The organism is Burkholderia sp. AU31624, assembly GCF_020420065.1.
GTDB lineage: Bacteria > Pseudomonadota > Gammaproteobacteria > Burkholderiales > Burkholderiaceae > Burkholderia.
Genome location: NZ_JAIZRT010000006.1, coordinates 398,031 through 455,701, shown reverse-complemented (window position 1 = coordinate 455,701; position 57,671 = coordinate 398,031). Strand labels below are relative to the sequence as shown.

Genomic DNA, 57,671 nt, shown 5'->3' with positions numbered 1-57,671 from the left:
AGCCGCGCCGACGCCGGCCAGCGTGATGACGTCGTAGGTCGGCCGCTCGCCCGCGGCCTTGACCTTCGCGACCATCCCCGACGTGCCGTCCGCGCGATCGGCGATCACGCGTGCGCCGGTCTGCTTGCTGAAGCTCTCCGCGATGTTGCGCAGCGCGGCCGCGCCGGTATCGTCGGACCACGTGAGCAGGCGCAGTGTCTTGCCTGCGAAACTGCTCGTCTGTGCCTTCGCAGTACTGATGAATGGCATCGGAAGGGCGGATGCAGCGAGCGCCGTGCCGAGGGTTTTGATCACCTGCCTTCTGCCCGCCTTGAAGTGTTGCATGGCCGTCTCCTGATGAACGATGCCGGGTGGTTCGATGCCGGGCGCCGACTGCGGCGCGGGGTGTGGATGAACTGTAGGGAGGTCAAATTTCCGCAACAAACGAAATATCCGCATGCGCGGCATGACATAAACGCATGGCGCGGCGACCTCAGCCGGCCGGCATCATGACCTGCTTGATCTCCTGAAAGGCGGCGAGCCCGAACGGGCCGAGTTCGCGTCCGATACTGCTGCGCTTGTAGCCGCCCCATGAGGTTTGCGGATAGATCAGCTGCGGCGTGTTGATCCACACGACCCCTGCCTCGAGCGCGGCGGTGACCCGCCTGGCGCGTGCGGTGTCGCGCGTGACGACGGTGGCGACGAGCCCGTATTCGGTATCGTTGGCGGCCGCGATCGCATCGTCCTCGGCGTCGAATGCGCGGACACACAGCACCGGCCCGAAGATTTCTTCACACCATAGCGGGCTGTCGGCCGGCACGTCGGCGAACAGCGCCGGCCGGATGAAATAGCCGGGGCCGTCGAGCGCGTGGCCGCCCGTCACGAGCCGCGCGCCGTCGGCCCGGCCCTGCGCGATGTGGCGCTTCACCCGTTCGTATTGCGCGCGATTCGTCAGCGGGCCCATCTGCACGCCGGGGGCGAACGGCGGCCCGACGACGGTTGCGTCGATGCGCCGGGCGAGTCGCGCGATCAGGTCGTCGGCGAGCGGCGCGGCGACGAGCACGCGCGAGGTCGCCGAACACATCTGCCCGGCGTTGAACAGGCCGCCGCCCGTGACGAGTTCGACCGCGTGATCGAGATCGGCGTCGTCGAACACGATGATCGACGACTTGCCGCCGAGTTCGAGGCCGACGCCCTTGATCGTGTCGGCGGCCGTCTTCATGACCTGCGCACCGACGGCGGTGCTGCCGGTGAACGACACCTTCGCGACGCGCGGATGCGCGCACAGTCGGGCGCCGACGTCGTGGCCGGTGCCCGTCACGACGTTCAGCACGCTGGGCGGCAGCCCCGCCTCGGCGGCGATCGCGGCGAGTTCGAGCTCGGGCAGCGGCGTGATCTCGGACGGCTTCAGCACGACGGTGCAGCCGGCCGCGAGCGCGGGCGCGAGCTTCCACGCGGTCGTCACCATCGGGAAATTCCACGGCACGATCAGCGCGGCGACGCCGGCCGGCTCGCGTCGGATCCACGCGCGATGGTCGGCATCGGGCAGCGCGATCTCGGCTTCGCCGTCGGTGTCGAGGCGCTCCGCGAGGCTCGCGTAGTAGTCGAAGGTGGCGATCACGTCCGCGACGTCGATTTCGGCTTCGGCGAACGGCTTGCCATTGTTGAGCGACTGCAGCGTGGCGAGCCGCGTGCGGCGTGCGTCGACGCCGCGCGCGATCGCGCGCAGCAGTGCCGCACGCGTGGCGCCCGTCGTGCGTTTCCAGCCGGCAAACGCGCGTGACGCGGCCTGCACGGCGTGCTCGACGTCCGCGTCGCCGCCTGCGCTGACGTTGGCGAGCACGGCTTCCGTCGACGGATCGACGACGGGCAACGTCGCGCCGTCGGCGCTCGCCCGCCAGGCTCCGTCGATGAAGTGGCGTGTGTGCAGCGGCGGATCGAACGCGAGATCGGGTGTCGTGCTCATCGCTGCACCTGTGCGAACCAGGTTGCCTCGTCGATTTCGATCACGGTCGGGATCGCGCGCGCCGCGGCGTCGCGCAGCGCGGCGGCCAGCGCGCCGGGTGTCGCGGCCGTGTGCGCCGCGCAGCCGAAGCCGCGTGCGAGCGCCTGGAAATCGGGCGTATACGGATCGACGCCGACCGGCGTGATGTCGCGCGCCACCATGTATTTGCGGATCTCGCCGTAGCCGCGGTTGTTCCAGACGATCACGATCACCGGCAGCCGCGCCTCGACCGCGCTCGCGAGCTCCGGCAGCGTGAACTGCAGGCCGCCGTCGCCGATCAGGCTCACGACCGGGCGCGCGGGCGCGGCGAGCTTGGCGCCGATCGCGGCGGGCAGCCCGTAGCCGAGCGTGCCGTAGCCGGTCGACGAGTTGAACCAGCTGCGCGGCGCCGCTGCATCGTGGGTGAAGTTGCCGACGTAGACGGGGCTCGTCGAATCGCCGGCGATGATCGCGCCGGGCAGCGTGGCGACGATCGTGTCGATCAGCCGCGCCTGCGACCGCGCGGCGCCGTCGTGCATCGACGCGATCGCGGCGCGCACGGCGGCCACGCGCGGCGCGCCCCAGTCGGCGTCGGGTGTCGGGGCCGGCGTTTCGTGCAGGCGGGTCGACAGCGCGCCGAGCGCCAGCTGTGCATCGCCGGCGATGGCGATCTCTGCGCGGGCGTTGCGCATCAGCTGTTGCGCGTCGATGTCGATGCGGATCAGCCGGCCGTCGATCGCGAAGCCGCCGTCGAACGTGACGTCGTAATCGGTTTCGCCCAGCTCGGTGCCGACGGCGAGCACGACGTCGGCATCGCGGATCGCCGCACGGGTGGCCGGCAGCGACTGGGTCGAGCCGATCAGCAGCGGGTGGCCGGCCGGCAGCAGCCCTTTCGCGTTGATCGTCAGCGCGACCGGCGCGTGCAGGCGTTCGGCGAGTTCGCGCAATTCCGTCGCCGCGTGGATCGCGCCGCCGCCGGCGAGGATCAGCGGCCGGCGCGCGTGCGCGAGCAGGCCGGCGGCCGCGGCGAGCGCGTTCGCATCCGGCGCGGGCCGCGCCGGCAGCGCGGGCAGGGCGTCGGACAGCGCGGGCGCCGGCATCACGATCACGTCGAGCGGAATCTCGATATGCACGGGCCGCGGCCGCGCGCTGGCGAACACCGCGAAGGCGCGCGCGAGGACCTGCGGCAGGTCGGCCGCGTCGAGCAGCGTGTGCGAGAACGCGGTGAGTCCCGCGAACACGTCGCGCTGGGACGGCAGCTCGTGCAGGCGGCCGTCGCCGCGGCCGAGTTCGCGCCGTGCGTTGACGCTCGAGATCACCAGCATCGGGATCGAATCCGCGTAGGCCTGTGCCATCGCGGTCGCGATATTGGTCATCCCCGGCCCGGTGATGATGAAGCAAACGCCCGGTCGGCCCGTGACGCGTGCATAGCCGTCGGCCATGAAGCCGGCCCCCTGTTCGTGGCGCGGCGTCACGTGGCGGATCGACGATGCAGCGAGGCCGCGATAGAGCTCGACGGTATGCACGCCGGGAATGCCGAACACGCATTCGACGCCGTGGCGCTCGAGGAGGTCGACGAGCGCTTCGCCGCAGGTGCGGGGGCGGGCATGGCAGGGCGCTGGCGTGGCCTTGCGGGCCCCGGCGAGGGAGGAAACGGTGGCGGGATGGTTCATGGATCGTGGTGTGCCGATTGGGAGGGTGAGTGGCCCGTACCGCAAACGAGGGGGCATGGTGCGGATTGTCGGCGTCGATCCGGGATGCCAACAATCGATTAGTTTTCATGCGCGGCATGAGCGCCGTGCATGGCGGCGTCGAATCGCGGGGCGGGTAATGGACTGCGGGTTTTCACGGCAGCGCGGGTTGCAACGCGCGTCGTACGGACCTCCCGGCGCTGCATGACGGCGTCGACGGGTCTTGCGTGAAAGGGGCGTGGAGCGAAGCGGTGCCCGCCGCCCGGCGCGGGGGTGTCGCCCGCCCGATGGGGCATGAGCGGCGGGTGCGCGGATTGCATGCAGGTGGACGAGCGGGCACACGGCGCAACTGGTGCAACCGGCGTCTTGCACAGCGATTCTTCCGACGACGGCGCGCCCGAACGCGCCGCGCACGCGACGCCAGTCGGTATGCGAATCGTGTAGCTAAACTGAATATCTGCGGGGCGTGGCGCGTAATATTTTGATGTCGCCCCGTGGCTGGTAGCGGGTTTTACGCGCTGCGCCCGATGCGGTTCCGGGAATCCTCCCGGTGCGCGGTTCCGCCGGGAATGCCAGGCCGTGCTGTCCCGCGCCGGCTATGCCTGAACGGCCACCCGATACCGGGTGGTCTGTCGATAGACGGCGTCCGGATGAAGGATCACGGCGCCGCTCAGGCCGGCCATGTTCACCTGGTTCGGAAAGCCGCCCGCCTCCAGGCACAGCGCCGCGTGTGGCGTGCAACGTGTGCCGCCGCTCACGCGCAGGCCATCGAGATAGTTGCCCGTATAGAGTTGCAGGCCGCGCTGATCGGTCGACACGATCAGCTCGCGGCCGCTTTCCGGATCGTAGACGCGTGCGACGGGCCGGGCCTCGTGCGCGCCGTCGCCCAGGACGAAGCAGTGATCGAAGCCGCGCGCGCGGGCCAGTTGCGCGTTCGGCCAGTCGAGGCGCGCGCCGATCGGCGCGCTGTGCCGGAAATCGAACGCGGTACCCGTCACGTCGGCCGTGCCGGTCGGGATCAGCGCCTCGTCCACTTCGAGGAACGCGTCGGCGTCGATCTGCAGCAGATGGCCGCGCACGTCGCTGCCCGGGCGCCCGTTCAGGTTGAAGTAGCTGTGATTCGTCAGGTTGAGCGGTGTCGGTGCATCGGTCCGCCCCGTATAGTCGATCGTCAGCGTGCCGTCGTCGTCGAGCGTGTAGCGAACCTGCACGGTCACGTTGCCCGGAAAGCCTGCGTCGCCTTCCGGCGAATCGAGTCGAAGCGTCAGCCCGCCGCAGTCGTCGATCACGTCCCAGCGCGCGCGATGAAAGCCGTTCGCGCCGCCGTGCAGCAGGTTGCCGTTCTCGTTGCGGTCGAGCGGGTAGCCGATGCCGTCGAGTTCGAACCGCGCCCCGGCGATCCGGTTCGCCCAGCGGCCGACCGTCGCGCCGAGGTAGGCGCCGGATTCGAGGTACTCGGCCGGCGTGTCGTGCGCGAGCACGATATCGGCAAGGCGCCCCGTGCGATCGGGCGCGAGCCACGACACGACGGTCGCGCCGAGGTCGCTGATGCCCACGCGCATCCCGTGCGCGTTGCGCAGCGTGTAGCGTCGAACGGGTTCGCCGTCGGGCAGCGTGCCCCACGGCTCGGCATGCACGCGCGCCGCGCCGTGCGTCAGGGAGGAAGAATCGGTATCGATGTGCATGGTGGAGGTCAAATGGGCGGCGGCCGTCAGCAAGAGGCTGAGGCGGCCGCACGTTCCTGGTATTCGCGCGGCGTGCAGCCCAGCTCGCGCCGGAACACCGCGTACATGTATTGAAGCGACGTGAACCCGCAACGGATCGCGACCTCGGCGCTCGACGCCTGCCGGCCGGCGAGCAGCGCCTGCGCGGCTTCGAGTTTGTGGCGCAGGATTTCCTGGTGGACGGTGCGCTGCAGTTCGCGCCGGAAGTGCTCCTCGAGCAGCGAACGCGACACGCCGACGTAGTCGGCAACCTGTTCGGTCTTGATCCCCTGGCACGCGTACTGGCGAATGAAATGCCGCGCGCGCATCACGTGCGGGCTCGCCAGCGGCTGATGGCGCGTCGATTCGAGCACGTTGATGCCGACCGGCGGCACGAGAATGCGCTGCCCGGGAAAACGCGCGCCGCGCAGCATCCGGTGCAGCAGGTGCGCGGCGGTACGGCCCATTTCCTCGGTGCCCTGGATCACCGACGACAGCGGAATGCGCGTCAGCGTGCGCGTGAGCGGATCGTTGTCGATGCCGATGATCGCCACCTGTTCCGGCACCGCGATCCCGGCGATCAGGCAGGCCTGCAGCAGGTGCCGCGCACGCGCATCGGTCACGGCGATCACGCCGACGGGTTTCGGCAGCGCATGCAGCCAGTCGATCAGCTGCTCGATCGCGTGATTCCAGCCCGACGCGCTCGTCGACAGCCCGCGGTAGATCGGCGCATCGAGCCCGTCCGCGCGCGCGAGCCGGTCGAAGGCGAGCTCGCGCTGCTGCGCCCACCGGTTCTCCTGCGCGATCGGCAGGCTGTACATCGCGAAGTGCGCGAGCCCTGCGCCGATCAGGTGCGTATAGGCGAGCGACACGAGCTTCGGGTTGTCCGTCGCAATATAGGGGACATCGTCGGGATACTGGGCCGGATCCTCGTACGACGAGCCGACCGCGACGACCGGCAGCGGCGAGCCGGCGAGCGCGCTGGCGACGGCGGGATCGTCGAAATCCGCGATGATGCCGTCGCCGTCGAAGCGCTCGATGCCGGTGAGCCGGCAGCGGAAGTCGTCTTCGAGGAACAGGTCCCACACGACGCGCGTCGTGTGCAGGTACTGGCCGATGCCGCTGATGATCTCGCGGTCGTAGACCTTGTTCGCGTTGAACAGCAGCGCGATGCGATGCGGTGTCTGGGCGGAAGGGACGCGTGTCATCTCGATCTCGGGGCACCTGCGTCGAGGGGCGCGGTGCCGTTGTCTCCGGGGCGCGCCCGGGTCGGCGGCGCGCGGTGTCTGGTGTGTGGCGATTGTAGGGCGGAACGCGCGCCGCGCGCAGCGGCTGGCAAGAAACATTAAGCGTGCTGCGCAATTTCGCAATTGCCGCCCGGCAGGGGCGCGGGCACGATCCAGCCTACCGAATTCGGCCGCGTGCGCCACCCCGACGCACGTTGCGCTGCAACAAGACCCAGCACGGAGACGCCATGTCGTATTTCGAACACATTCCCGCGATTCGCTACGAAGGCCCGCAGTCGGACAATCCGCTCGCGTACCACCATTACGACCCCGAGCGGCGCGTGCTGGGCAAGACGCTCGCCGAGCATCTGCGGATCGCGGTGTGCTACTGGCACACGTTCGTGTGGCCGGGGCACGACATCTTCGGGCAGGCCGCATTCCAGCGGCCATGGCAGCAGCCGGGCGATGCGCTCGAACGCGCGCGGCTGAAGGCCGATGCGGCATTCGAATTCTTCACGAAGCTTGGCACGCCTTTCTATACGTTCCATGACACCGACGTCGCACCGGAAGGCGACAGCCTGCGCGAATACGCGGCCAATTTCGCGCGGATGGTCGACTATCTCGGCGAGCGCCAGCAGGCGAGCGGCGTGCGGCTCCTGTGGGGCACCGCGAACCTGTTCTCGCACCCGCGCTTCGCGGCCGGCGCCGCGACGAACCCGAACCCTGACGTGTTCGCGTGGGCCGCGACCCAGGTGTGCCATGCGCTCGACGCGACGCACCGGCTCGGCGGCGAGAACTACGTGCTGTGGGGCGGGCGGGAAGGGTACGAGACGCTGCTCAATACCGACCTGAAGCGCGAACGCGACCAGTTCGCCCGCTTCCTGTCGATGGTCGTCGAGCACAAGCACCGGATCGGCTTCAAGGGCGCGCTGCTGATCGAGCCGAAACCGCAGGAGCCGACCAAGCACCAGTACGACTACGACGTCGCGACCGTGCATGGCTTCCTCGTGCAGTACGGATTGCAGAACGAGATCCGCGTGAACATCGAGGCGAATCACGCCACGCTTGCCGGCCATTCATTCCATCACGAGATCGCGAATGCGTTCGCGCTCGGCGTGTTCGGCAGCGTCGACGCGAACCGCGGCGATCCGCAGAACGGCTGGGACACCGACCAGTTCCCGAACAGCGTCGAGGAGCTGACGCTCGCGTTCTACGAAATCCTGCGCCACGGCGGCTTCACGACCGGCGGGATGAACTTCGACGCGAAGGTGCGCCGCCAGAGTATCGATCCGGAAGACCTGTTCTACGGCCACGTCGGCGCGATCGACGTGCTCGCGCTCGCGCTCGAACGCGCGGCGGTGCTGGTCGAGAACGACCGGCTCGACGCGCTGCGCCGGCAACGCTATGCGCGGTGGGACGACGCGTTCGGCCGCAAGATCCTGTCGGGCGACTATACGCTGGAGTCGCTCGCGGCCGAGGCGCTCGCGCGCGGGGTGAACCCGCAGCACGTGAGCGGCGCGCAGGAGCGCTGCGAGAACATCGTGAACCAGGCGATCTACGGGCTGCGCTGACGCCATGTACATCGGACTCGATCTCGGCACGTCGGGCGTGAAGGCGGTGCTGCTCGACCGCGACGGTGCGGTGCGCGCGAGCGCGAGCCGCCCGCTCGCGGTGAGCCGGCCGCAACCGCGCTGGTCCGAGCAGGCCCCGCGCGACTGGTGGGATGCCGCGTGCGGCGTGCTGGCCGCACTCGTGTCGGACGCGCGCACGGCGGGTATCGATCCGCGCGACATCGACGCACTCGGACTGACCGGCCAGATGCACGGCGCGACGCTGCTCGACGCGCACGGTGATGTATTGCGCCCCGCGATTCTGTGGAACGATGGCCGCGCGGATGCGGAGTGCGCGGAACTCGAACGACTCGCGCCCACGCTGCGCGCCGTGGCCGGCAACATCGCGATGCCCGGTTTCACCGCGCCGAAGCTGCTGTGGGTACGCCGTCACGAACCCGACGTGTTCGCACGCATCGCCCACGTGCTGCTGCCGAAGGACTACCTGCGCTACCGGCTGACCGGCGCATTCGCGACCGATCCGTCGGATGCCGCCGGCACGCTGTGGCTCGACGTCGCGAAGCGCGACTACGACGACACGCTGCTGGCCGCCTGCGGGCTGTCGCGCGCGCAGATGCCGGCCGTGTTCGAAGGCAATCGCATCACCGGCACGCTGGCGCCGGCCGTCGCACGCGCGCTCGGGCTGCGCGAGATCCCGGTGGTGGCGGGCGGCGGCGACAACGCGGCCGGCGCGGTGGGCGTCGGGATCGTGCGGCCCGGCGATGCGCTGCTGTCGCTGGGCACGTCGGGCGTTTATTTCGCGGTGTCCGACGGGTTCCGCGCGAATCCCGAATCGGCGGTGCACAGCTTCTGTCACGCGCTGCCGCAGACGTGGCACCTGATGTCCGTGATGCTGAACGCGGCAGGCTGCGTCGACTTCACCGCGCAACTGGCCGGTTACGACGGCGTCGCGGCGCTGCTCGACGATGCCGAGACGCATGCGCGCGAGAGCCGACCGTGGTTTTTGCCTTACCTGAGCGGCGAGCGTACGCCGCACAACGACGTGAATGCGAAGGGCGTGTTCTATGGGCTCACACCCGACACGCAGCGTGCGGATCTCGCGAACGCGACGCTCGAAGGCGTCGGCTTCGCGTTGCTCGACGGCATCGATGCGTTGCATGCGGCCGGGCTCGCACCCGACAGCATCACGGTGATCGGCGGCGGTTCGCGCAGCGCGTACTGGACGCAGATGCTCGCCGACCTGAGCGGCCGTGCGCTGACCTTGCGCGCGGGCGGCGAAGTGGGGCCGGCGCTCGGCGTCGCGCGCCTCGCGCATCTCGCGCTCGAACCGGATGCGCCGCTCGACGACGTGTGCCCGCAGCCGCCGGTCATCGCGGTACGCGAGCCGGACATGGCGCGCCACGCGTGGTATCGCGACGCGCGGCGGCCGACGTTTCGCGCGCTTTACCGTGCGCTCGAACCGGTGTTTGCCACGGGCGCTTGACGGGCGGATCGGTGATGCGATGCGCGTCGCACGATGCCGTGCTTTGCAGTGACTCGATGCGGGCGGCGCATTCCGGCGGCCTCCCGCGGTTCGTGAGGTGGTTCCATAACAAGGAGTCTGGAGACATGAAAACCGTGACGCGTCGTACCGTATTGAGTTCGCTTGCCGGCGCCGCTGCGCTGGCGCTGTTCGCGCTGGGCGCACCGCTCGCGCATGCGAGCAAGGACAAGCCCGAAATCGGCTTCTGCATCGACGACCTGCGCGTCGAGCGCTGGTCGCGCGATCGCGACTATTTCGTCGCGGCCGCGACGAAGCTCGGCGCGAAGGTGTCGGTGCAGTCGGCCGACGCGAGCGAGGAGCGGCAGATTTCGCAGATCGAGAACCTGATCTCGCGCGGCGTCGACGTGATCGTGATCGTGCCGTTCAATTCGAAGACGCTCGGCAACGTCGTCGCCGAAGCGAGGAAGGCCGGCATCAAGGTCGTGTCGTACGACCGGCTGATCCTCGACGCGGACGTCGATGCGTACATCTCGTTCGACAACGAGAAGGTCGGCGAGCTGCAGGCGCAGGGCGTCTACGACGCGAAGCCGAAGGGCAATTACTTCCTGCTCGGCGGCGCACCGACCGACAACAACGCGAAGATGCTGCGCGAAGGACAACTGAAGGTGCTGAAGCCCGCGATCGATCGCGGCGACATCAAGGTCGTCGGCCAGCAGTGGGTGCCCGAATGGAGCGCGTCGACCGCGCTGCGCATCACCGAGGATGCGCTGACCGCGAACAACAACAAGATCGATGCGATCGTCGCGTCGAACGACGGCACGGCCGGCGGCGCGATCCAGGCGCTCGCCGCGCAGCATCTGGCGGGCAAGGTGCCGGTATCCGGGCAGGACGCGGATCTCGCGGCGGTCAAGCGCGTGATCGCCGGCACGCAGACGATGACCGTCTACAAGCCGCTCAAGCTGATCGCGAGCGAAGCCGCGAAGCTCGCCGTCGATCTCGCGAAGGGCACGAAGCCCGCGTTCAACGCGCAGTACGACAACGGCAGGAAGAAGGTCGACACCGTGCTGCTGCAGCCGACGCTGTTGACCAAGCGCAACGTCGACGTCGTCGTGAAGGACGGCTTCTATACCCAGGCGCAGCTGGCGAGCCAGTAAGCGTACGACGGACGTGACGCCCGGCCGCCGCGACGGCGGCCGCGCTGACTGCGAGGCAAGAACGAATGACGGAACCCTTGCTGACGATGCGCGGCATCGTCAAGACCTTCGACGGCGTGAAAGCGCTCGACGGCATCGATCTCACCGTGCGGCCCGGCGAATGCGTCGGGCTGTGCGGCGAGAACGGCGCGGGCAAGTCGACGCTGATGAAGGTGCTGTCGGGTGTCTATCCGCACGGCACGTGGGACGGCGACATCCGCTGGGAAGGCGCGCCGCTCGCGGCATCCGGCGTGCGCGACACGGAGCGGGCGGGCATCGTGATCATCCACCAGGAGCTGATGCTCGTGCCCGAACTGTCGGTGGCCGAGAACATCTTCCTCGGCAACGAGATCACGCTGCCGGGCGGGCGCATGCACTTCGCCGCGATGGTCCGGCGCGCCGAGGAACTGCTGCGCGAATTGCGGATCGACTCGATCAACGTCGCGCAGCCGGTGATGAACTACGGCGGCGGCCACCAGCAGTTGATCGAGATCGCGAAGGCGTTGAACAAGGACGCGAAGCTGCTGATCCTCGACGAACCGTCGTCGTCGCTGAGCGCCGCCGAAACGCGCATCCTGCTCGACATCGTGCGCGACCTGAAGCGGCGCGGCGTCGCGTGCGTGTACATCTCGCACAAGCTCGACGAGGTCGCGGCCGTCTGCGATACGGTCACCGTGATTCGCGACGGCCGTCATGTCGCCACCGAGGCGATGCGCGCGCTGACCACCGACCGCATCATCGCGATGATGGTCGGCCGCGAGATCCGCGACCTGTATCCGCGCGAGCCGCACGAGATCGGCGAGGTCGTGCTGGAAGCGCGGAACGTGACCTGTCGCGACGTGACGAACGCGCGCCGCAAGCGGGTCGACGACGTGTCGTTCAGCGTGCGGCGCGGCGAGATCCTCGGCGTCGCCGGGCTCGTGGGCGCGGGCCGCACCGAGCTGATGCAGGCGATCTTCGGCGCGTATCCGGGCGCGTGCGCGGCGACCGTGCTGATGAACGGCCGGGTGCTGTCGATCCGCTCGCCGGCCGATGCGATCCGCGCCGGGATCGCGATGGTGCCCGAGGACCGCAAGCGCCACGGCATCGTGCCGCAGCTCGGCGTGGGCCACAACATCACGCTGGCGGTGCTGCGGCGCTTCGCGGCGCGCGGGCGGATCGACGCGGCCGCTGAACTCGATGCGATCCGCACCGAGATGCAGCGGCTGTCGGTGCGCGCCGCGCATCCGTTCCTGCCGATCGCGAGCCTGTCGGGCGGCAACCAGCAGAAGGCGGTGCTCGCCAAGATGCTGCTGGCCGAGCCGCAGGTGCTGATCCTCGACGAGCCGACGCGCGGCGTCGACGTGGGCGCGAAGGTGGAGATCTACCGGCTGATCTTCGCGCTGGCGAAGCGCGGCGTCGCGTTGATCGTCGTGTCGTCGGAGCTGCCCGAGGTGCTCGGGCTGGCCGATCGCGTGCTGGTGATCGGCGAAGGCGAGTTGCGCGGCGATTTCATCAACGACGGCCTCACGCAGGAACAGATTCTCGGCGCCGCGCTGAAGCCCGCGCGACTGTCCACCGAACCCACCGCAATGAGCGCGACATGAATTCCGAACTTTCTTCCTCGACCCCGGCGACGCCGGATGCCGACGCGCAGCGTTCCGCCGGCCGCACGGCGCGGCTGCCGCTTCGCCAGATCTTCGCGCGCTACAAGCTGCTCGCGCTGCTGCTGGCGGTCGTCGTGATCTGGACATTCTTCTCGGTGCTGACGGACGGCGCGTTCGTCACACCGCGCAACGTCTCGAACCTGCTGCGGCAGATGTCGATCACCGGCATGCTCGCGTGCGGGATGGTGTTCGTCATCATCGCGGGCGAGATCGACCTGTCGGTCGGCTCGCTGCTCGGGCTGCTCGGCGGCGTCGCGGCGATCCTCGACGTCAACCGCCACTGGCCGGTCGCGGCGACGATCCCGGCCGTGCTCGCGCTCGGCGTGCTGATCGGGCTGTTCAACGGCTGGTGGTCGACCTACCGGCGCGTGCCGTCGTTCATCGTCGGGCTGGGCGGGATGCTCGCGTTCCGCGGGATCCTGCTCGGCGTGACGGGCGGCTCGACGATCGCGCCGGTATCGGACGGCTTCGTGTTCATCGGGCAGGGCTATCTGCCGCGCCTGGCGGGGGACGGCCTCGCGATCCTGCTGTTCGCGCTCGTGTTGCTGCTGGTGGTGCGGCAGCGCGCGACGCGGCGGCGCTACCGGCTCGCGGTCGCGCCGCGGTGGCAGGACGTCGCGAAGGTCGTCGGCGCGGGCGCGGTGCTGTTCGCGTTCGTCGCGACGCTCGACCGTTACGGCGGTATCCCGGTGCCCGTGCTGCTGCTGCTCGTGCTGCTCGGCGTGTTCTCGTGGATCGCGACGCAGACCGTGTTCGGGCGGCGCATCTACGCCGTCGGTTCCAACCTGGAGGCGACGCGGCTGTCGGGCGTCGACACCGACCGCGTGAAGCTCGCGATCTTCGCGCTGATGGGGCTGATGTGTGCGTTTGCCGGCCTGGTGAACACGGCGCGGCTCGCTGCCGGGTCGCCGTCCGCCGGCTCGATGGGCGAACTCGACGCGATCGCCGCGTGCTTCATCGGCGGCACGTCGATGCGCGGCGGGTCGGGCACCGTCTACGGCGCGCTGATCGGCGCGCTCGTGATGGCGAGCCTCGACAACGGCATGTCGATGCTGGACGTCGACGCGTACTGGCAGATGATCGTCAAGGGCGCCGTGCTGGTGCTGGCGGTGTGGATCGACGTGGTGTCGCGGTCGAACCGGCGGTGACGCGCCGGTCGGTCGCGAGTCGACAACGAGGAAGACCATGGAACGAAACACGATGCGCGTGCCGGAGGTGGCCGTGCTGGCGGCCGGGCCGTTCGCGATGCCGGACGACGGTTCCGTGCTGGGCCTGGCTGACCCGCGCGACCGGCAGGTGATCGCGGATGCATTGCGCGCGCTGCTGCGCGAGCGTGCCGAAGCGCTCGCGTTCGCGACGCGCATGGCCGACCAGTGCGGCAGGCCGCGGCCCGATGCGGCCGATTTCGCGCTGACCGACATCATTCGGCTCGTTCGTATCGTCGAGCGGATCGAGCGGATCGAGCGGGACGGTGTGGCGAAGCGCGCTGCCGTGCCCGTGGACGCACGCTGACGGGAGAGGCGGCCGACGCGGCCAACGCGCCGGCCGAAAACCGATTGCGCCGCGCACGCCGCGCGGTCGACGTTCAACGCGGCGAATCGAATCGCACGCCGATTGGGGGCGAGGATTCCCCGCGTCGCGGGCTGACGCGGCCGTTGCCAGATAACGCGTCATTGACCCGCCCGCTCCCGACGCGCATCCTGCGCGGTCGCCGCCGCTTCCCGCCGCTGTCGTCGTCTGCGTTCGGGATGGCATGACTTGCGGCGGCCGGAGCGGGTGCAGCAAGGTGCGAACGGAAACGACGCGCATGGGGGCTCGACGGGAAACGTCGGGCTGGACGCTGGACGGAAGGCCGTCCAGCGCCCGAGGCCTTCGCCCGGCTTTCCGGGGGAGCCGGTGCCGCCGGCCCGGCAGGACGCCCGTGCGCTGCATGGCGATCGTGGCGGCTTCGCGCGACAGGCGATACGCTATGCTGTCGTCCTCAGCCGCCAGCCCGATCCGATGAAGCGTCCGTCGTTTTCCACCCAACTCGTCATGCTCTGGGCACTCGTCGCGGCGCTGTGCGCGACGCTGGTCGCGGTCGTCTGGATCACCGCGAGTTCCGCCGAGAGTCAGCAGGTCGCGAGCGCGAAGGCCGCCGGCGCGTCGGCCTGCGAAGCGGTCGCGTCGCGTTACAGCGCGTCTTCCGCGTCGCCGGGCGCCGGGCCCGCCCCGGAGCTGATGCATGCGATCCTCGACATCGTGCTCTCCCGCGCCCCCGACATGGAAGGCGGGTTCTGGATGCCCGGCGCCGCGCCTGCGGCGAGCGGCTTTCTCGCGTATTCCTTTCCCACCTACCAGGGCAGCGGCGTCAAACACGATGTACCGGAAGCGGAAACGCCGCTGATCCTTCGCACGCTGCGCGCCGCGGCGGCGACGCATGCCGCGACCGCGAACGTCGTCGAAGGTGCGCAGGATGCCGTGATCGCGGCGGCCTGCCCGGTACGCGGCGGATCGGGCCTGTACGTGTGGATGCTGACGCGTGCGCGCCCGCCGCTGGGCCGGCACGGCGAGCTGCTGGCCACGGGCCTCGCGGCCGTCCTCGCCGTGATTCTGGCGATCGCGGCGGCGCTGGCCGTGGCGCTGCGCCGATGGAAGCGCAATCTCGCGCGGATCGAGAGCGGGCTGGGCCCCGACGGTCGCGCGCATCATCTGCCGTACGTCGGCGAGCCCGATCTCGACCGCGTCATCGATGCGTTCAACGAGCGGGCGCGGCGCGCGAACCTGCTGCAACAGCAGGCCGACGAACTGCGCACGCGCCTCGCGCAGGCCGAACGCTTCGGCATGCTGGGCAAGCTCGCCGCGCAGGTCGCGCACGAGATTCGCAATCCGATGGGCGCGATGCGGCTGAAGGCGGAAAACGCGCTGGCCGGCGATGGCAGGCGGCAGCAGGACGCGCTGCGCGTGATCCTCGCGCAGATCGAGCGCATCGATGGGCAATTGTCGAGCCTGCTCGCGCTGACGCAGCCGGTGCGCCCGCATGCGACACGGGTCGACGTCGACGCTTGGCTCGCGCAGGTCGTCGACGCGCACCGCGAGCTGGCGCAGCGGCAAGCGATCGACCTGACGCTGTCGCTCGCGGGGCAGGGCGAACGGCTGGCATGGCCGTCGGATCGTCCTGCTTTCGATCCCGACCAGATGCGGCGGGCGCTCGACAATCTGCTGCTCAACGCGCTGCACCACGCGGGCGACGGCGGCGCGGTCACGCTCGCCGCCGAGCGGCGCATGTTCGCCGGGCGCGACTGGCTGTGCCTCACCGTGTCGGACAGCGGCCCCGGCGTGCCGGCCGCGCAGCGCGAGCGGATTTTCGAGCCGTTCGTGACGGGCCGCGCGGATGGCACGGGCCTCGGTCTTGCCGTCGTCCGCGAAGTGGCGGCGGCGCACGGCGGGCACGCGCGCCTCGACGGGGGCGCCGCATTCGTGATTGAAATTCCATGGCAAACATCCTCATAGTCGACGACGACGCGGCCTTTCGCGACAGCCTCGCCGAAACGCTCGCCGATCTCGGTCATCGGGCGGTCGAGGCCGCCTCCGGCCGCGCCGCGCTCAGCGCGCTGCGCGACGGCGGGGGCGTCGAATGCATCTTTCTGGATTTCCGCCTGCCGGATCTGGACGGGCTGGCCGTGCTCGCGCAACTGCGCGACGATCCCGCGCTGGCCGCGATTCCGGTCGTCATGCTGACGGCCCATGCGACCAGCGACAACACGATCGAAGCGATGCGGCTCGGCGCGTTCGATCACCTGACGAAGCCGATCGGGCGTCGCGACATCGCGCAACTGCTCGAACGCATCGTGTCGGCGAATCAGCCACCCGCGCGCGCGCCGGGCGACAGCGATTTCGCGGGCGAGCCGTCGGCGGACCGACCGCGGCTGCTGGGCGTGAGCGCCGCGATGCGCGACGTGCAGAAGCAGGTCGGCCGCGCCGCGATGAGCGACGCGACCGTGCTCCTGACCGGCGAGACGGGCACGGGCAAGGAGGTGGCCGCCCGCGTGCTGCATGCGGCATCGGCCCGGCATGCGGGGCCGTTCGTCGCCGTCAACTGCGCGGCCATCCCGGCCGACCTGCTCGAAAGCGAATTGTTCGGGCATCGTCGCGGTGCATTCACGGGCGCGCATGCCGATCGTGCGGGGCGGCTCGTGGAGGCCGATGGCGGCACGCTCTTTCTCGACGAGATCGGCGACATGCCCGCCGCGATGCAGGCGAAGCTGCTGCGCGCGCTGCAGGAGCGCCAGGTGACGCCGCTCGGCGCGGATCGCGCCACGGCGATCGACATTCGCGTCGTGGCCGCGACGCACCGCGACCTCGCCGCGGCCGTCGCGGACGGCACGTTCCGCGAAGACCTTTTCTATCGGCTGAACGTCATTCCGCTGCACCTGCCGCCGCTCGCGGAGCGTGTGGCCGACATCCTTCCGCTCGCCGCGCATTTCCTCGGCAGCGCGGCAGGCATGCGCGCGCTGCATCTGACGAACGACGCCCAGCGCGCGCTGCTCGATCACCGCTGGCCGGGCAACGTGCGGGAACTGCGCAACGTGATGGAGCGGGCGGCCGCGCTCGCGCCGGGGCCGGCCATTGGCGCGGCCGATCTCGGTCTGGCCGCCGGGCCGGCGCGCGAGCCGCACGCCGATGCGGTGCCGGCGCACCTGCTCGACATGCCGCTGCCCGATGCACTGGCGACGGTCGAGCGCGCGGCGATCCTGCGCGCGCTCGAGCGCGCGAACGGCAACCGCGCGGAAGCCGCGAGGCAGCTCGGGATCGGCCGCCAGTCGCTCTATGCGCGCATGGCGAATCTCGGGATCGAGCGCGGCGACTAGGCTAGTCTCGCCGTTTCGACTGTCGGGAATGCCGACATCCGGCGACGCGACGTGTCGGGAAATCCGACAGGTTTCGCGCGCGTCGTCGTTCGGCGCACGGCCACGCGGGGCGTCGCGGGTTGGCACGGGTATTGCGGATATCGATGCATCGCAACCCGTCGCCGGAGCCCGCCATGAAGTCGTACCTGCCTGTCGTTCGATCGCGGCCGCGGCGCCGTGCCGCCGTGCGCCGCTCGTCTCGCATGCTCTGCGCGGCCGCGCTCGTTGCCGTCGCAACGGTCAGCGTGGCGCAGGTGCCGCCCGCACCGCGCGCGGAAGATCCGGCCGGCGCCATGCCGCCGCCTGCTCCTCCTCGGCCTCGCGCGCTGGTGCCTGCCGTGCCCGGAAACGACACCGCACGGAATGCGCTGGTGTCCGGCACGCTGTCGCGCCTGACGATCAATCCGGAAGGCACCGTCGACGGCTTCGTGCTCTCCGACGGCACGCTCGTCCGCCTGCCGCCGCATCTCGGTTCGCAACTGACGGCACTCGTGAAGACGGGCGACCGCGTGACGGTCGCCGGCGAACGACGCATCGACGATGAAATCCGTGCCCGCGTCGTCCGCAATGACGGCACCGGCGCGTCGCTGTCCGATCAACCGCCTGCGCCCGTCGCGCCGGTGCCGCCCATGCTGCGCGGCGTCAACCTTGCCCGCCTGAGCGTGTCCGGCGTCGTGCGCCGCGTGACGCGCGCGCCGCGCGGCGAGCCGGACGGCGTGATGCTCGACAGCGGCGCGATCGTCAAGCTGACCGTTCCGGCCGCCCAGCAATTCGGCGCGCTGCTCGTCCCCGGCGAGCGCGTGGCCGCGGTCGGCTACGGCACGCGCAACGCCTACGGCGAAGCGCTGCAGGCGACGGCGTTCGGCGCGCCGGGCCATGTCGTGAATCTCTATGACGATGTCGCGCGCTGAGCGCGCGCCGCTTTTCCTCAATCTATCGAAAGGAGTCCTGCCATGCATTGGATCGATCCCGCCTGCCTGCCCGAAACGCGCGGCCGCGTCACGCAGTTCCTGCTCAATCCGCACGGAGACATCGACGGCCTGATCCTGAACGGCGACCTGCAGGTGCACGTGCCGCCGCATCTGGGCCACGAACTGGTGCGCCGTGTCGCGGTCGGCGACCGCATCCGCGTGCGGGGCGTCAAGCCGCGTCGCACCGAGATGATCGCGGCCGTGCAACTGACCGGCCGCGACGGCGTCGACATCGTCGACGACGGGCCCGCGCACGCTGCGCCGGCGAAGCCGACGCACCCCGCTCGCACTCCGCTGGAATCGAGCGGCGAAGTCGCGTTTGCGCTGCACGGCCCGAAAGGCGAGTTGAACGGCGCGTTGCTGACGAGCGGCGTCGCGTTGCGGGTGCCGCCGCATGCGGCTGAAGCGCTGCACGATTATCTGCGTCCCGGTGTCCATGTGCAGGCGTGGGGGCACGGCGTCGTCACGCCGCACGGCACGACGCTCGACGTGAGCGAGATCGCCGAGCTCGTCGATGCGGATGCCGAATGATCGTGCGACCGTGAGGCGGCCATGAGAGCGGCACGCGCGCTCGAAGCGCTCAACTTCTTCCTGGCCGACGTGCAGGCCGGCATCGGCCCGTTCATCGGCGTCATCCTGCTGTCGCGCGGCTGGGGCGCCGATGCGATCGGCTCGGTCATGACGCTGGCCGGGCTCGCCGCGATGGCCGCGACGCCATTGGCCGGCGCGCTCGTCGATACGGTGCACGCGAAGCGGGCGCTGATCGTCGTCGCGACCGCGGTGACGGCGCTCGCGTCGCTGGCGATGAGGTTCGTCCACGGCTATCCGGCGGTGGCGGCGTCGCAGGTCGTGGCGGCGGTCAGCGGCGCGGTGCTGGCGCCGGCCGCCGCGGGCGTGACGCTCGGCATCGTGCGCCGGCAAGGTTTCGACCGGCAGTTCGGGCGCAACCAGATGGCGAACCACGCCGGCAACGTCGCCGGTGCGGCGCTCGCCGGGTGGCTCGGCTGGCATGTCGGATTCGACGCGGTGTTCGCGCTGGTCGGCGTATTCACGCTCCTCGCCATCGCGAGCACGCTGGCGATTCCCGGGCACGCGATCGATCACGCGTCCGCACGGGGTCTCGATCCTGCCGGTGCCGCACCGGGAACGGATGCTGCGCATCCGCATGCGTCGGCATCGGCATCGGCGTCCGCATCGACGTCGCGCGTCGGCGGCCTGCGCACGCTCGCCGACAACCGGCCGCTGGTGCTGCTCGGCGCATCGCTCGCGCTGTTTCATCTCGGCAACGCGGCGATGCTGCCGCTCTACGGGATGGGCGTCGTCGTCACGCATCGCAGCAACCCGAGCGCGTTCACCGCCCAGACGATCGTCATCGCACAGTGCGTGATGATCGCGGCGGCGTGGCTCGCGCCCCGGCTGATTCGCGCGCACGGTTACTGGCGGGTGCTGCTGTTCTCGTACCTCGTGCTGCCGGTGCGCGGGCTGGTCGCCGCGGCGTGGCTGAGCGAAGCGGGCGTGTGGCCGGTGCAGGTGCTCGACGGCATCGGCGCCGGCCTGCAAAGCGTAGTCGTGCCCGCACTCGTCGTTCACCTGCTGCATGGCTCCGGCCGCGTGAATGCCGGGCAGGGCGCGGTCGCGACCGCGCAGGGCATCGGCGCGGCGCTCAGTCCCGTGCTGGGCGGCGTGCTCGCGCAGCACTTCGGCTATCCGTCCGCGTTCGTCGTGCTGGGCGCCGTGTCGACGGGCTCGCTCGCGCTGTGGCTCGGTCATGCGCGTTCGCTGGGCCGCGTGTGCGGCAAGCCCGCCGATCTATCGGCGACATCGTCGTGAAGGCGATGTCGATTTCCATGTCTCCGCCTACTTACCCATGAATCCTGTTTCGCTTGCCTGGCTGATTTCCGCGCTCGCCACCGCGGGCGTCATCACGCGTCCGTTCGGCTGGCCCGAGGCCATCTGGGCCGTGAGCGGCGCGCTGCTGCTGGTCGTGTTGAACCTGTTACCGGCTGCCCAGGCGCTGGACGCCGTCGCGAAAGGCGGCGACGTGTACCTCTTCCTGACGGGCATGATGCTGCTGTCCGAGGCGGCCCGTCGCGAGGGGCTGTTCGACTGGGTCGCGACGCATGTCGTCAATCTCGCGCAGGGCTCGCCGCGGCGGTTGTTCGCGTTGATCTACGGGGTCGGCGTCGTCACCACGGTGTTCCTGTCGAACGATGCGACCGCCGTCGTGCTGACGCCCGCGGTGCTTGCCGCCGCGCGCCGCGCGAAGGCCGACCCGATGCCGCTGTTGTACAGCTGCGCGCTCGTCGCCAATGCCGCGAGTTTCGTGCTGCCGATTTCGAATCCGGCGAACCTCGTGCTGTACGGTGCGCACATGCCGGCGCTCGGCGTCTGGCTCGCGCACTTCGCGGCGCCGTCCGTCGCGTCGATCGTCTGCACGTTCGTGATGCTGCGGATCGTGCAGCGACGTGCGCTGTCCGGCCGTTGCGAGTCCGCGCTGCCGGTGCAGCCGCTGACGCGCGGCGGGCGCATCGCGCTGGCGGGCATCGCCGCAACGGCCGTCGTGCTGATGGCGGTGTCGGTCGCCGATCGCCCGCTCGGGTTGCCGACCGCGCTGGCGGGCGTCGTCACGGTCGCGTGCGTGGCGATGCGCGATCGCGCGGCGTGCGTGCCGATCGTTCGCGAGATTTCCTGGAGCGTGTTGCCGCTCGTCGCGGGGCTGTTCATCGTCGTCGAGACGCTCGACCGGACCGGCGCGGTGCGCGCGCTGGCGGGCCTGCTGCACATGCTGATGCAAAGCGGCGAGCACGTCGCCGCGGCCGTGGCCGGCGCCGCGGTCGCGCTGGTGTCGAACGCGGTCAACAACCTGCCCGCCGGGCTGATCGCGAGTTCGACGATCCACGCCGCGCACAGCCCGCAAACGGTGGTCGACGCGATTCTGATCGGCGTGGATCTTGGCCCGAACCTGTCGATCACCGGTTCGCTCGCGACGATTCTGTGGCTGGCGGCGATCCGGCGCGAAGGGCTGCAGGTCGGTTTCCGCGCATTCCTCGCGGTCGGCGCGTGCGTGATGCCACCTGCGTTGCTGCTCGCGCTGGGCGCGCGGTTCGTGGTCGGCGGCTGACGCGCGATGCGCGTCGCGTCAGCCGCTCCGGCCGCGCTAGAACGAGTAGGCGAGCGACGCGAACAGGCTGCGCGGCGCGCCCGGCGTGACCCACAGGCTGTTGTACGAGCTGACGTAGGTGGTGCGATTGAACAGGTTGTTCAGCACGACCGACGCGCGCAGGTGCTTGTTGACCTGCACGTAGCCGTTGAGCTGGACGGTCGCGTAGGCCGGCAGCTCGAAGCCGTCCTGCGTGTTGGCCGTGTTGCCGGCGCGGCGGCCGACATAGATCACGCCGGCGCCGGCGCCGGCCTTGTCCGCGAACGGCAGGGTCGTCTCGTACATCAGCAGCGCGCTGCCGCTCAGCCGCGGTATGTCGACGAGCCGCGCGCCGGGCGTCAGCACCGTATCGCGCGTGACTTCGGCATCGACGTACGCGAGGTTGACGAGGCCGCGCAAGCCGTGGCCCAGGTCGCCGCTCCATTCGAATTCGACACCGCGGCTGCGCACTTCGCCGGCCGCGCGCGAGAAGCCGGCATTCGCAGGATCGGCGGTGAGCACGTTGCGCTTGGTCACGTAGAACGCCGCAACGGTCGTGAGCGAGCGCGCGCCCGCCCATTTCGCGCCGGCTTCGTAGCCGTGGCCTTTCTCGGGATCGAACGCGTTGCCGCCGACGTCCGCGCCGTTGTTCGGCCGGAACGAATACGCGGTGTTCGCATAGAACGACCACGCGGGGCTCATTTCATACACGACGCCGAGACGCGGGCTCACCGCGGTCTGCGACTGGCTCGTCGTCACGCCGTTCAGGCGGTTGTCGATCGACTGGTGGAAGCGATCCCAGCGCAGCCCGGCCAGGATCTTCCAGTGCGGCCCGAACGCGAGCGTGTCCTGCGCGTAGACGCCTTGGCCGTTATCGCGTTCGAGCAGGTTGGTCGCGGTACGCAGCGCGGGCGCGGGCTGGCCGTAGACCGGATCGAAGATGTCGATCGCATACGGCGCCGCGGCGCTCGGCGTCGAGCGCGTGACGAACTGGTCGTAGTTGAAGCGGTACGCATCGACACCCATCACGAGCGTATGGCCGATGCCGCCGGTGCGGAACGTGCCGGTGGTTTCGAGCCGGCCTTGCAGGTCGTTCGAGTGAAACGCGACTTGCCGGTAGCGGCGCCACAGCGTGCGGCCGTCCGGCTGCAACGCGAATGCCTCGGACGAGCGCCCCGACAAGTCGGTGTTGCGTTGCGCGACGCCGGCATTGATCGACCAGCTCGAATCGATGCGATGCTCGAGCGTGAACTGATGGCCCGTGTTGCGCACGTCGTAGTCGCCGTCGCGCGGCTCGCCGAGAAAGCGCGACGCGGGGATCACGCCCAGCTGGCCGTTGACCGCCAGCACGCCGCGATCGAGCGGCGCACGCTGGCGCGCGCTCTCGAATTCGTAGTGGAGCGTCGTGTCCGCGCCGATGTCCCACGTGAACGACGGCGAGAACAGGTAGCGCTTGCTCGACACCGTGTCGCGAAAGCTGCCGTTGTTCTCGTTCATCGCGACGAAGCGGTACGCGAGCGTTTTCGTGACGGGGCCGGTCGAATCGAGCGTCTGTCGCAATGCGCCGTAGCTGCCGGCCGACACGCCGATGGTGTTCGCGCGGGCGAACTGCGGCTGCTTCGTCGTATAGCTGATGATCCCGCCCGGATCGCCGCGGCCATACAGCGCGGACGCCGGCCCCTTGAGCACTTCCATGCGCTCGAGGCTGACGGTGTCGCGCGGCACGCTCATCCCGCGATTCCACGAAAAGCCGTTGACCAGGTAGTCGGTGCCGGACGTGCCGCCGTCGCCGGCGAAGCCGCGCACCGCGTAGTTGTCCCACAGGCCGCCGAAGTTGTTCTGGCGCGACACGCCCGCGACCCAGTCGTACAGATCGTCGCCGCGCGTGGCGGCCACCGTCTGGATCAGCTTCGTATCGACGCTGCTGACCGCGAACGGAATCTCCATCACGTCCGCCTCGCTGCGCGTCGCGCTCGTCGATTCGCGCGTGCGGAACGGCGCCGTCGCGCGTTGCGCGGACACCTCGATGGCGGGCAGCGCCGTCTCCTGTGCGTCGGCGGCGCCCATGCCGGCGGTGCCGACGACGATGGCCATCGGTGCGGCCGCCCAGTTCCTCCTGCTCATACCCGTCCTTTTCCTTTTTGTGTCGTTCGCGTTCGGGCACGGCGGGCGGCCTTGCGCCGGCATCTGTGTTCCAAACAGTACATTTGCGCGGCAATTTAATGCAAATGAGAGGCATTTGCAATCGTAATTTTGAGATGGGGTGGGTACATGAGGACGGGCGGTGCGGCGGCGGTCGCGGAACGCGCGGAATCGGGTTTTTCCACGACGCCAGGGAGCGGCGGTTCTTCGTCCAGCGGAAAGCGGCGACCGGCAATGTCCGGTTCGTCGCGTCTTGCGTGGTTCGATCAGGCAGGCCGACGTCGAGCGACGTCACGCCCGCGCGGGCTCGAATCACGCATCAGCGGATTTCATGGAGGTCGGCACCGTTCATCCCATGACGCCGTGCGTCGTGGTGCGACGACGAGCGTGCCGGCGCCCGTGCGTGGGTCAATCCGGATCGGCTTTCAGCCCACCCTCGATCCACCGCGCTTCGGACGCGCGAAGGTGCGCGCGGATCGCCGTCTGGGCCGCGATCGGGTCGCCGGCCTGCAACGCGACGAGCACGTCCTCGTGCTCGCGCACCGCGGCGGTCCACGTCTGCGGATTCTCCGCGTGGCCGCGCATCGCGGTGGCGATCGGGTCGTGGCGGCTGTCGAACAGCTCGCCGACGAAGCGGGTGAGCACCGAGTTGCCGGCCGCTTCCGCGATCAGCATGTGGAATTGCCGGTCGGCTTCGACGGGAGATTTGCCGGCCTCCGCCAGCCGCTTCATGCGCTGCACCGTGCGGCGCAGCCGCTCGAGCATCGCGGCCGTCATCCGGGCCGCGGCCAGCGCGGCGACGCTGCCTTCGACGGCCGCGCGCGCCTGCATCAATTCCGACGGGCTGTCGCCGAGCGTGGCCATCGGGCCGACCGCGTCGGCCGCCGTGTCGCGCACGTACACGCCGGAGCCCATGCGGATCTCGATCTGGCCGCCGATTTCCAGCGCGATCAGCGCCTCGCGAAGCGACGGGCGCGAGACGCCGAGCGTGAGCGCCAGCTCGCGCTCCGGCGGCAGCCGCTCGCCGATCGCGAATTCGCCCTGACGAATCAACGCGACGATCTGGGCCGCGACGGATTGGTAAAGCCGCTTGGGTTCTGTCGATTTCATCCGATGGAGTGGGATCAATGCGCTTTGGGCGCAAGCGCGTGTCGCGGAGTCTATCACGCCTGCCGCATCGCCCCGCGTGGCGGCGAGTTCATTCCGATGTCCGGGTTTTCACTGTTGGTAAGATCAGATTGAAATAGTTAAATTGGCTTGACCAAAACAGGTTTGGTTGCTGTAATTCATCCGAATTGGACTGACCAGGGAGTGCCGAGGTCGATCCACCTCAAGGAGACGCAATGGCAATGCCTCGCAATCTGCCCGGTCAGGCCGCGCACGACGCAGCGGACCGGGAGATCCTGCGCCTGGACGGGATTCGCAAGCGCTTTCCGGGCGTCCTCGCGCTCGACGGGATTCGCCTCGACCTGCGCCGCGGCGAGGTGCATGCGGTGTGCGGCGAAAACGGCGCGGGCAAATCGACGCTGATGAAGATCATCAGCGGCCAGTACCTGCCCGACGACGGCGTCGTTCACTATCGCGGCGCGCCGGTGCAATTTCGTTCGGCCTCCGAAGCGCAGGCGGCAGGCATCTCGATCATTCACCAGGAACTCAATCTCGTCCCGCACCTGAGCGTGGCGGAGAACCTGTTCCTCGCACGCGAGCCGCGGCGCGGGCCGTTCGTCGATACGAAGCGCATGAACGCGGATGCGGCGCGCTGCATCGCCCGCATCGGGCTGAACGTGGCCCCGACGACGAAGGTCGGCGTGCTGTCCATCGCGCAGCAGCAGATGGTCGAGATCGCGAAGGCGCTGTCGCACGACGCGCGCGTGCTGATCATGGACGAGCCCACGTCGTCGCTGACGGAAGCGGAAACGGTGCAGCTCTTTCGCATCATCGAGGAGCTGCGCGCCGACGGCGTGGCGATTCTGTATATCTCGCACCGGCTCGACGAAATGGCGCAGATCGTCGATCGCGTGACGGTGCTGCGCGACGGGCGCCACATCTCGACGGACGCGTTCGCCGACGTGAGCCTCGACGACATCGTCGCGCGCATGGTCGGACGCACGCTCGACGACGCCTATCCGTCACGGCAATCGGTGCCGACCGACGAGGTGCTGCTCGACGTGCGCGAGCTGCGCCGCGACGGCGTGTTCGGGCCGGTGTCGTTCGCGCTGCGGCGCGGCGAGATCCTCGGTTTCGCGGGCTTGATGGGCGCCGGGCGCACCGAGATCGCCCGCGCGATCTTCGGCGCCGATCGCGTCGACGGCGGCACGATCGCGCTGCACGGGCGGCCCGTGACGATCCGCTCGCCGCGCGAGGCGATCCGGCACGGCATCGCGTATCTGTCGGAGGACCGCAAGAAGGAAGGGCTCGCGCTGCCGATGCCCGTCGCGGCGAACCTCACGCTCGCGAACGTGCGCGGCATCGCGTCACGCTTCGGATTCCTGCGCTTCGACGACGAGCTCGCCGTCGCGCGCCGCTACGTGCAGGACCTCGCGATTCGCACGCCGTCGGTGCACCAGCGCGTGCGCAACCTGTCCGGCGGCAACCAGCAGAAGGTCGTCATCGGCAAATGGCTGTATCGCGGCTCGAAGATCCTGTTCTTCGACGAGCCGACGCGCGGCATCGACGTCGGCGCGAAATTCGCGATCTACGGGCTGATGGACCGGCTCGCCGCCGACGGCGTCGGCGTGGTGCTGATCAGTTCGGAATTGCCGGAGCTGCTCGGCATGACCGACCGGATCGCCGTTTTTCACGAAGGTCGATTGACCGCGTTGCTCGACACGAAACACACCAGTCAGGAGGAGATCATGCACTTTGCGTCGGGGCGTTCCCATGCTTGAAATGACATCCGATCGAAGCCAGGCCGACGAACGGGCGGCGCGACAGCGGCGGCGCGACCTGATCCAGAAATTCGCGGCGCTGGGCAGCCTCGTCGTGCTCGTGTTCGCGTTCTCGATATCGAGCGCGGCGTTCTTCTCGGTCGACAACCTGATGACGGTCGGCCTGCAGGTCACGTCGATCGCCTACCTGGGCGTGGCCGCCACCTGCGTGATCATCACGGGCGGCATCGACCTGTCGGTCGGCTCGGTGCTCGCGCTGGCCGGCGTCTGCGCGGCGCTGCTGGTCAAGGCCGGCGTGCCGGTGCCTGCCGCGATGGCGGCCGGCATCCTGGTCGGCGCGCTGTGCGGGCTCGTCAACGGCATCTGCGTGACGCAGATGGGCCTGCCGCCGTTCATCGCGACGCTCGGCATGATGCTCGTCGCGCGCGGCATCGCGCTGCAGATCACCGGCGCGCGGCCGGTATCGGATCTCGGCGACGCGTTCGGCGCGCTCGGCAACGGCGCGCTGCTGCGGATCTCGCGCATCGGCGCGGACGGGTTCCCCGACACGACCTTTCCCGGCATTCCGTATCCGGTCGTGATCATGGTCGTGCTGTTCGTCGTGGTGTCCGTGCTGCTGTCGAGAACGTCCCTGGGCCGCCACATCTACGCGGTCGGGTCGAACGCGGAAGCGGCCCGGCTGTCGGGCGTGAACGTGCCGGGCGTGAAGCTGTTCACCTACGTGCTCTCGGGCGCGCTCGCCGGCGTGACCGGCTGCGTGCTGATGTCGCGGCTCGTCACCGGGCAGCCGAACGAAGGCGTGATGTACGAGCTCGACGCGATCGCCAGTTCGGTGATCGGCGGCACGTCGCTGATGGGCGGCGTCGGCACGATCTCGGGCACGGCGATCGGCGCGTTCGTGATCGGCGTGCTGCGCAACGGCCTGAACATGAACGGCGTATCGAGCTTCATCCAGCAGATCATCATCGGCGTCGTGATCCTCGGCACGGTGTGGATCGACCAGTTGCGCAATCGCCGGCCCTGACCGGAAGCAAGCAGTCCCTACCAACGAGAAGCGGAGCGAGACATGAACAAATCCATCCTGCTGGCGGCATCGGCGTGCGTGTTCGCGGTATGCAGCGGCGGCGCGTATGCGGCGGGCGGCGAGATCGCGGTGATCGTCAAGACGGTCAACTCGAACTACTGGCAGAACGTGCAGAAAGGCGCGAAGGCGGCGCTCGACGGCGCCAAGGGCTACACGATGACGTTCCAGGGCCCGGCGGCCGAGTCCGACATCAGCGGGCAGGTCAACATGGTCGACAACGCGGTCACGCGTCACGTGGCGGGCATCGTGCTCGCGCCGTCCGATCCCGATGCGCTGGTGCCCGCGATCAAGAAGGCGTGGGAAGCGCACATTCCGGTCGTGCTGATCGATTCGGCCATCGCGGACGCGGGCAAGCCGTACTACCAGGCGTTCCTGTCGACCGACAACGAGAAGGCGGGCGCGCTGTGCGCGAAGGCGCTGATCGACCGCGTCGGGCAGTCGGGCAAGATCGCGATCATGTCGTACGTGCCGGGCGCGGGGTCCGAGGTCAGCCGCGTCGGCGGGTTCCGCAAGTACATCGAGAGCCATTCGAAGCTGCAGGTCGTCGGCCCGTACTACTCGCAGTCGCAAATGGCGACCGCGCTGAACCAGACGACCGACGTGCTGTCGGCGAACCCGGACCTGAAGGGCATCTTCGGCGCGAACGAGCCGACCGCGGTCGGGATGGGCCGTGCGCTGAAGCAGTCGGGCAAGGCGGGCAAGGTGGTGGCGATCGGGTTCGACGGCAACGAGGACCTGCAGGGCTTCGTGCGCGACGGCACCGTGCAGGCGATCGCCGTGCAGGGCTCGTGGCAGATGGGGAACCAGGGCGTGCGCACGGCGCTCGACGTGATCGAGCGCAAGCCCGCGCCGAAGCTGATCGACACCGGCGTCGTGATGGTCGACAAGCAGAACCTCGATTCGCAGGCGGCGAAGAATGTCCTGTACTGATCCCTTTCCCGCATCCAGTCACGCCTCATGAACGCACACGATACGCGCACCTTGCCGCGCAGCGGGCTGACGGTGTCCGCACTCGGCCTCGGCTGCTCGCAGCTCGGCGGCCTTTATCGGCCGATGTCGGCCGCCGATGCCGCCGCGCTCGTCGACGCCGCGTGGGCCGCCGGCATGCGTTATTTCGACACCGCGCCGTATTACGGCTACACGCTGTCCGAGCGGCGCGTGGGGGCGGGGCTCGCCCCGCGCGAGCGCCGCGCCTTCACGCTCAGCACGAAGGTCGGGCGGCTGATGCGGGCCGACGCGAGCGTGCGGCCGGGCGACGACGGCTGGGCCGAGCCGCTGCCGTTCCGGCCCGTCTACGACTACAGCTACGACGGGATCATGCGCTCGCACGACGACAGCCGGCAACGGCTCGGGCTCGCGCGGATCGACATGCTGTACGTGCACGACATCGGCGCGATGACGCACGGCGAGCGTCACGCACACTACTGGGACCAGTTGACGCGCGGCGGCGGGTTTCGCGCGCTGGATGCGCTGCGTTCGGGCGGCGAGATTGGTGCGTTCGGTCTCGGCGTGAACGAATGGGAAGTCGCGGCCGACGCGCTGAACGAAGCGGCGCTCGATGCGGTGCTGCTGGCCGGCCGCTATACGCTGCTCGAACAGACGGCGCTCGAGCCGCTGCTCGACGCATGCGCCCGTGAAGGGACGGCGATCGTGATCGGCGGCGTGTTCAATTCCGGCCTGCTCGCCGGCAACGGCAAGTTCAACTATGCGGACGCGAGCGCCGACGTGATCGACAAGGCGACGCGGCTCGGCGCGCTGTGCAACCGCTTCGACGTGCCGCTTCCCGCCGCGGCGTTGCAGTTTCCGTTCGGCCATCCGGCCGTCGTGTCGTGCGTGGTCGGCGCGCGCAGCGTGGCTCAACTGGCGCAGAACATCTCCTGGTTCGAGCGCCCCGCGCCGGCCGAACTGTGGGAGGCGCTGCGCGACGAAGGGCTGATCGACGCGCACGCGCCGGTGCCGGGAGCACGCGCATGACCGCACGGATCGACGCCCATCAGCATTACTGGCGCATCGGCGCGCGGGCCGGCTGCTGGCCGCCGGCCGAACTCGCTGCGATTCACCGGGATTTCGGCCCCGCCGAGCTGGCGCTGCTGCTCGACGCCGCGCGCATCGATACCACCGTCCTCGTGCAGTCGCTGCCGAGCGAAGCCGACACGCGCTTTCTGCTCGATCTCGCGGCTGAAACGCCGAGCGTCGGCGCGGTGGTCGGCTGGCTCGACCTGAAGGCCGACGACGCACCGGCGCGGATCGCGGCGTTTGCGTCCGCGCCGAAGGCGCGCGGTTTGCGACCGATGCTGCAGGATCTGCCCGACGACGCGTGGATCGACGATCCGCGGCTGGATCGCGCAGTCGCCGCGATGCTCGAGCACGGGCTGCGGTTCGATGCGCTGGTGATGCCGCGCCATCTCGATGCGCTGCATGCGTTCGCGCGACGCCACCCGGATTTGCCGATCGTGATCGATCACGGCGCGAAGCCGTTCATCGAGCGCGGCGAGATGCAGCCGTGGCTCACGTCGATGCGTCGACTCGCGCACCTGTCGAACCTGCATTGCAAGCTGTCCGGCCTCTGGACGGAGGCGGGGCCGTCAGCCGGCCCGGATGCCGTGCGCGCGCGCACGCGGCCGTATGTCCAGGCGCTGGCCGACCTGTTCGGGCCGACGCGCTTGATGTGGGGCAGCGACTGGCCGGTGCTGCGGCTGGCGTCGGCGTGCGGCGGCTACGGCGAATGGCTGGCCGCATGCGAGGACGATGGCGCGCAGTCGCTCGGCGCCGCGGCGCTCGACGGCCTGTTCGGCGGCAACGCGCGCCGCTTCTACCGGATCGACACCGCACGCCACGACGAATGAACCCGAACGAAAGGAAACCGACATGCTCAGCGTGATTTGCGAATCCCCCGGCGTGCTGCGCGTGCAGCATCGCGAGCTGCCCGTGCGCGGCAGCGGCGACGTGCTGTTGCGCGTGCAACGGGTCGGCATCTGCGGCACCGACCTGCACATCTTCACCGGCAACCAGCCGTACCTCGACTATCCGCGCGTGATGGGCCACGAGTTGTCGGCGGTCGTCGTCGAGGCGGAACCGGAGTCGGGGCTCGGCGCCGGCGACGCGGTGTACGTGATGCCGTATCTGTCGTGCGGACACTGCGTCGCCTGCCGGCACGGCAACACGAACTGCTGCGTGAACATCAAGGTGCTCGGCGTGCATCGCGACGGCGCGCTCGCCGAATACCTGAGCGTGCCCGCGCAGTTCGTGCATAAGGCCGACGGCATTTCGCTCGACCAGGCGGCGATGCTGGAGTTTCTCGCGATCGGCGCGCATGCGGTGCGCCGCGCGGACATCCGCGCCGGGCAGCGCGCGCTGGTCGTCGGCGCCGGGCCGATCGGCATGGCCGCGATGATCTTCGCGAAGCTGCGCGGCGCCGACGTCACGTGCCTCGACACGCGCGCCGACCGGCTGGCGTTTTGCCGCCAGCATCTGGCGGTCGATGCGGCGGTGGAGGTGGGGGAAGGGGACGCGGCGCGTCTCGCGTCGTTGACGAACGGCGAGTATTTCGATGCGGTGTTCGACGCGACGGGCAATCTCGATGCGATGAACCGCGGGTTCGAATTCGTCGCGCACGGCGGCAAATACACGTTGATCTCGATCGTGCGCGGGCACGTCGCGTTTTCGGATCCGGAGTTCCACAAGCGGGAAACCACGCTGCTCGCGAGCCGCAATGCGACGGCCGAGGATTTCGCGACGGTGCTCGACGCGATGCGCGCGGGGCGCATTCCCGACCGCGCGCTGAACACGCACCGGATGCGGCTCGACGAGGTGCCGGACGCGCTGCCGCGTCTGCTGGATGCCGGGCAGACCGTCGTGAAGGCGCTCGTCGAATGCTGATCCATCGAATCCGGCACGCGGAGCGCACGCGATGACGCCGCCGATCCTGCAGTTCGGCACGAGCCGCTTCCTGCTCGCGCACGTCGACCTGTTCGTCTCCGAGGCGCTGGACGACGGCAACGCGATCGGCGGCATCGGCATCGTGCAGACGACCGGCAATCCGGCCAGCCGCGCCCGCATCGACGCGTTGCGCGCCACCGGCCGCTATCCGGTGCGGATTCGCGGGCGCGAGCGCGGCGGCGTGGTGGACGAAGTCGTCGAATGCCGCGCCGTGCAGCGCGCGTGGGACGCCGAGCGCGACTGGGCGGACATACGCGGCGCCGCGATCGAGACGGTGCGCGTCATCGTGTCGAACACCGGCGACGCAGGCTATCGCGCCGACCCACGCGACGCCGCGGACCTGCTGGATCACCCGGAACACGCACCGCACGGCTTTCCGGCGAAGCTGCTCGCGCTGCTGCATGCGCGCTGGCTGGTGCGGCCCGATGACGGCGTGTCGATCCTGCCGTGCGAACTGGTGACGAACAACGGCGACACGCTGCGCGACATCGTGCTGGGCCTCGCGCGCCAGTGGCGGCTGCCCGACGCGTTCGCCAACTATCTGGGCCACCGCTGCACATGGGTCAACTCGCTCGTCGACCGCATCGTGTCCGAGCCGCTGCATCCGGTCGGCGCGATCGCGGAGCCCTATGCGTTATGGGCGATCGAACGGCGTGCGGGCATGATGCTGCCATGCGAGCACGCGCAGATCGTCGTCACCGACGATTTGCGCAGCCACGAGCGCCTGAAGCTGTTCTTCCTCAATCTCGGGCACAGCTGGCTCGCGGAGCAGTGGCTCGCGGCGGGGCGCGACGCAGCGCAAACGGTGCTGGGCGCGATGAACGATGCGCGGCTGCGCGACGGGCTCGAGGCCGTGTGGCGCGATGAAGTCGCGCCGGTATTCGTGGCGCTGGGCTTGCGCGAAACGGCCGAACGCTACGTCGACAGCGTGCGCGAGCGCTTGCTCAATCCGTTTCTCGCGCATCGCATCGCCGATATCGCGGTCAACCATCGCGAGAAGGTCGCGCGGCGGATCGCGCCGCTGCTCGCGCTCGCGGATTCGCTCGCGTTGCCGGCCGAACAACCGCGGTTGCGGCAACTCGTCGCCCGCCATGAACCGGCGGCCGGCATCGCAATGACAGGGAGAGAGGCATCGTGAAGCAACCGGCAATCGTGATCCTTCACGGCAACGACAACGTCGCCGTCGCACTCGATGCGCTGGCGCCGGACGTGCCGATCGACGTGCGCGGCGCACGGTTGCGGCCGGCGGACGCGATACCGGCCGGCCACAAGGTCGCCACCGCGCCGATCGCGCGCGGCGGCGCGATCGTCAAATGCGGGCAGCCGATCGGCGTCGCGCTGCGCGACATCGCCGCGGGCGAGCACGTGCACGTGCACAACGTCGGGATGCCCGATCGGCATGCACACGACGGCGCGCCTGCCGACGGCGCGTATGAGGTCGAGACGGATCGCCGCGATACCTTCGACGGCTTCGTGCGGCCCGACGGCAGCGTGGGGACCCGCAACTACGTCGGCGTGATCGCCAGCGTCAACTGTTCGGCGAGCGTGTGTCATGCGATTGCCGATGCCTACCGGCACGGCGCGCTCGATGCGTTCGGTCACGTCGACGGCGTCGTCGCGATCACCCATCAGAGCGGCTGCGGCATGTCGGCCACCGGGGACGGCATCGAGCTGCTGCGCCGCACGCTCGTCGGCTATGCGCGCAACCCGAATTTCGCCGGCGTGCTGCTCGTGGGCCTCGGCTGCGAGGTCAACCAGGTCGGCGCGCTCGCGCAACGGCTCGACGCGGCGGCGCCCGGCACCGTGCGCACGCTGGTGATCCAGGACGAGGGCGGCGTGCGCGACACCGTGGCCAAAGGCGTGTCGATCGTGCGCGAACTGGTGGAGGCGGCCGACGGCGCGCGTCGCAGCGCCGTGCCGGCCTCGCGGCTGACGGTCGGCCTGCAATGCGGCGGGTCCGACGGCTACTCGGGCATCACCGCGAACCCGGCGCTCGGCGCGGCCGTCGATCTGCTGGTCCGCAACGGCGGCACCGCGATCCTGTCCGAGACGCCCGAGATCTATGGCGCCGAGCATCTGCTGATCGCGCGGGCGGCGTCGCGCGACGTGGCCGAGCGTCTGCTCGGCCGGTTGCAGTGGTGGGCGCGCTACGTCGCCGACAACGGCGGCGAAATGAACAACAACCCGTCGCCCGGCAACCTCGCCGGCGGCATCACGACGATTCTCGAGAAGTCGCTCGGCGCGGTGTCGAAGGGTGGCCGCTCGCCGCTGCGCGCGGTCTACGACTATGCGGAGCCGGTACGGCAAGCCGGGCTCGTGTTCATGGATACGCCGGGTTACGACCCGGTGTCGGCCACCGGGCAGATCGCCGGCGGCGCGAATCTCGTGTGCTTCACGACGGGCCGCGGTTCGGTGTTCGGGTCGAAGCCGGTGCCGACGATCAAGATCGCGACGACGACCGGCCTGTTCGAGCGGATGCGATCGGATATGGATTTCGACAGCGGCGGGATCGTCGCCGGTTCGCTCTCGGTCGGCGAAGCGGGCGAGCGGCTGTTCCGGCTGATGCTCGACGTCGCGTCCGGGCGGCCGTCGCGAAGCGAGGAGAATGGTATCGGCGACCGCGAATTCGTGCCCTGGCTGCGCGGCGCGGTCATGTGACGCGCGACGCGGTGTACGGCCGCCCGCGCAATCGGACTGGTAAGGAGACGTTGCGATGGAAACCATCATGCGCAAGCCGGCGACCGGCGAAGCCGGCCGCGGCGATCAACTGTCGGAACTGGAGAAGGGCTTGCTCGGCGAGGCGCTGCGCTTGCTCGCCGAGACGCGGGCGCGGGCGCTGGAACTCTGTGTCGAGGTGAACCGGCGACAGGGCGGCGCCACGCCGGATGTCCACGATTTCAACCTGCCGACGATCATCGAGCTGCAGCGGCGCTTCGGCACGCGGTCTTGCCCGTCGGGCGAAGCCGGCACGGCGGCGCCCGCCCGCTTTGCGTGAGGCCAGGCTCGGGCCCAAGCCCAAGCCCAAGCCCAAGCCCAAGCCCAAGCCCAAGCCCAAGACGAAGCCGAAGCCGAAGCCGAAGCCGATGCCGATGCCGATGCCGATGCCGATGCCGCCCGTGGGCGGCGCCGTTGCGGGATCGATGCCCGCCGCCGACTACGCCGCCGACAGCGTGACCGACACGCCCGTCGCGGTATAAACCGGCGTGGCCTTGAACCCGTCGACCGTCACCGTCGAGAACTTCGCGGCGGCCGCCGCGCCGTCGATCAGCGGGATGGTGTCGCCGGCCTTCGGCGTGTAGCCGTTCACGAATTTCACGCGCAGCGTGCCGCCCGTGACGGTGAGCGGGCCGCCCACGCGCAGGCGTCCGCCGCCGTTGCCGTCGATGTCGAGTTCGAGCGTCGTGTTGTCGAGCTGCGTATAGCGGGTCGCGATCGTCACCGGTGCATTGGCCGCAATCTTCACGCCGCCGCCCGAGCCGACGTACACGTCGCCGTTGCCGAACGCCGTCGTCGACACGGCCGCGAGCGTGCCGCCGCTCACCTGCGTGCCGCCCGTGTAGCGGTTGTTGCCCGCCAGCGTCAGCGTGCCGCTGCCTTGCAGCGTCAGCTTGCCGGCGCCCGCGACGTCGTTGCGCCACAGGTCGGCCGCATTGAGCCCGCCCTGCGACGCATCCATCGACACGATCACGTTGCCGTTGAACGCGCCGTAGCCGTCGGCGGCCGCGAACAGGTTCAGGCGGCCCCAGCCTTCCGCATCGTCCATGACCGGATAACCGGACGGCAGTTCGGTGGTCTTCAGCACGACGCGCCGCTGGTCGGCGCTCAGGTACGGGAAGCGCGTCTGCAGCAGGATCTCCGCGCCCTTTGGCACGACTGGCGGCGCGTCCGTCGATTCGATCGCGACGAAGCCGAACGTCATGCGGCGCAGGAACGCGGCCTTGTTCGTCGTGTAGTCGGCGAACCGGTCGGTGGCCGTCGTGCCGGAGTGGGCAAAGGCGGAGAACGTCGTGGCGCTCGTCGCCGTCAGTTGTTGCAGCGTTTGATGGGCTTGCGTGTACGCGGCCTGTGCGTCGCTGGCGTACGCGGTCAGGTTCGCCGCGCTGACCGCCAGCGCGAGCATGCGGCCGCCGATCACGTCGAGCGGCGAATGCATGCCGGCGAGGATCCGGTTCTCGCCCAGTTCGAGGCCGCGGCTGACCATTTCCTGGAAGCGTTCCGGCACGAGCCACGCCATCGTCGTCGCATCGCGCACCGCCTCGGCCGTGTGGCCGCTGATGAAGCCGCCGTCGGTCGCGGGCGTCGTGCTTTCGGCCGGCACGAGCGTCGGCGCGACCACCACGCTCGTGCTCCAGCGGTACGGGCGCGCATATTTGAAGAAGCGCTTCGACGGTTCGGTCGACGCGTTGTTGCCCATTTCGTTGAGCAGGTCGACAACTTTCCCGAAGCTGGCGTTGCCGCTGCTGCTGCCGACGCCGACGTTGTTGCCCGAGTCGTTATAGAGCACCGTCGTCGCGTCGGACGGAATGCTGGTGATGCTGGTCGTCTGCTGGGCCGCGGTGCGCCACGCGGCGGTGAGCGGGCCCATGCCGTCGGTCACGCTGAAGCCCTTGCCGCGCCGGTCGTCGTAGTACGCGGCATCAGCCTGCTGCGGCGTGCGGGCGGTCGTCGCGTTGACCACGTATTGCACGTTGGCCGACAGCACCGCATCGTTCAGGATCGTGCCGCACGACACGCCGCTGTTCGGCAGCCCGGAGCAGGGCGACGGCGAGATCGCCGGGAACGCGCCGTTCGCTGGCGCGCTCACGCCCGCATCGACCAGCATCGTCGCCGGTTGCCAGAGATCGAGGAAGCGGCTCAACACGCGCACCGCGGCGTTGGTCGACAGCGTCGCATAGCGTGCATCGCCGCGCTGGTTGGTCGCGACGTTGTCGACGAACGCGGGCGCGCTCGGGATCGGCGCGCTGTCGACGAAGCCGGGGTCGGCGGGCGGCGCGGGAACGGCCGCGGCGATCGTGCCCGTCGACACGACATCATCGCCGCCGCCGCACGCAGCCAGCACGATCGCACTCGACAAGGCTGCGACGTGCAGCGGGAAACGGCTTCGTGACGCAAACATGCAAGACTCCATCCTGATGGTCGAAGATGGCGAATTGTGGTGATGGATCGTTACGCGGCCGTTACGGAATTGTTTCGCATCGGATGCAATGCGCGCGAATTCCCACTATCTGGTTAATTTCGGGTGCTGAGCATGTCGGGCGACGGATTCGATGCGTCCATCGAGGGCACGCGCACGGCGGGAGGCTATGCGCCGCCCACCCGCGTGTCGAGCCGGAACAGCGATACCGCGTCGGCAAGCCGGCCACCCTGTTCCTCGAGCGACTTCGATGCGGCGGCGGCCTGTTCGACGAGCGCCGCGTTCTGCTGGGTGACTTCATCCATTTGCGTCATGGCCAGATTGACCTGCTCGATGCCGCGGCTCTGCTCGTTCGATGCGGCCGCGATCTCGCCCATGATGTCGGTCACGCGCGCGATCGCATGCGTGACCTGGGTCATCGTCTCGCCCGCGTTGTTCGCGATCTGCGAGCCGTCCTGGATTTTCCGGACCGATTCCGAGATCAGCTCGCGAATTTCCTTCGCGGCGCTCGACGAACGCTGCGCGAGACTGCGGACTTCGCTGGCCACCACGGCAAAGCCGCGGCCCTGCTCGCCGGCGCGGGCGGCCTCCACGGCCGCGTTGAGCGCGAGGATGTTGGTCTGGAAGGCGATCCCTTCGATGATCGCGGTGATGTCGGCGATCTTGGCGGAGCTGGCGCTGATGTCCGTCATCGTGTCGACCATCAGGCCGACTGCGGTGCTGCCGCGCTGGGCGACTTCCGACGCGTTGTTGGCCAGCCCGCTTGCCTGCTGCGCATTGTCGGCGTTCAGGCGCACGGTGGAGGTCAGTTGCTCCATGCTCGACGCGGTCTCCTGCAGTGACGCGGCCTGCTGTTCCGTGCGGGAGGAGAGGTCCTGGTTGCCGGACGCGATTTCGCCGGCGCCCGTCGCGACATTGCCGGATGCCGTGCGGACTTCCGAGATCAGGCGGGTCAGGTTCGCCTGCATGTCGCGCATGGAAGCCAGTACGCTGCCGGCCGGCGCGGCACCGGTCGACGATTCGGTACCGAGGTCGCCGGCGGCGATCCGGCGTGCGATGTCGCTGAGCACGGCAGGCTCCGTGCCGAGCGCGCGCAGCAGGCCGCGGGTGATGAAGACGCCCAGGATCGCGGCGGCGGCTGCCGCCGTGATACACATGACGATCAGCATCAGTCGTTGTGATGCATAGCGGTCGGCCGATTCCGTCACCAGTTGCTCGCCTTGCGCGCGGGCGAACGTCGCATAGGCGTCGGTGGCGCTGACAAGCCTGGCCAGCAGCGGCCGACACTGTTCGTTGATCATCGTGATCGCCTGATCGCGCCGGTTGTTCGCCGCCGCGTCGACGATGGCGCGCGCCACGGGGCCGTACTGCGCCTCGACCGCGCCGATTTGCCGAACCAGTTCGCGGGCCTTGTCGGTCGCGCCGCTCCCCTCGCGCACTGCATTCGTCAGTTCGCCCAGCAGCGCGCCGACGTCGCGGTCGGCCTGCAGCGCCGCGTCCTTCTCGATGTCCGCGTCGCGCGGTGCGGTCGCCAGCACCTGGTTGCGGGCGGCGATCGCACGCCGGTCGACCGCGACGCGAACCTTGTCCGCCAGGATGGCACGGGCGTTGGTGCCATTGACGTAATGGTCGAATGCCGCGTTCGCATTGCCGAGCGATACGATGCCCAGCATGGAGACGAGCAGCACCATGCACGTCAGGAGACTGAACGCCAGGGTCAGCTTCGTGCGAACCGTTAATCGTCGATTATTCATGTGAGCAGTCCAGTTTCATTGATATCAAGTAGCGTTCCTTATTATCGGATTGGTACATGAACAATTTAGGACTGTTGTCCGACGCAATCGTTTGCGTAGAGGCCGCTGCCGAAAAAGATGCTGGCCACGATCCGTGGCCGATCAGGTCAAGCCACGCGAGCGTGTTGCTCCGTTTCCGCGCAACACACGCGGTTGCGGCCTTCGCGCTTCGCACGATAAAGCGCCATGTCCGCCTGGTGCGACAGCGCATGCACTGACGGAGGGCGCGCGCGATGGCCGGTCGCGCAGCCGATGCTGACGGTGAACGCCGGCACGGTGTCCGCGAACCCGTCGAGCCGGTTGCGTTCGACTTCGCGGCGAATCGCCTCCGCGACCTGCGCGGCTCCGCTTTCGTCCGTATCCGGCAGCACCGCGACGAACTCCTCGCCGCCGTAGCGCGCGGCGAGATCGCCGCGCCGTCGCGTGTGGGTGCGGATGCATTCGGCGAGAAAGCGCAGCGCCGTGTCGCCCACCGCATGGCCGTGCCGGTCGTTGTACTGCTTGAAGTGGTCGGCATCGATGAACAGGATCGACAGGCTGCCGTTGCTGCCCCGCTGCAGCCGTTCCCATTCGTCGCCCAGCGCGATATCGAGTGCGCGGCGGTTGCACAGGCCCGTCAGCGGATCGGTCCGGGTGAGATCCATGAGCAGCGTCTGCTTGCGCAGGTTGTCCCGCAGCGCAAACGCGAGCAGCCAGACCACCGCGCAGAAGAGTGCGCTGATCACGGTGGCGGACACGCCTACCGTCCACGACAGGCGCGTGATGCTCGCCAGCACGTCGCGCTCGGCAGGCGCGACGACGGCGATCAGCGGCGTGCCCGGCACCCGCTGGTACGTATACAGCCGCATGATGCCGTCGATGGTCGAACGAGCGGGGTAGAAGCCTGACTCACTGTGCACCATCCGGTCGAAGGCTTTCGAACGGCGCAGGTGGTTCATCTGGTTGTCGTTCAGCGACGGATTTCGCGCGAGGATCGTGCCGTCCGCGCGCAGGATCGCGCTGACCCCGTTCGGCCCGACATCGAGACCGGACAGGAGCTGCTCGAAATAGGCGATGTCGAGGGCGACCACCGCGATGCCGTTGAACGTATGGTCCGGCCGGTCGATCCGGCGCGACAGCGCGATCGATTCCTTGCCGCCGCGCGAGCGTGCGCGATAGGCCTCGGACACGTAGAGGCCGACGTTGTCGGCATCGCGATGGACCTTGAAGTAGTCGCGATCGCTGAAATCCCAACGATGGGTCGTGCCGCAGCAGCCGTCGATCAACTGGCCGCGCCGGTCGGTCACGCCCATGCCGGTCACGTATTGCGCGGCGGTGCGCTCGAACAGCAGGTCGTGCCGCAGCCCGGCATCCATGCGCCGCACCGCGGGCTTGCCGAGATCGGACGCGAGCGCGACCAGCGCGTTGTTCGACGTTTCGACGGTGCGCGCGATCTGGCTCACCAGCACGGCGGCGACGTTGCGCGACGTCTCGTGCGCGTGGTCGATCACTTCGCTGCGCCCGACCCACAGGGTCGCCGCGCTGATCCCGAGCGCCGCCAGCGACATCAACGTGCCCAATGCCCCGACGACAAGGTGGTTGCGTCCGGCCCAGTCGGCGATTTTCTCGATCGAGGTGGTTGCGGCCATGCTCGTGCTCGTGTGGGATGCCGGCGGCAGTGGGGCCGGCGCGGGTCAAACCTGGGTTAACGGCACGGTTAACAGAAAATCGAGGCCCTGCAGGGCCGCCCGTGGGCGCGAGCGATCGCACACGGGAGCGCAAACGTGTGCGAGGCCGCCTGGCTGTTCCTGTCAAGCCCTGCATCGGGCGTTCGCCGCACGCGGAACGATGTGCGGCGTCACGCGCCGCCGCTACGTCGATTGATAACCCTTCGACATCAATCCTTCCAAAAATTGCACTTATCGTTTGCCCGGCGACGAGCGAACATGCCGGAAAACGACAATCGATCCACCCCTCCCGCGTATTTCCGGATTTTCAGGAGACACCCGATGCACCCCTCGTCCAGCCTTCCGAACGCCCGTTCGAAGGCCGCTGCGGTTTTCCGCGTCACCGCCGGGAATTTTCTCGAGCAGTTCGACTTCTTCCTGTTCGGCTTCTACGCCACGCAGATCGCCAACGTTTTCTTTCCCGCGCAAAGCGAGTTCGCATCGCTGATGATGACCTTCGCCGTGTTCGGCGCCGGCTTCCTGATGCGGCCGCTGGGCGCCATCGTGCTGGGCGCGTACATCGACGATGTCGGCCGCCGCAAGGGCCTGATCGTCACGCTGTCCATCATGGCGAGCGGCACCGTCCTGATCGCGTTCGTGCCGGGCTACGCGACGATCGGCCTGCTGGCGCCCGCGCTCGTGCTGCTCGGGCGGCTGCTGCAGGGCTTCTCCGCCGGCGCGGAACTGGGCGGCGTCTCGGTGTATCTCGCCGAACTGGCGACGCCCGGCCGCAAGGGCTTCTTCACGAGCTGGCAATCCGCCAGCCAGCAGGTCGCGATCGTCGTCGCGGCGGGCCTCGGCTTCGCGCTCAATCAATGGCTGAGCGCGTCGGCCATCGCCGCATGGGGATGGCGCGTGCCGTTCTTCGTCGGCTGCATGATCGTGCCGTTCATCTTCATGCTGCGCCGTAACCTGGAGGAAACCCAGGAGTTCAAGGCGCGCAAGCATCGCCCGGGCATGAAGGAAGTGTTCGGGACGCTGGTGCAGAACTGGGGCGTCGTGGTGGCCGGCATGATGCTGGTCGCGATGACCACCACGAGCTTCTATCTGATCACGGTCTACGCACCGACCTTCGGCAAGACGGTGCTGCACCTGAGCACCGCCGACAGCCTGCTCGTGACGCTCTGCGTCGGCGTGTCGAACTTCGTGTGGCTGCCGATCGGCGGCGCGCTGTCCGACCGGATCGGCCGCCGGCCGCTGCTGGTCGGCATGACGGTGCTCACCGTCGTGACCGCCTACCCGGCGCTGTCGTTGCTTGCTCACGCGCCGTCGTTCGTCAACATGCTGCTCGTCCTCCTGTGGCTCTCGTTCATGTACGGGATCTATAACGGGGCGATGGTCGTCGCGCTCACGGAAGTGATGCCGGTGCAGGTGCGCGTCGCCGGCTTCTCGCTCGCGTACAGCCTCGCGACGGCCGTGTTCGGCGGCTTCACGCCGGCCATTTCGACCGCGCTCATTCACGCGACGGGCGACAAGGCCGCACCGGGCTACTGGATGAGCTTCGCCGCGGTGTGCGCGCTGCTGGCGACGTTCGCGCTCTATCGTCGCCGCACGGCGACGCTGACGCCCGCGCATTGAGGCCCCGGGCCATCCGGAATGCTTGCCAACCCAGACGAATCCGCACGACCACGACCATGATCATGAGAAACCTGCTCCCGAAATTTTGCGCGGCCGCGCTCGTCCTGGCCACGGCAGTGGCCGCCAACGTGCAGGCCGCCGAACTGCACGTGATGAGCTCGGGCGGCTTCACCGCCGCCTACAAGCTGCTCGGCCCCCGGTTTGCATCAACGACGGGTAACACGCTCGATACCGCGCTCGGCCCGTCGATGGGCAAGTCGCCCGAGGCGATTCCGAACCGGCTCGCGCGCGGCGAGCCCGCCGACGTCGTCATCATGGTCGGCTATGCGCTGGACGACCTGATCAAGCAGGGCAAGGTCATCCCCGGATCGCGCGTCGAGCTGGCCGACTCGCGCATCGGCGCGGTCGTGCGCGACGGCTCGGCAAAACCCGACGTCGGTTCCCCCGAAGGTCTCAAGCAGGCGCTGCTGCACGCGAAGTCGATCGCGTATTCGGACAGCGCGAGCGGCGTCTACATCGAGCGCGAGCTGTTCAAAAAACTCGGCATCGAGGATCAGGTGAAGTCGAAGGCGAAGATGATTCCGCGGATTCCGGTGGCATCGGTCGTCGCGAACGGCGACTACGAGATCGGCTTCCAGCAGGTGAGCGAGCTGCTGCCGGTCAAGGGGGCGACCTTCGTCGGCAAGATCCCCGAATCGCTGCAGTCGGTCACGCGCTTCGCGGCCGGCATCCCCGTCGGCGCGCAGCATCCGGCTGAAGCGAAGGCACTGCTCGACTATCTTGCGTCGCCCGACGTGCAGGCCGACGTGAAATCGACCGGGCTGGATTCCGTCCCCGCTCATTGAGGCTGATCGACGGGAAGGTTGGCGTCAGACCGCCTTCCCGTCACCGTCGCCGCCGTCCTCCGTGGCGGCACTCTCCGCATCGACCCCGTTCGGGGCGACCGGCCCCCCGGCAGCGAGCCGCTGCGCAAGATGCGTGCGATCGCATGCGCCTTCCCACATCGACACGAAGATCACCGCGCACGCATTGCTGATCACGCTCGTCAGCGCACGCGCCTCGGACATGAAACGGTCGATGCCGACCAGCAGTGCCACGCCGGCGACGGGCAGGTCGCGCATGACGGCGAGCGTGGCGACCAGCGCCACCAGCCCGCTACCGGAAACACCGGCCGCGCCCTTGGACGTGAGCAGCATCACGGCGAGCATCACGGCGATCTGCGACGCGGAAAGGGGCACGTCGCACGCCTGCGCGATGAACAACGCGGCGAGCGTCAGATAGATCGCGGTGCCGTCCAGGTTGAACGAATAGCCGGCCGGCAGCACGAGCCCCACGACGCCCTTGTCGCACCCGAGCGATTCCAGCTTGACGATCAGGCGCGGCAGAACAGGCTCCGACGACGACGTCGCGAGGACGATGAGCAACTCTTCGCGCAGGTAGCGCAACAGCCGCCACAGCGCGAAGCCGTGCAGGCGCGCGAGTGGCGCGAGCACCAGCGCGACGAACAGCGCGCAGGCCGCATAGAAGGACACCACCAGCTTCGCGAGCGAGCCGACCGAACCGATCCCGAAGCGGCCCACCGTGAAGGCCATCGCGCCGAATGCGCCGAGCGGGGCGAGCCGCATGATCATCGCGAGCACGCGAAAGACCACCTGGGCGACCCCGTCGATCAGCGCAAGAACGGGCTGCCCGGCCCGCCGGTGCGCATTCAGCGAGAAGCCGAACAGCAGCGACAGCAGCAGCACCGGCAACACCTCGCCTTGCTGGAACGCGCCGAGCATCGTCTCGGGGATCACGCTCAGCCCGAATGCCACGAGCCCGCGCGGCTGCGCCTCCTTCGCGTACTGCGCGAGGATGCTCGCATCGAGATGGTGAACGTCGATGTGCAGGCCGGCGCCGGGACGCAGCACGAACGCGATGACGAGCCCGACGGCGAGCGCGACGGCGGTCAGCAGATAGAAGAGCGCCAGCGCCCGGACGATCGTGCGGCCGATGGCCTTCCCGTTCGCCAGCGACGTGATGCCCGAGACGATCGTGCAAAAGACGATCGGCGCGATGGTCATCCGCACGAGCCCGACGAACGCGTCGCTGAGCGGTTTGAGCGTCGCGCCTGCGTCAGGCCATAGGTGACCGACGGTCACGCCGAGCAGCATCGCGAGCAGGACCTGCACGTAGAGCGATTTGAGCAGCCTGGCCAACCTCACGGGACGGTCTTCCTTCGTGTCGCTTGTGTCGTTGTCACGCCGAGGCATCGCTGCTTGCGAGGCCGTCGCGCTTCACGTCGACGATCATCCGGTGAAACGCTTCGGCGGCCGGCGTGAGCGGCCGTCCGCGCCGCTTGACGATGCCCACCCGGCGTTTGACGACCGGCTCGACGAGCGGCACGCTCGTGAGAATCGGATGGTCGTGCCCGGGCATCGCCATCGAGGGCACCGCGGCGACGCCGAGCCCCGCCTCGATCAAGCCGAGCAGGGTCGTCACGTGGCGCGCTTCGCATACGCTCGGCCCACGCGGCGCCACGGCGGCCAGCGCCTGGTCGAGCAACAGGCGGTTGCCGGAAGTCTTGTCCACCGACACGTAATCGTGCTCGTACAGTTCGTTCCAGGTCACGCGCTTCTTGCGCGCGAGCGGATGGTCGCGGCGGCACGCGGCGACGAAGCGCTCCTGGAGCAGCATCTTGAACTCGATGTCGGCTTCCTGGCTGCCCATGAAGCTCACGCCGAAATCGGCTTCGCCGCTGATGACGGCGCCCAGCACCTCGTTCGCGCTCGCGTCCAGCAGCTTGACCCGGATGCGCGGAAAGCGCCGATGATAGCGCGCGATGATGGCCGGCAGAAAGTAGTAGGCGACCGACGGCACGCACGCGATGGTCACATGGCCCAGGCGGCTCGACGACACGTCGCGAATGCCGAGCAGCGCCGCGTCGAGATCGTCGAGCAGTTGTTCGGCGCTCTGCGCGAACACGCGGCCGACCGTGGTGAGCGCGACGCGACGCGTGGTGCGCTCGAACAGGCGCACGCCCAGCGCTTCCTCGAGCTTGTCGATCCGGCGGCTCAACGCGGGCTGGGAAATGCTGACGGATTCCGCGGCCTTTCGGAAGCTGCCCGTTTCCACGACCGCGCGAAACGCCTGCAAGTCGTTCAAGTCGAAGTTGATCCCCACGGGCGCGTCTCCGCATCTCAGATGGGGCGTATTTTGCATGATTTCGCCGGGCGGCCGCATCGGCGCGGCATGCATCCGCGCCACCCTTGATCGCAACCGCGTGCGCGAGGGTGCGGTCTTGCCGCCGATCCGCCGCGCGTCGATGTCGATGGGGCGTCGCGGCCCCGGGCGTTACGGCGCAAGCAGGCCGCGTGCGGCCAGATTCGCATACAGCGCGCGCACGCCGAAGGTCCACGGCGCGATCTCGGTGCACAGCCGCACGGTGTTGACGAGTGCGCCGAGTGCGGGCGTGGAGACGGTGACGCGGTCGCCCAGGTGATGCGTGAATCCGCCGCCGGGCGCGTCGCGGTCCTGGATCGGCGAAAACATCGTGCCGAGGAACAGCATGAAACCGTCCGGATACTGGTGATGCGCGCCGCAGGTCTGCGCGACGAGGTCGAGCGGGTCGCGGCTGATCTCGCGCATGTGGCTGATGCCGTCGAGGACGAAGCCGTCGTCCGCGCCTTCGACGCGCAGCGACACGCTGGCCTCGCGCACGCTGTCCAGCGTGAAGCCGTCATCGAACAGCCGCACGAACGGGCCGATCGCGCACGAGCCGTTGTTGTCCTTGCATTTGCCGAGCAGCAGCGCCGAGCGGCCTTCGATGTCGCGCAGGTTCACGTCGTTGCCGAGCGTCGCGCCCACCGGCCTGCCGCCGCTGGAAACCGCGAGCACGATCTCCGGTTCGGGGTTGTTCCAGACCGATACCGGCAGTAGCCCCACGTCCGCGCCGAAGCCCACCGCCGACATCGGCTGCGCCTTCGAGAACACCTCGGCATCGGGGCCGATGCCGACTTCCATGTATTGCGACCACGCGCCGCGGCGCTCGAGTTCCGCCTTCAGCCGCAGCGCGGCGTCCGAGCCCGGCACGATCTTCGACAGATCGGTGCCGATGGTGGCCGCGATGGTTGCGCGCACGTCCGCTGCTTTCACCGGGTCGCCGCCGGCCTGTTCCTCGATCACGCGCTCGATCAGGCTGACGGCGAAGGTCACGCCGCAGGCCTTGATGGCCTGCACGTCGCACGGCGCGAGCATGTGGGTCGCGCCGCGCGTGCCGTCGAGCGCCGCCTGCAGCAGCGGCTCGACGCGGCCGAGCGATTCGCCGGGCGCCGTGCGGGCGAGGGCGACCGCGTCGGGGCGGTCGAACAGGTCCGCGGTGGTCGGTACGGTGCGCGTGATGTCGATCACTTCGCCGTCGCGCACGGCAACGACGCTCGGGCCCGCATGGGCGCCGTCGTGCCGCCACACACGGCCGATCAGCAGCGCTTGCGCCAGATCGTGCGGCAGGCAGTCGGAAACGGAAAGAGTACGCATGGTCAGCTCGGCAAGGGTCGTGGCAGGGAGGGTCAGTGCGAATGGCGCGGGTTGCCGCGCTGCTCGATCACCTTCAGGTACAGCGTGGCCGGTTCGAGGCAGCCGCCGGTGGACAACTGGCCGACGAACTGGCGATAGAGTGCCTGCCACGGCGTTTGCGCCTGCGGCACCGTGCAGCTCGCCGTCTCGCGACGGCGCGCGAGTTCATCCTCGTCCACGAGCACGTCGACGCTGCGGCGATTCAGGTCCACGCGAATGCGGTCGTTCGTGCGCAGCAGCGCGAGGCCGCCGCCGACCGCCGCCTCGGGCGACACGTTCAGGATCGACGGGCTGGCCGACGTGCCGCTCTGGCGCCCGTCGCCCAGGCAGGGCAGCGAGCTCACGCCGCGCTTCACGAGTTCGGCCGGCGGCGCCATGTTGACGACTTCCGCGCTGCCCGGATAGCCGACCGTGCCGCAGCCGCGAATCACGAGGATGCAGCGCTCGTCGATGTTCAGCGCGGGATCGTTGATGCGCGCGTGGTAGTCCTCGGGGCCTTCGAACACGATCGCGCGGGCCTCGAACGTGTTCTCCGCGCCCGGCTCGGCCAGATAGGTCCGGCGGAACGCTTCACCGACCACCGACATCTTCATGATCGCGCTGTCGAAGAAGTTGCCCGACAGCACCATGAAGCCCGCGCCATGCTTGAGCGGTGCATCGGGCGTATGGATCACGTCGCGGTCGGCGTCGGGCGCGGTGTCGGCGATCTCGCCGATCGCGCGGCCGGACACGGTCAGGCAGTCGCGCCGCAGCAGGCCGGCCGCATCGAGCTGGCGCAGCACCGCGGGCACACCGCCGGCGCGGTGGAAGCTCTCCCCGAGGTATTCGCCTGCCGGCATGCAGTTGACGAGCAGCGGCACGGATTCACCGAGGCGCTGCCAGTCGTCCAGGCTCAGTTCGACGCCCATGTGGCGCGCGATCGCGATCAGGTGCGGCGGGCAGTTGGTCGAGGCGCCGAGCGCCGACGCGACGACGATCGCATTCTCGAACGCCGCGCGCGTCATGATCGCCGACGGGCGCACGTCTTCGCGCACGAGCTCGACCGCGCGCTTGCCGGTGGCGTACGCCATCTGGCCGCGCTCGCGGTACGCGGCGGGGATGCTTGCGCAGCCCGGCAACGACATGCCGAGCGCCTCGGCCAGGCTGTTCATCGACAGCGCGGTGCCCATGGTGTTGCAATGGCCGATCGACGGCGACGAGGCCGTGGTCAGCTGCATGAAGCCTTCGTAGTCGATCTCGCCGGCGGCGAGCAGGTTGCGCGCATGCCAGATCACCGTGCCCGAGCCGACGCGCTTGCCGTCGTGCCAGCCGTCGAGCATCGGCCCGCCCGACAGCACGATCGCCGGCAGGTCGACGGTCGCGGCCGCCATCAGGCAGGCGGGGGTGGTTTTGTCGCAACCGGTGGTCAGGACCACGCCATCCAGCGGGAAGCCGTGCAGCACTTCCACCAGCCCGAGGTACGCGAGGTTGCGGTCGAGCGCGGCGGTCGGCCGGCGGCTTTGCTCGGCCAGCGGATGCACGGGGAATTCCATCGGAATGCCGCCCGCGTCGCGGATGCCCGCCTTCGTGCGCTCGGCCAGTTCGATGTGGTGGCGGTTGCACGGCGCGAGGTCGCTGCCCGTCTGCGCAATGCCGATCACGGGGCGGCCCGACTGCAACTCCTCGCGCGTCAATCCGTAGTTCATGAAGCGCTCGACATAGAGCGCGGTCATGTCGGCATGCGCGGGATCGTCGAACCATTCCTGGCTGCGCAGGCGGCGCGGGGGCTGTGACATGGCGGGCTGTCTCCGAAGGGGCCTCGTTCATTGTTGCGTGCCGGATTGGTACCGGTAACATCGAGCGGATGTTAGCACGGGGTTTTTGCGTGGCGGAAGGGAATTTTGTGTGCGGGCGGCGGAGGGGACGGAGAAAGCGCGGCGCGCGATGCACAGGTTTCGATCCAGTCGAACGGCACCGTATCGACGCACATCGGCCGTCAACCCGGCCTTTCGTTCATGCGATGGCGGGGCGGCGGAGGGGCAGGGGGGCGGTACGCAATCGCGTCGCTCGCGCGCGCCTCGAGCGCACGCCGGTGCTCGCCGGGCGCGACCGGCCCGGTCGCCGGCCCGTCACGCGCTTTCGCGCGCGACGATCGTGTAGTCGATACGGATGCTTTGCGAATCGACCGGCTCGCCGCCGTCGCGCGCCTGCAGTGCCGCCAGCAGCGCCTCGCCCGTGCGCAGGCCGATGCCGTATGCGTCGACCGATACGGTCGTGATGGCAGGGTGGCAGCACGTCGCCACTTCGAAGTTCCCGAAGCCGGCCACCGCGATGTCCTCGGGCACGGACAGGCCGCGCCGGTGGCATTCCATGATCGCGCCGAATGCCGACATGTCGCTGACGCACATCACGGCATCGGTGTCCGGCCACTGCGCGAGCAGGGCCGCCATCGCGGGCCCGCCGTGGCTCATGGTGATCGGCGATTCGCCCAGCCGCACGATGCGCGGCTCACCGAGTTTCAGCGCCTTGATCTCCGCCTGGTATCCCTTGAGCCGGTCGAGGCCGCGCCGATCCAGCTCGCTCGCGCCGCCCAGAAAACCGATGCGCCGGTAACCGCGCTCGGCCAGATGCCGCACCATCGCACGTGCGGCGCGCACGTTCGAGAAGCCCACGGCGGTGTCGATCGGATGCGTGGGCAGGTCCCACATCTCGACCACGGGAATGGCCGAGCGCTCCAGCACCTTGCGCGTCGCATCGGTGTGCTGCGCCCCCGTCAGCGCGATGCAGCGCGGCTGGTGCCGCAGCATCGAACGAACCAGGCGCTCTTCGCGTTCCAGGTCGTAATCGGTGTCGCCGAGCAACAGTTGCAGGCCATGCGGTTCGAGCGCATCGGTTAGGCCGCGCACGGTGTCGGAGAAGTTGGAGCTCGACAGCGACGGCACCAGCACCGCGACGAATTCCGATCGCCCCGACGACAACGCGCCGGCGGCCGCGTCGGCCACGTAGCCGAGCTGGTCGATCGCCGCGCAGACCCGCGCGCGCGTCTCGGCGGCCACGCTGTGGCCGGCGAGCACGCGCGACACAGTCATCTTCGATACGCCGGCGAGGCGCGCTACGTCGGACATGCGGGGCGGCCCGGCAGGCCGGACGGCGGTGGGACTGGGCATCGGAATCGCGATCGGACGGAAGCTGGAAAGGCTCCATCATACCGGTGCCGCAGCCGCGTTCATGCGTGCCGCGCCGCCCCGTCGCGGTGATGCGCGCACTAGGGAAACCACGCGTTCGCCGGCGCTTGTACGCGCCGGTTGACGCGTGCTACCTTCCGATTGGTTACCGGTATCAGTGTGCCGATTGCTCCCGCTGCCTCGTCGGCGTTTTTTTTGCCACGGAATGTTATCGGTAACATCGATGTGTCGAAGAGCCCGCCGGTACGAAGAAGACCTACACAATCAGGAGACAGACCGATGCCATCCATTACGCAGGCCGCTGCCGCCCCGGCCGCGGCCGATTCGTCCGACGACGCCCTGTATCGCAAGGTGATGCGGCGCATCCTGCCGTTGCTGCTGCTCTGTTACGTCGTGGCCTACCTGGATCGTGTGAACGTGGGCTTTGCGAAGCTGCAGATGCTCGACGACCTGAGCCTGAGCGACGGCGTCTATGCGCTCGGCGCCAGCATTTTCTTCTGGGGCTATTTCCTGTTCGAGATGCCCAGCAACCTGTTGCTGCACCGCTACGGCGCGCGCTTCTGGATCGCGCGGATCATGATCACGTGGGGCGTCGTGTCGTCGTCGATGGCGTTCATCGTGCCGCTCGCGCAGTTCTTCCACGTGCAGACGTCCACCATGTTCTACACGTTGCGCTTCCTGCTGGGCCTGTGCGAAGCCGGCTTTTTCCCGGGCGTCATCCTGTACATGAACTACTGGTTTCCGGCGCGCCGCCAGAGTGTGGCCATGTCGGGATTCCTGGTCGCGATCCCGCTGAGCCTGACGCTCGGCAGCGTGGTCTCCGGCTGGCTGATGGAGCACACGCACGGTCTGTCGGGCATGAGCGGCTGGCAATGGATGCTGCTGCTCGAAGGGCTGCCGTCGATCGTGGTGGCGTTCGTCGTGCTGGCGTGCCTCGGCGATGGCCCGCAGTCGGCAAAGTGGCTATCCGGCGACGAAAAGGCACGGCTGGCGCGCAACCTCGAAACCGAAGCCGCGCACAAGTCGCACAGCATCGGCGCCGCGCTGCGCAGCCCGCGCGTCTGGCTGCTCACCTTCATCCTGCTCACGTTCAATACCGGCTTCTACGGGCTGGCGTTCTGGCTGCCGTCGATCATTCGCGCGTCGGGCGTGCAGAGCCCGCTGCATATCGGCGTCCTGACCGCCATTCCGTACCTGACGGCCATCTTCGCGATGGTGTGGAACGCGTCGCACTCGCGCAAGACCGGCGAGCGCCGCCTGCACGCGGCGATTCCCGCGCTGATCGGCGGGGTCGGCCTGATCGCGAGCGCGGCGTTGGCGCACAACGTCGCGCTGTCGATCGTATTCCTGACCATCGCGACGTGCGGCATCCTCGCGCTGATGCCGATCTACTGGACCTTTCCGGGGCAGATACTTTCCGGCACGGCCGCGGCGGCCGGCATTGCGCTGATCAACTCGGTGGGCAACCTGTCCGGGTTCACGGGCTCGATGATCACCGGTGTTGCCAAGCAGATGACCGGCGACATCAACAACGGCACCTATGCGCTGGGCGCATGCCTGCTGATCAGCTGCGCGCTGATCGCGGCGATTCCGCGCGACATCCTGCAGCCGCCGGCAGGGCGGTAGGGCGTTCGGCCGGGCGGGGCATCGCGCTGCTCGGCGTTGGATGTCTCACGGCACGTGGATCGTCACAAGCGGGACTTTCGGCAAAAGCGGGACCTCGTGTGAGTTCGCTCGACCCTCACACGCGGCATGCCGGATGCCTCGAGCCACGGACACCTGGCGCACGACCCGGTTGTCTCGTAGGCGGCCGTCATGCGTCCTCCAGTGCGACGCGCACCTTGTTTCCGAGCGTGCGCAACCGTTCGACCGGTTCGTTCGAGAACACGAAACGGACATACTGCTCGCCGTGTGCGACGCCCCATCCGGTCATCGCCGTCGCACATACGCCGCGGCGCAGCAACCGCTCCGACATCTGCGATCCGGTCAGGCCGAAGTCGGAGACACGCAGCAGCATCGACCAGCCGCCCGCCGGCATGCCGAACGGGAGCCCGGACAGTTCGGCGGCGATCGTGTCACGCCGCCTTTCGAGTTCGCTCACGTAGCCGGGCAGATCTGACGCAGAATGTTCGAGCGCGACCGCCGCAGCCTCCTGGGCAATGCCGACCGGCACCACGACATTGGCGAGCGACACGGCCACCAGATCGGGAATCAGCCATTCCGGCGCGACGATCCAGCCGACCCGCCAGCCAATCATGCGCAGCTCCTTCGACGCCGCGCCGACCGTCACCGTTCGCTCGGCCATGCCGGGCAGGCCGGCGGGATGGATGACCATGCGTCCATCGAACAGCAGCCGCTCCATCGCACTGTCGAGGATCAGCAGCAGATCGTGCTGCACACACAGGCTCGCGATCAGTTGCCAGTCGGACGCATCGAAGACACCGCCCGAAGGCATCGACGGCGACATCAGCAGCATGGCCCGCGTTTTCGGGCCGATTGCCGCCCGCAGCGCGGCCTGATCGAGCTTCCATTCGCCGCCCGGCGTGAAGGCAAACGGGACTTGCCGCGGCACGCTGCCCGCCAGGCGGATGCGGTTCAGCAGACCCGCGTAGGTCGGATCGGTGACGATCACTTCGTCGCCGGTCTCGACGGTGGCAAGCAGCGTGTTCAGAATGCCGGAGAGCCCGCCCGCCGACACCACCACCTGGTCGGCCGTGAAGCGCTGCCCCGAAAGCGCCGACACGTGGGCGGCAGCGCTCGCGCGCAGCCGATCCTGACCGACGAATGGCAAATAGGAGTTGGCAGAGTCTCGCTCGATGGCCTCCCGGGTGAAGGCGAGCGCCTCTGCAGTGGGCGGGATGTCGGTATCGAGATTTTCGAGCCGCAACAGGTCGACGTCGGCATGATCGGCGATCGAACCCATGCGATCGACGCCGATGCCGGCAATGTGCTGCAGACGCACAGGACGGTGGTGGCGCATCGGGCCTCCAGTGTTGTTACAATTTAATAGATAATATATGCATGGTGGTCGGCATGAACTTTGAAGTCAAGGAAGATCGCTCGCTGGCCGATCGGATCGCTGCCGCATTGGCGGACCGCATCATCTCGGGCGTCATCGCGCCAGGAGAGTGGCTGCGCCAGGATCACATCGCGGCCGAGTTCGGCGCGAGCCATGTGCCGGTACGCGAGGCGTTCAGGCGGCTGGAAGCGCAGGGGCTGGCCGTGGTGGAACCGCGAAGGGGCGTGCGGGCGGCGCCGCTCGAGCCGGCGGACGTGCTTGAAATGGCCAAGATGCGCGCTGCTTTCGAGGCGCTGGCGCTGCGCGAGGCGATGCCCGCTCTCGACGCCCGTGCGCTGGAGGAGCTCGATGCGATCCTCGATCAGGAGTCGGCGGCGCGCGGTATCGCCGTGCTCGGCACGCTGAACCTCAGGTTTCATCGCGCATTGACCGCGCGGTGCGGGATGCCGCGGCTCATCGACGCAATCGGCGACATGCATCGGGCCAGTTCGCGGCATCTGTACGCGACGTGGCAGCAACTCGACTGGCAGGATCGCTCGAACGACGAGCATCGGGACATCGTTCAGGCGATACGCGATGGTGACGTGGACGCCGCGTGTGCGGCGCTGTCCGCGCATATTCTGGCTGCGGGGGATGCGCTGGCTCAGGCGTTGGGTAGCCGGTAGGCGCGGACAGGGGGCAAGCTGGCGTCGTCGAGTGGCCCCAAAGGCTCGATTTGGGAATGGCTGGTGTTTTCTCCGGGGTGGATGCTGTCGAATGCGTCGGGTGGCATTTGGCCAGGAAGCGTCATTCAGCATCGGGGCGTAGATCGCTGACAATTGTCTTACCGATACGCGTATCGTCCCTTAGACTCCCCGTCTGCTACGTGAGCGCTTCGGCACAAGCCCGTGCGAACGCATCGTGCGACTGTATTCAACTTTGGCCGCCCGCCGGCATGCACTCAAGACGGGCGCCCAGTATGCCGAGCGTCACTCAAGCTTCACTGAGGTATAGAGACGAATTTGCGAATTGCTGCGTCCAAAAGCCGTGAAGTTGGCCGTTGGCGTACGAGGGTGCACCTGTCCGCAAGCTTTTAATGTTGTCCTTGGCTGTGTCATTTAACTGTTTAATTGCATTTCGGCGCGTATCAGGAGTCACTCGGGAAAGCAATCCCTTTGCAATCAAATGCCCTTTAAGGCGTCCGTCGTTTCTGGCATCGTCGACAATAAAACTTCCTGCATCAATATCGGCCGCCTTGACGTCAAATAGTGTTTTAAGGTGACTCGTGTCAAGGACGACGAAGCCGAATTGATGCGCCTTCTCTCCAACTGGAATGCGTTGGTCTTCGACCAACAATAGATAACCATCATCTTTTAAGGATCGATAGATCAGTTTCTCGGATGAAAACAAATCAAGCCATTCGTGCGGAGGGATCTCATGTAAAACGTTGCACATTACAACTACAGAAATGCTCCCATTGTCCTTATGACTGAAAAAATCGTCACGCGAGTTGAAGTAACGCCGTACGCCATCGGGAAAGTGCGAGCGAATGACCTGCTCACAAGCAGCTCGGTCGTCAGGGAAAAGATCGTAGGCGAAATAATCGATCAACTTATCGACGCGGCTACCTTGTGCAGCCACTTCCTCCCCAAGGCCGTCGAGTAAGCGACCTTTCCCCGCGCCGACATCTAACACAGCGAGGCGCGTACCGTTGCCCAAGCCAGCAATGATTCGCTGTATTTGGCTAACTTGGGGATCCTTTCCTCCCTCCGAAATTACCTTTGGCGGCAGCAAGCTTTCGTTCGCATAGTTAATCGCCGCTAGTTGCGCCGGCAGTGACGTGAACGAATTGAGTTGCGCAATTTGCTCTTCATTTCCCAGCAAGCTTCCCAAGACCAGCTCGGGGCGTCGGCCAGCATGCGTTGCCTTGCCATCGTCAACGTACCAAAGGCACATTGGGTCAATGCTCGCAACGTACGACAGCAGCGGAACGGAATGAGTGGCGATCCAGATCTGAGACGTTTTGGTTGTCTCGTAGAGCGACTTGACTAAATCTATGACCGCCGACGGATGGAGGTGATTCTCCGGTTCGTCGAGCAGGAACACCGTGTTATCAAGGCCACTTCGCTGTGCGTGCAAGGCGACACAGAGTTGTAGGATGATTTTTTGTCCATCAGACAACCCTACTTTTGAAATGGGTTTTCCGAACAGTGTCGGATTACTGTCTAAATCTCGGTCAAGAGTAGTACCGAGAAGCCGATCAATTATATCCTTAAAACTCTTGTAATCTTCGATGGCCGACTCCTTATCTTCCGGAGAGCCAGAATACAGCGGATGCTCTACATTCCAATACCGGGCCTGCAAATGCTGGATATAAAAGAGACAATTATTCTCGTATCCGACGAGGCCGGGGGATTTGGCTTGGGTAAACCGCTCTTGCAATTGGCTCGTAGGAAACTGACCGGGATCCTGTAAATTTAACTGCTTTGGAACAAATTTGATCGCTCTGAAATTCGTAACGTCGTCGGCGCCGATGACCCTGTCAAGAATCTGTGATAGACGAGCCTCATCTTGTGCAAGTAGAGTCGTCCATTGAGGCATGCTGGAGTGCCCGGGATTCAATTCAATAGTATGTTTATAAGAATTTATACTTGCTTTTATTTGCTCAACTTGGTTTATGGTGCTGGATCGTGTGATAACTAGCGCTTCCAGGGTCTCTAATATTCTCGTTTTACCGGCGCCGTTTTTGCCGGCCAAGGCGACGAATCGGCCGAGGCGAGGCATGTTTATTTCCTTCAAGCCCCGATGAGTCACTTCTTCTGCTGGCACTACGAATTTTTGAATTAGCATTATTATTGCGTAAGTGGTTAGACAACGTCATTTCTACCGGCAGAATACAGTGTTTAGGGCAAGTTTGCCTGGGCACAGTCTGATTTGACAGCCAGACGACAGATGATTACTGCCTTAGTGGTGTTGCCGCGCCGCTTCACCCATAGGTAACCAGCTGTAGCTTTTGCTGTTGGCGGGCCGCTTTCCGCTAAGTTGACTGTCCCTTCTAGGTCGTTCAGACCCGCTCGCATCGCCCAACACCTGCCATTCACGACCGCGAAACACCCCCTGTTTTCACCACTGCGATCGTCTGCATGAACTCATGCGTTGCACGACATTTGCCCTTGACCGCAACCACGGCGACGGCGCTCCGTGGCGTCACATCGTCATCCTGATCGACGGCTCACGACGCGCTGCGTCGCGCCCGCCGCAACTGCAGCCACAATGCCGATATCAGGAAATAGGCGGCCCCTACCGCCGCATAGCCCGCGATCTTCACGATGGCGGGCGGCATGGACGCGTGGCGCTGCGCGATGAACAGCACGCCCGCGAGCGCGGATTGCGCGCCACTCAGGATCATCGCCCACTGCGCGCCGACCTGCTTCCAGCGACGTAGCGCCGTGCCGAGCTGCAGCCCGCCGGAAAGAATCGCCCAGATGCCGAACACCGCGAGCACCGCATGCATGCCGGCATTCAACGCAGGAAAAACCGCCAGCGTCGTGGCCGCGCTGATCGCGACGTTGACCGCCTGGGTCCGGTTCGTTGCCGCTCCGCCGCTGCGGGCGAGGTCGACGAAATTGGCGAGCGCATCCCAGGCCGGATAAACGATCAGCAGGATCGCTGCGCCGGCCGCGCTCTGCCGGCCGACGGAAAATGCCAGCGCGACCCACAGCAGCGAGAATATCGCCCGGGAAAAGTAGTACCGTTTCAGCCATTGTGCGTCGGCGGGGGCACGGAAATCGGGGGAGTGATCAGCCATTTGCATTCCTTCGTATATCGGATCGTCGTTCCGGACGGCGTGCAGCGTGTCCACCGTGCGAATGCCGTGCCGACCGGATCTCCAGTGCACCGAGTATCGCGATCGTCGCGGCCGCCCGCCATCGGTCGGATGTCCGATGGCGAAGGCGCGCCCGTCGCGCACCGGGCAACGGCCGATATCGCTTCCGGCCGAATGCGGCGGGCAGCCGATCCGCACGCGCATGCACGGCGCGACGTCGTCGCGTATGATCGTTTTCCCGTTCTCGTGAATGCCCGCGCCCCATCCGATGCCCGACGCCGAAGCCCGTCACGCCCCGCTGCGCATATTCGACGCCGTCCGCGCGCTGGCCTTCATCGGCGATCTCAGCATGGGGCAGCCGACCGATCATTCGCTGCGCACCGGCTGGCTGGCGGCACAGCTCGCGCACGCGGCGGGCTTCGACGCATCGATGTGCGACACGGCCCGCGAAGTGGCGCTGTTGCGCTGGTCGGGCTGTACCGCGAACGCCGCGGGTTTCGCTCAGACGTTCGGCGACGATGTCGCGATCCGCGCCGCCATGCTCGAGAACCGGCCCGACCTCGCCGAAGCGGTCGGCCGCGCCGGCGCCGCGATGATCCCGCTCGCGCAAATCCATTGCGAAGTGTCGGGCGAAGTCGCGCGAATACTGGGCCTGTCCCGCGCCACGGAAACCGCGCTGCGGCACATTTTCGAAAGCTGGGACGGCAACGGGCTGCCCGCACGGCTCGCGCGGGAACAGGTGCCGGCCGCCGTGTCGATCGTCACGCTCGCGGGCGACCTCGACGTATTCAGTCGCACGTACGGCATCGAGCAGGCCATCGAATGGATCGGGCAACGCGCGGGCGCACGCTATCCGGGCTTGCTCGTCGAGGCGGCCGCGCACGATGCCGCGCGCTGGCTCGCGGCGCTCGATCACCTGTCGCCCGACGGTCTCGATGCCGCATTGGCCACGCCCGATATGCAAGGTGCGACCTGCGCCGAATTGATCGCGGACGTCATCGATCTGAAACTCCCGTGGATGACCGGATTCTCGCGCTCGGTCGCCGTGACGGCGGCCGCGTGTTACGAGCGCCTGTCGCCGGATGCGGCCGCGCGCGAACGCGTCTACCGCGCCGGGCTGATTCATGGCATCGGCAGGGCCGCGGTGCCGAACGACGTGTGGAACCTGCCGACGCGGCTGCCTGCGAGCGCATGGGAAAAGGTGCGGCTCGTGCCGTACTGGACGGAGCGCGCCGGCAGGCAGACCGGCGCGCTCGGTGAAGCGGCGGTGCTTGCGTCGTATGCGTACGAGCGGCAGGACGGTTCGGGTTATTTCCGCGGCGTGCGCGATGCCGCGCTGACGCTGGAAGCGCGCGTACTCGCGGCATCGCTGGCGTGGGTCGCGTTGCGC

At 68.2% G+C, this 57,671-nt stretch carries 44 protein-coding genes (2 of these 44 cut by a window edge); 26 read left to right on the top strand and 18 right to left on the bottom strand.

Going from position 1 to position 57,671, the window contains the following annotated elements; genetic code table 11:
• The 5 genes from LGM89_RS23855 to LGM89_RS23835 all read right to left on the bottom strand — a co-directional run.
• Nucleotides 1-324: the 5' portion of an ABC transporter substrate-binding protein gene (locus tag LGM89_RS23855; RefSeq protein ID WP_089434133.1), read on the bottom strand. 774 nt of this gene lie to the left of the window's left edge; the window shows 324 of its 1,098 coding nt (coding positions 1-324); it begins with the start codon at nucleotides 322-324; the stop codon falls past the left edge of the window.
• A 148-nt stretch (nucleotides 325-472) separates the two neighbouring features.
• Entirely contained in the window at nucleotides 473-1,945 is a 1,473-nt protein-coding gene (locus LGM89_RS23850; protein ID WP_226274078.1) for an aldehyde dehydrogenase family protein, read from the bottom strand.
• Nucleotides 1,942-3,636 carry a 5-guanidino-2-oxopentanoate decarboxylase gene (locus tag LGM89_RS23845; RefSeq protein WP_226274077.1) on the bottom strand — a complete coding sequence of 565 codons (1,695 nt, stop codon included), beginning with the start codon at nucleotides 3,634-3,636 and terminating at the stop codon, nucleotides 1,942-1,944. The genes LGM89_RS23850 and LGM89_RS23845 overlap by 4 nt, the downstream gene beginning before the upstream one ends.
• Nucleotides 3,637-4,250: 614 nt before the next feature.
• Nucleotides 4,251-5,339, bottom strand: a complete 1,089-nt coding sequence (locus LGM89_RS23840; RefSeq protein ID WP_226274076.1) for an aldose epimerase family protein — start codon at nucleotides 5,337-5,339, stop codon at nucleotides 4,251-4,253.
• 26 nt (nucleotides 5,340-5,365) lie between these two features.
• Nucleotides 5,366-6,565: a XylR family transcriptional regulator gene (locus tag LGM89_RS23835; RefSeq protein ID WP_226274075.1), complete on the bottom strand. Its 1,200-nt coding sequence runs from the start codon at nucleotides 6,563-6,565 to the stop codon at nucleotides 5,366-5,368.
• Nucleotides 6,566-6,831: 266 nt separating this feature from the next.
• Here LGM89_RS23835 and xylA point away from each other — a divergent pair, with 266 nt between their 5' ends.
• From xylA to LGM89_RS23775, 12 genes are all read left to right on the top strand, one after another.
• Nucleotides 6,832-8,154 carry a xylose isomerase gene (xylA, locus tag LGM89_RS23830; RefSeq protein WP_226274074.1) on the top strand — a complete coding sequence of 441 codons (1,323 nt, stop codon included), beginning with the start codon at nucleotides 6,832-6,834 and terminating at the stop codon, nucleotides 8,152-8,154.
• A gap of 4 nt (nucleotides 8,155-8,158) precedes the next feature.
• Nucleotides 8,159-9,637 carry a xylulokinase gene (xylB, locus tag LGM89_RS23825; RefSeq protein ID WP_226274073.1) on the top strand — a complete coding sequence of 493 codons (1,479 nt, stop codon included), beginning with the start codon at nucleotides 8,159-8,161 and terminating at the stop codon, nucleotides 9,635-9,637.
• 125 nt (nucleotides 9,638-9,762) lie between these two features.
• On the top strand, nucleotides 9,763-10,791 hold the full coding sequence (xylF, locus tag LGM89_RS23820; RefSeq protein ID WP_089498362.1) for a D-xylose ABC transporter substrate-binding protein: 1,029 nt from the start codon (nucleotides 9,763-9,765) through the stop codon (nucleotides 10,789-10,791).
• Nucleotides 10,792-10,856: 65 nt separating this feature from the next.
• Nucleotides 10,857-12,416, top strand: coding sequence for a D-xylose ABC transporter ATP-binding protein (gene xylG / locus LGM89_RS23815; RefSeq protein WP_226274072.1), 1,560 nt, complete (start codon nucleotides 10,857-10,859; stop codon nucleotides 12,414-12,416).
• Nucleotides 12,413-13,624 (top strand): sugar ABC transporter permease, encoded by a 1,212-nt coding sequence (locus LGM89_RS23810; RefSeq protein WP_226274071.1) that lies wholly within the window; start codon nucleotides 12,413-12,415, stop codon nucleotides 13,622-13,624. The genes xylG and LGM89_RS23810 overlap by 4 nt, the downstream gene beginning before the upstream one ends.
• Before the next feature lie 37 nt (nucleotides 13,625-13,661).
• A complete protein-coding gene (locus tag LGM89_RS23805) occupies nucleotides 13,662-13,988 on the top strand; it encodes a hypothetical protein (protein ID WP_226274070.1) in 327 nt (108 codons plus the stop codon).
• 489 nt (nucleotides 13,989-14,477) lie between these two features.
• A complete protein-coding gene (locus tag LGM89_RS23800; RefSeq protein ID WP_226206057.1) occupies nucleotides 14,478-15,968 on the top strand; it encodes a sensor histidine kinase in 1,491 nt (496 codons plus the stop codon).
• A complete protein-coding gene (locus LGM89_RS23795) occupies nucleotides 15,950-17,326 on the top strand; it encodes a sigma-54-dependent transcriptional regulator (RefSeq protein ID WP_226206059.1) in 1,377 nt (458 codons plus the stop codon). Before LGM89_RS23800 ends, LGM89_RS23795 begins: the two co-directional genes overlap by 19 nt.
• 377 nt (nucleotides 17,327-17,703) lie before the next feature.
• A complete protein-coding gene (locus LGM89_RS23790) occupies nucleotides 17,704-18,276 on the top strand; it encodes a hypothetical protein (protein ID WP_226274069.1) in 573 nt (190 codons plus the stop codon).
• Nucleotides 18,277-18,318: 42 nt separating this feature from the next.
• Entirely contained in the window at nucleotides 18,319-18,867 is a 549-nt protein-coding gene (locus LGM89_RS23785) for a hypothetical protein (protein ID WP_226274068.1), read from the top strand.
• Between the two features lie 21 nt (nucleotides 18,868-18,888).
• Nucleotides 18,889-20,166 carry an MFS transporter gene (locus LGM89_RS23780; RefSeq protein ID WP_226274067.1) on the top strand — a complete coding sequence of 426 codons (1,278 nt, stop codon included), beginning with the start codon at nucleotides 18,889-18,891 and terminating at the stop codon, nucleotides 20,164-20,166.
• 37 nt (nucleotides 20,167-20,203) lie between these two features.
• Nucleotides 20,204-21,457: an arsenic transporter gene (locus LGM89_RS23775; RefSeq protein WP_226274066.1), complete on the top strand. Its 1,254-nt coding sequence runs from the start codon at nucleotides 20,204-20,206 to the stop codon at nucleotides 21,455-21,457.
• A gap of 36 nt (nucleotides 21,458-21,493) precedes the next feature.
• On the opposite strand, the gene LGM89_RS23770 is transcribed toward LGM89_RS23775, so the two are convergent.
• Together LGM89_RS23770 and LGM89_RS23765 are read right to left on the bottom strand one after the other, a co-directional pair.
• Nucleotides 21,494-23,599, bottom strand: a complete 2,106-nt coding sequence (locus tag LGM89_RS23770; protein WP_226274065.1) for a TonB-dependent siderophore receptor — start codon at nucleotides 23,597-23,599, stop codon at nucleotides 21,494-21,496.
• Nucleotides 23,600-24,025: 426 nt separating this feature from the next.
• Nucleotides 24,026-24,727, bottom strand: coding sequence for a FadR/GntR family transcriptional regulator (locus LGM89_RS23765; protein ID WP_050016796.1), 702 nt, complete (start codon nucleotides 24,725-24,727; stop codon nucleotides 24,026-24,028).
• 233 nt (nucleotides 24,728-24,960) lie between these two features.
• Here LGM89_RS23765 and LGM89_RS23760 point away from each other — a divergent pair, with 233 nt between their 5' ends.
• The 9 genes from LGM89_RS23760 to LGM89_RS23720 are packed head-to-tail and all read left to right on the top strand — an operon-like array spanning nucleotide 24,961 to nucleotide 34,523.
• A complete protein-coding gene (locus LGM89_RS23760; RefSeq protein WP_089443880.1) occupies nucleotides 24,961-26,505 on the top strand; it encodes a sugar ABC transporter ATP-binding protein in 1,545 nt (514 codons plus the stop codon).
• Nucleotides 26,498-27,529: an ABC transporter permease gene (locus tag LGM89_RS23755; RefSeq protein ID WP_027810441.1), complete on the top strand. Its 1,032-nt coding sequence runs from the start codon at nucleotides 26,498-26,500 to the stop codon at nucleotides 27,527-27,529. The genes LGM89_RS23760 and LGM89_RS23755 overlap by 8 nt, the downstream gene beginning before the upstream one ends.
• A gap of 42 nt (nucleotides 27,530-27,571) precedes the next feature.
• Nucleotides 27,572-28,519 (top strand): ABC transporter substrate-binding protein, encoded by a 948-nt coding sequence (locus LGM89_RS23750; protein WP_226274064.1) that lies wholly within the window; start codon nucleotides 27,572-27,574, stop codon nucleotides 28,517-28,519.
• A gap of 27 nt (nucleotides 28,520-28,546) precedes the next feature.
• Complete coding sequence (locus tag LGM89_RS23745; RefSeq protein ID WP_226274063.1) at nucleotides 28,547-29,563, top strand: aldo/keto reductase; 1,017 nt, start codon at nucleotides 28,547-28,549, stop codon at nucleotides 29,561-29,563.
• Complete coding sequence (locus LGM89_RS23740; protein WP_226274062.1) at nucleotides 29,560-30,435, top strand: amidohydrolase family protein; 876 nt, start codon at nucleotides 29,560-29,562, stop codon at nucleotides 30,433-30,435. The genes LGM89_RS23745 and LGM89_RS23740 overlap by 4 nt, the downstream gene beginning before the upstream one ends.
• Before the next feature lie 22 nt (nucleotides 30,436-30,457).
• Nucleotides 30,458-31,468, top strand: coding sequence for a zinc-binding alcohol dehydrogenase family protein (locus LGM89_RS23735; protein ID WP_226274061.1), 1,011 nt, complete (start codon nucleotides 30,458-30,460; stop codon nucleotides 31,466-31,468).
• Between the two features lie 31 nt (nucleotides 31,469-31,499).
• Nucleotides 31,500-32,666, top strand: coding sequence for a mannitol dehydrogenase family protein (locus LGM89_RS23730; RefSeq protein ID WP_226274060.1), 1,167 nt, complete (start codon nucleotides 31,500-31,502; stop codon nucleotides 32,664-32,666).
• The gene (locus LGM89_RS23725; RefSeq protein WP_226274059.1) at nucleotides 32,663-34,186 is read left to right on the top strand and encodes a UxaA family hydrolase; all 1,524 of its coding nucleotides are present in this window, start codon (nucleotides 32,663-32,665) and stop codon (nucleotides 34,184-34,186) included. Before LGM89_RS23730 ends, LGM89_RS23725 begins: the two co-directional genes overlap by 4 nt.
• A gap of 55 nt (nucleotides 34,187-34,241) precedes the next feature.
• The gene (locus tag LGM89_RS23720) at nucleotides 34,242-34,523 is read left to right on the top strand and encodes a hypothetical protein (RefSeq protein ID WP_089443884.1); all 282 of its coding nucleotides are present in this window, start codon (nucleotides 34,242-34,244) and stop codon (nucleotides 34,521-34,523) included.
• 159 nt (nucleotides 34,524-34,682) lie between these two features.
• On the opposite strand, the gene LGM89_RS23715 is transcribed toward LGM89_RS23720, so the two are convergent.
• The 3 genes from LGM89_RS23715 to LGM89_RS23705 all read right to left on the bottom strand — a co-directional run bounded on the left by LGM89_RS23715 (nucleotide 34,683) and on the right by LGM89_RS23705 (nucleotide 40,083).
• Nucleotides 34,683-36,644: a phosphatase PAP2 family protein gene (locus LGM89_RS23715; protein WP_226274058.1), complete on the bottom strand. Its 1,962-nt coding sequence runs from the start codon at nucleotides 36,642-36,644 to the stop codon at nucleotides 34,683-34,685.
• Between the two features lie 185 nt (nucleotides 36,645-36,829).
• Nucleotides 36,830-38,416 carry a methyl-accepting chemotaxis protein gene (locus LGM89_RS23710; protein ID WP_226274057.1) on the bottom strand — a complete coding sequence of 529 codons (1,587 nt, stop codon included), beginning with the start codon at nucleotides 38,414-38,416 and terminating at the stop codon, nucleotides 36,830-36,832.
• A gap of 146 nt (nucleotides 38,417-38,562) precedes the next feature.
• On the bottom strand, nucleotides 38,563-40,083 hold the full coding sequence (locus tag LGM89_RS23705; protein WP_089498382.1) for a sensor domain-containing diguanylate cyclase: 1,521 nt from the start codon (nucleotides 40,081-40,083) through the stop codon (nucleotides 38,563-38,565).
• A gap of 360 nt (nucleotides 40,084-40,443) precedes the next feature.
• Here LGM89_RS23705 and LGM89_RS23700 point away from each other — a divergent pair, with 360 nt between their 5' ends.
• Nucleotides 40,444-41,739 carry an MFS transporter gene (locus tag LGM89_RS23700; RefSeq protein WP_089498383.1) on the top strand — a complete coding sequence of 432 codons (1,296 nt, stop codon included), beginning with the start codon at nucleotides 40,444-40,446 and terminating at the stop codon, nucleotides 41,737-41,739.
• A gap of 62 nt (nucleotides 41,740-41,801) precedes the next feature.
• Nucleotides 41,802-42,584 carry a substrate-binding domain-containing protein gene (locus tag LGM89_RS23695; RefSeq protein WP_089499037.1) on the top strand — a complete coding sequence of 261 codons (783 nt, stop codon included), beginning with the start codon at nucleotides 41,802-41,804 and terminating at the stop codon, nucleotides 42,582-42,584.
• 24 nt (nucleotides 42,585-42,608) lie between these two features.
• On the opposite strand, the gene dctA is transcribed toward LGM89_RS23695, so the two are convergent.
• From dctA to LGM89_RS23670, 5 genes are all read right to left on the bottom strand, one after another.
• Nucleotides 42,609-43,943 carry a C4-dicarboxylate transporter DctA gene (dctA, locus tag LGM89_RS23690; RefSeq protein WP_226274056.1) on the bottom strand — a complete coding sequence of 445 codons (1,335 nt, stop codon included), beginning with the start codon at nucleotides 43,941-43,943 and terminating at the stop codon, nucleotides 42,609-42,611.
• A gap of 34 nt (nucleotides 43,944-43,977) precedes the next feature.
• A complete protein-coding gene (locus LGM89_RS23685; RefSeq protein ID WP_226274055.1) occupies nucleotides 43,978-44,901 on the bottom strand; it encodes a LysR family transcriptional regulator in 924 nt (307 codons plus the stop codon).
• 171 nt (nucleotides 44,902-45,072) lie between these two features.
• Nucleotides 45,073-46,254, bottom strand: coding sequence for a fumarylacetoacetate hydrolase family protein (locus LGM89_RS23680; protein WP_226274054.1), 1,182 nt, complete (start codon nucleotides 46,252-46,254; stop codon nucleotides 45,073-45,075).
• A 32-nt stretch (nucleotides 46,255-46,286) separates the two neighbouring features.
• Entirely contained in the window at nucleotides 46,287-48,068 is a 1,782-nt protein-coding gene (locus LGM89_RS23675; protein WP_226274053.1) for an IlvD/Edd family dehydratase, read from the bottom strand.
• A 333-nt stretch (nucleotides 48,069-48,401) separates the two neighbouring features.
• Entirely contained in the window at nucleotides 48,402-49,439 is a 1,038-nt protein-coding gene (locus tag LGM89_RS23670) for a LacI family DNA-binding transcriptional regulator (protein ID WP_206137166.1), read from the bottom strand.
• A 297-nt stretch (nucleotides 49,440-49,736) separates the two neighbouring features.
• On the opposite strand from LGM89_RS23670, the gene LGM89_RS23665 reads away from it, so the two are divergent.
• Nucleotides 49,737-51,083, top strand: a complete 1,347-nt coding sequence (locus LGM89_RS23665; protein ID WP_226274052.1) for an MFS transporter — start codon at nucleotides 49,737-49,739, stop codon at nucleotides 51,081-51,083.
• Nucleotides 51,084-51,270: 187 nt separating this feature from the next.
• On the opposite strand, the gene LGM89_RS23660 is transcribed toward LGM89_RS23665, so the two are convergent.
• Complete coding sequence (locus LGM89_RS23660; protein ID WP_226274051.1) at nucleotides 51,271-52,437, bottom strand: pyridoxal phosphate-dependent aminotransferase; 1,167 nt, start codon at nucleotides 52,435-52,437, stop codon at nucleotides 51,271-51,273.
• 53 nt (nucleotides 52,438-52,490) lie between these two features.
• Between LGM89_RS23660 and LGM89_RS23655 the strand changes: the two genes are divergently transcribed.
• A complete protein-coding gene (locus tag LGM89_RS23655) occupies nucleotides 52,491-53,141 on the top strand; it encodes a GntR family transcriptional regulator (RefSeq protein WP_226274050.1) in 651 nt (216 codons plus the stop codon).
• Nucleotides 53,142-53,448: 307 nt separating this feature from the next.
• Here the strand turns inward: LGM89_RS23655 and LGM89_RS23650 are convergent, their stop codons facing one another.
• Nucleotides 53,449-55,239, bottom strand: coding sequence for an AAA family ATPase (locus LGM89_RS23650; protein WP_226274049.1), 1,791 nt, complete (start codon nucleotides 55,237-55,239; stop codon nucleotides 53,449-53,451).
• Between the two features lie 448 nt (nucleotides 55,240-55,687).
• Nucleotides 55,688-56,263, bottom strand: coding sequence for a DUF308 domain-containing protein (locus LGM89_RS23645; RefSeq protein WP_226274197.1), 576 nt, complete (start codon nucleotides 56,261-56,263; stop codon nucleotides 55,688-55,690).
• A 286-nt stretch (nucleotides 56,264-56,549) separates the two neighbouring features.
• Between LGM89_RS23645 and LGM89_RS23640 the strand changes: the two genes are divergently transcribed.
• Nucleotides 56,550-57,671: the 5' portion of an HD domain-containing phosphohydrolase gene (locus LGM89_RS23640; RefSeq protein WP_226274194.1), read on the top strand. Its footprint extends 354 nt past the window's final position; the window shows 1,122 of its 1,476 coding nt (coding positions 1-1,122); it begins with the start codon at nucleotides 56,550-56,552; its stop codon lies beyond the right edge, outside the window.

What these genes read in the sequence shown, in the direction of transcription:
- LGM89_RS23850 (WP_226274078.1), bottom strand. Translation starts at nt 1,945, where the DNA reads ATGAGCACGACACCCGATCTCGCGTTCGATCCGCCGCTGCACACACGC.
- LGM89_RS23845 (WP_226274077.1), bottom strand. Translation starts at nt 3,636, where the DNA reads ATGAACCATCCCGCCACCGTTTCCTCCCTCGCCGGGGCCCGCAAGGCC.
- LGM89_RS23840 (WP_226274076.1), bottom strand. Translation starts at nt 5,339, where the DNA reads ATGCACATCGATACCGATTCTTCCTCCCTGACGCACGGCGCGGCGCGC.
- LGM89_RS23835 (WP_226274075.1), bottom strand. Translation starts at nt 6,565, where the DNA reads ATGACACGCGTCCCTTCCGCCCAGACACCGCATCGCATCGCGCTGCTG.
- xylA (WP_226274074.1), top strand. Translation starts at nt 6,832, where the DNA reads ATGTCGTATTTCGAACACATTCCCGCGATTCGCTACGAAGGCCCGCAG.
- xylB (WP_226274073.1), top strand. Translation starts at nt 8,159, where the DNA reads ATGTACATCGGACTCGATCTCGGCACGTCGGGCGTGAAGGCGGTGCTG.
- xylF (WP_089498362.1), top strand. Translation starts at nt 9,763, where the DNA reads ATGAAAACCGTGACGCGTCGTACCGTATTGAGTTCGCTTGCCGGCGCC.
- xylG (WP_226274072.1), top strand. Translation starts at nt 10,857, where the DNA reads ATGACGGAACCCTTGCTGACGATGCGCGGCATCGTCAAGACCTTCGAC.
- LGM89_RS23810 (WP_226274071.1), top strand. Translation starts at nt 12,413, where the DNA reads ATGAATTCCGAACTTTCTTCCTCGACCCCGGCGACGCCGGATGCCGAC.
- LGM89_RS23805 (WP_226274070.1), top strand. Translation starts at nt 13,662, where the DNA reads ATGGAACGAAACACGATGCGCGTGCCGGAGGTGGCCGTGCTGGCGGCC.
- LGM89_RS23800 (WP_226206057.1), top strand. Translation starts at nt 14,478, where the DNA reads ATGAAGCGTCCGTCGTTTTCCACCCAACTCGTCATGCTCTGGGCACTC.
- LGM89_RS23795 (WP_226206059.1), top strand. Translation starts at nt 15,950, where the DNA reads ATGGCAAACATCCTCATAGTCGACGACGACGCGGCCTTTCGCGACAGC.
- LGM89_RS23785 (WP_226274068.1), top strand. Translation starts at nt 18,319, where the DNA reads ATGCATTGGATCGATCCCGCCTGCCTGCCCGAAACGCGCGGCCGCGTC.
- LGM89_RS23780 (WP_226274067.1), top strand. Translation starts at nt 18,889, where the DNA reads ATGAGAGCGGCACGCGCGCTCGAAGCGCTCAACTTCTTCCTGGCCGAC.
- LGM89_RS23775 (WP_226274066.1), top strand. Translation starts at nt 20,204, where the DNA reads ATGAATCCTGTTTCGCTTGCCTGGCTGATTTCCGCGCTCGCCACCGCG.
- LGM89_RS23770 (WP_226274065.1), bottom strand. Translation starts at nt 23,599, where the DNA reads ATGAGCAGGAGGAACTGGGCGGCCGCACCGATGGCCATCGTCGTCGGC.
- LGM89_RS23765 (WP_050016796.1), bottom strand. Translation starts at nt 24,727, where the DNA reads ATGAAATCGACAGAACCCAAGCGGCTTTACCAATCCGTCGCGGCCCAG.
- LGM89_RS23760 (WP_089443880.1), top strand. Translation starts at nt 24,961, where the DNA reads ATGGCAATGCCTCGCAATCTGCCCGGTCAGGCCGCGCACGACGCAGCG.
- LGM89_RS23755 (WP_027810441.1), top strand. Translation starts at nt 26,498, where the DNA reads ATGCTTGAAATGACATCCGATCGAAGCCAGGCCGACGAACGGGCGGCG.
- LGM89_RS23750 (WP_226274064.1), top strand. Translation starts at nt 27,572, where the DNA reads ATGAACAAATCCATCCTGCTGGCGGCATCGGCGTGCGTGTTCGCGGTA.
- LGM89_RS23745 (WP_226274063.1), top strand. Translation starts at nt 28,547, where the DNA reads ATGAACGCACACGATACGCGCACCTTGCCGCGCAGCGGGCTGACGGTG.
- LGM89_RS23740 (WP_226274062.1), top strand. Translation starts at nt 29,560, where the DNA reads ATGACCGCACGGATCGACGCCCATCAGCATTACTGGCGCATCGGCGCG.
- LGM89_RS23735 (WP_226274061.1), top strand. Translation starts at nt 30,458, where the DNA reads ATGCTCAGCGTGATTTGCGAATCCCCCGGCGTGCTGCGCGTGCAGCAT.
- LGM89_RS23730 (WP_226274060.1), top strand. Translation starts at nt 31,500, where the DNA reads ATGACGCCGCCGATCCTGCAGTTCGGCACGAGCCGCTTCCTGCTCGCG.
- LGM89_RS23720 (WP_089443884.1), top strand. Translation starts at nt 34,242, where the DNA reads ATGGAAACCATCATGCGCAAGCCGGCGACCGGCGAAGCCGGCCGCGGC.
- LGM89_RS23715 (WP_226274058.1), bottom strand. Translation starts at nt 36,644, where the DNA reads ATGTTTGCGTCACGAAGCCGTTTCCCGCTGCACGTCGCAGCCTTGTCG.
- LGM89_RS23710 (WP_226274057.1), bottom strand. Translation starts at nt 38,416, where the DNA reads ATGAATAATCGACGATTAACGGTTCGCACGAAGCTGACCCTGGCGTTC.
- LGM89_RS23705 (WP_089498382.1), bottom strand. Translation starts at nt 40,083, where the DNA reads ATGGCCGCAACCACCTCGATCGAGAAAATCGCCGACTGGGCCGGACGC.
- LGM89_RS23700 (WP_089498383.1), top strand. Translation starts at nt 40,444, where the DNA reads ATGCACCCCTCGTCCAGCCTTCCGAACGCCCGTTCGAAGGCCGCTGCG.
- LGM89_RS23695 (WP_089499037.1), top strand. Translation starts at nt 41,802, where the DNA reads ATGAGAAACCTGCTCCCGAAATTTTGCGCGGCCGCGCTCGTCCTGGCC.
- LGM89_RS23680 (WP_226274054.1), bottom strand. Translation starts at nt 46,254, where the DNA reads ATGCGTACTCTTTCCGTTTCCGACTGCCTGCCGCACGATCTGGCGCAA.
- LGM89_RS23675 (WP_226274053.1), bottom strand. Translation starts at nt 48,068, where the DNA reads ATGTCACAGCCCCCGCGCCGCCTGCGCAGCCAGGAATGGTTCGACGAT.
- LGM89_RS23670 (WP_206137166.1), bottom strand. Translation starts at nt 49,439, where the DNA reads ATGCCCAGTCCCACCGCCGTCCGGCCTGCCGGGCCGCCCCGCATGTCC.
- LGM89_RS23665 (WP_226274052.1), top strand. Translation starts at nt 49,737, where the DNA reads ATGCCATCCATTACGCAGGCCGCTGCCGCCCCGGCCGCGGCCGATTCG.
- LGM89_RS23660 (WP_226274051.1), bottom strand. Translation starts at nt 52,437, where the DNA reads ATGCGCCACCACCGTCCTGTGCGTCTGCAGCACATTGCCGGCATCGGC.
- LGM89_RS23655 (WP_226274050.1), top strand. Translation starts at nt 52,491, where the DNA reads ATGAACTTTGAAGTCAAGGAAGATCGCTCGCTGGCCGATCGGATCGCT.
- LGM89_RS23650 (WP_226274049.1), bottom strand. Translation starts at nt 55,239, where the DNA reads ATGCCTCGCCTCGGCCGATTCGTCGCCTTGGCCGGCAAAAACGGCGCC.
- LGM89_RS23645 (WP_226274197.1), bottom strand. Translation starts at nt 56,263, where the DNA reads ATGGCTGATCACTCCCCCGATTTCCGTGCCCCCGCCGACGCACAATGG.